This window comes from Primorskyibacter marinus, assembly GCF_003313245.1.
GTDB classification, from domain to species: domain Bacteria; phylum Pseudomonadota; class Alphaproteobacteria; order Rhodobacterales; family Rhodobacteraceae; genus Primorskyibacter; species Primorskyibacter marinus.
The window spans coordinates 115,343-171,332 of sequence record NZ_QJSD01000005.1; the positions used below are offsets into that span (position 1 = coordinate 115,343).

The window sequence follows — 55,990 nt, forward strand, 5'->3', positions numbered from 1 at the left end:
ATCAACGGGCCACTGGCGTTGCAATCGCTGTCTGGGCGCGCGTCGCTGAGCAACGCTCAGGTGGTGGTGCCAAGTGCCGGGCTGTCGATCACCGGCATCTCTGGCGCGGCAAATCTGGGCGGTGGGCGTGCCAACCTTGATTTCAACGGCAATCTGTCCTCGGGCGGGCGGTTGCGGCTGGGCGGGGCGGTCACGCTGACGCCGTCCTATCCCGCCGATCTGGCGCTGGCGCTGGAAGGGATAGAGCTTGTCAAACCGGGGCTTTATGAAGCCGATGCCGATGGCAATATCACCATGCGCGGGCCCCTGACGGGCGGTGCCCTGATCGCAGGTGTGCTGACGCTGAATTCGGTGGAACTGCGCGTGGCCGATACCGGCATGGGCCCATCGGGCAGCGTGTTCGGTCTGCACCATGTCAATGCGCCCCGCGACGTGCGCGCCACGCTCAATCGCGCGGGCAAGGAGGATGCCGGGGCTGGTGGAACCTCTTCCGGGACAGCCTCTGCGGGCGCGTCCTATCCGCTGGACCTGCTGATCCGCGCACCGGCAAGGATTTTCGTGCGCGGGCGCGGGTTGGACGCCGAACTGGGCGGAGAACTGCGCCTGACCGGAACCACCACGAATGTCGTGCCGCAGGGCGAATTTGATCTCGTGCGGGGCCGGTTCAATATCTTGGGAAAACGGTTGGACATAACCGAAGCATCAGCGCAGCTTCTGGGCGATTTTGATCCGTATCTGCGGGTGGTGGCAGAGACCGACTCGGGCGATGTGACGGTGCGGTTCATCATCGAGGGGCTGGCCTCTGACCCCGAAGTCACCATCACCTCGACGCCGGAACTGCCCGAAGAGGACATCCTTGCCCAGCTTCTGTTCGGGCGTGACATGTCCGAGATTTCGGCGTTTCAAGCCTTGCAGATTGCATCGGCGATCAACACGCTTGTCGGGCGCGGGGGGGATGGCATCATGGACCGGCTGCGAATGGGCTTTGGCGTTGATGATCTGGACGTGACCACCGACGAAGAGGGCAATGCCGGGCTGCGATTGGGCAAGTATATCTCGGAAAACATCTACACGGATGTGACGGTCGATGCGTCGGGCGGCAGCGAGGTGAACCTGAACCTCACCATAACCCCGTCCATTACCGCGCGGGGCAGCGTGTCGTCGGATGGCGATACCGGGTTGGGTATCTATTTCGAGAGGGATTACTGACGTTTAGCGTCAGTCCGGTCGCGGGGCCGCGCTGCTTGCCGGCAACTTGGGTGCAATTTATCGGAAGAGAGACGGCAGAGCAAAGCGGCCCGCCTGGCCCTGGACCCTTATCCGTTGTCATCGTCGCGCGCCAAGGCGCTTCTTCGCGCAACAATGTCTGGCTGATGATCTGCATCGCCCGTTCAAGCAGTAAACGGGGCTTGGCATGTGAGCGACGCAATTTTGGCGCTTGGTCCCGAAAAGCAAAACGGGCCGATGATGCGGCCCGTTTTGAAGTCTTTGCTCAGATTGACAGAGCTTGGATTTAGCTGGCTTTCTTACGACGACGCGCCGCAGCAAGACCACCCAGACCGGCAACCAGAAGAAGGCCGCTGGCCGGCAGCGGAACTGGCGAAATCGATTCGGATACATAAGTTGCGGTCAACCGAATGGTGGCACCATTCTCGTCGCCGGGATTTGTGCTCCACCAGTTGCCGCGGTTGAACGTCGCATCGCTGAGTTCCAGATCCAACTGTCCGCCATTGCCAAACGCCAGGCTGATCGGGCCACCCCAGCTAACCGAGCCACTCTGGTAAAAACCAGTGAAAGAGCGGTTGCCAATGGACGAGCCACCAAGGGTGCCGCTGACTGCTGGCGATGTGAAGTCGAAATCCGCAATGATGGATTGCGCGACAGTGTCATCGCTACCAACGGAGTTTTCGTCAGTCCAGATGTCGAACAGGTCGAACGTGATGCTGTCACCAACGTCAAGGTCGAAGCTGCCAGTGTGCGACATCGGATCGGCGTTCACAACAAGGCCGGGATCCGAAAACGCGTCACCCGAAAGCGCAAAGCTACCGGAGAAAGTCGCGGCGTATGCACCAGTCGTCATCAATGCCGAAACGGCCGCAGCCGCTAGAAATTTTCCCATAAACTCAATCTCCTATTACAACAATAAGCGCCACATACCGTTTTCCCCAAATGCGGCGCACCCCAACCCTAGGCCTTTTTAGGCCAAATGATCGTATACGTTAATTATTCGATAAGATCAATTCAGTCAAGTTATACTCAATTCTGCGTGATGAGGTTTCTAAAGATGGTTAACGCATATGAGCACCGGCAATCGTATCTTGGGCCGGCCTGATTTTGACAGGTCCGGATGGGGATTGCCGCTTTTGATGTGGGTTGCGGCACCCCCCAAACGTTGAAATCAATACCGACGGCGTGGACCTCTCATCCCGGTGGTTTGTCGATATAGTCGCGACGATTCCGGCCGTTTTCTTACCTGCAAACGCCTTTCGACCTAATACGGGTTTTTCGGTGACCGGTCGTCGGACAGGGAACTGTGTCTGCGCGTGGTCAGTGCCTCGATCGCGTCGGCAAGGTGAATGCGGTCGATATGGTGATCGCCGCGGGCCACGCGGATCCGGTGCGCCTCGATCATCACATCGGCATGGCGACAGCCTTCCGGCGGCTCAAACCGGTAAGAGGCCAGCTCGATCAGCAGGCCCATCGGATCCTTGAAATAGATCGAATCCATAAAGCCGCGATCCTTCGGGCCGGAATGGCGAATGCCGCGCTCGTCCAGCCGCTCTACCGCCTGCCAAAACGTCGCCTGACTGACCGAAAAGGCCAGGTGATGCACGCAACCGGGATCCGTCGGGGTGCGGCTGCGCTGGGGTTTGCGGCTTTCATTGGTAAAGACCGTGATAAGCCGACCGTCACCGGGGTCAAAGTAGATATGCCCTTCATCCGGGTCATCCAGATTGGGCTGGTCGAAGACAAACGGCATCCCCAGCAGCCCTTCCCAGAAATCAATCGAGGTTTGCCGGTCGGCCCCCACAAGGGTGATGTGATGCACGCCCTGACTTTGTAATTTCCGCATCTGCACATTCCTTTTTTGCTTTGACAAAGAGTGTAGGTCCGGCTGGCGCGGATCAAGAGCGAAGAGCACCTAGTACATGAACCGGCACTGTGCGGCCCCGCACAGAGGCCGCAGGGATCGTGCCGTTTGCCAAATGCGCGCAATCCTTGCAGCATGGCGTGCGGGGCATCGCATCAGCGCAGAGGCAATGGGAACCACATGAGGCCTGGCAGGCAGCTTTCCGAACTTGAAATCCAGTCCGAACGGGCCTTTGGCAATGTCGCCAGCGGCGCTGGCCTGTCGCGCACTGGCTGGACATTGACACGTCTGTCAAAACGCGACGATCCGACAATCTCTCGGATCAGCTATTTGGCAGAGCATAAAGATTGCGGGCCTTTTACCTATAAATTCCAATTGCGCCCGTCGGAGCCGCACGGATTTGCGGCAGAATACGCAATGCAGTCCACGGCGTTCGATTTGTTTCCGCATTCGGATGATCTGACCGTGCCCAAACCGGTTTATCTTGATGCCGACAATCAGGCGAGCCTGATGACATTTATTGAAGGTCGCCCGCTTTCCGAATTCATGCGTGAGGCGAGTTTCGATCGCGCCGCACAATTGGTATTTCTAGAACATGCCGGTCGCTGGCTGGATGCCTACCACCGTGCCGGGGGTGCCGAAACGCGCGGGTTTCAGCCGCAACACACCGTCGGCTATTACGAAAAACTGCGCGACCAGATTGCCTCTGGCGAGATGAAGGTCGCGGCCAAGCCACTGTTCCTGAAGGGGATCGACAAGCTGGCGCAGCTGGCACCCGCCTTTCAAGGGCGCGAAACCGTGTCGGCCGTTCAACACGGCGATTTCCACATGCGCAACCTGATCTTTGACGGGCACCGGATGGCCTGTATCGACTTTTCAAAGGATCAGCGCGCGCCGGTCGGGTTCGACATTGGCAAGATCCTTCTGGATTATACGTCGATCCTGCGCAGCGAAGTGGATTTGCGGCCCGGTCAGGTCATTCCCGATGACGCGATGGAGGCGTTCTTTCGCGGCTATATGCTGGTGGGCCAAGACGATCCCAGCGTCGAATTTTTGCTTTACGCCCGGATATTGGCGACGCTTGTTCACGTTCCGCAAAAGCAAAGCGACCGGACGGACGCCAAGCAACGCACCTTGGTCAGATTGCGCCCCATCGCCCAAAAGGCCTTCGACTTCGGCGCGAAGAACAGACCCAAGCGCGCCAGGCCTGGCATTCGCCTTTATCTGACAAGCAAAAGCCTTCAGCGCGCCCGTAACGGCGAACATGAGGTATTCAACGCGATCCAGGAGGTCGGTCGCCGGACCGGGACAGAAGTCACCCTGTCGCGAAATGCCCCCAAGCACCGGCAATCGGCTGACACGGCCGAGATGAGCCTTGTTCATATGTCCGAACCGATTGGCCGCAACGGGCTGGTCTTTCGGCGGCTTTATGCGGGCTCGTTCTGGCAGTTCGAACGCTGCGCGGCGCGCTGGCAATGGCAAAGCGCCAAGGCACGGTTCGATCCCGGCGAGATTGATGCCGCCGCAGCGGCGACGTTTTTTGACGACTGGCAGGAAAGGCTATTCGGGCGATGTGCAAGGCAGGCGTCGCGCGACGGTTTCATCTACATGCCCTTGCAGGGAAGGGTGATGCAGCATCGCTCCTTTCAAAGCACCTCTCCGATCAGGATGATTGAAGAGACGCTGCAAAACAGCGATTTGCCCATTGTCGCAACCCTGCATCCGAATGAGAGCTACAGCGACGCAGAGCAAGAGGCGCTTGGGGCCCTTCAGGTGCAATATCCGCGTTTCAGGGTGCAAGATATGGCGATGGAGCAGGCTCTGGCGACCTGCGATCTTGTCGTGACGCAGAATTCCAGTGCGGCCTTTCATGCGATGTTCTTTGGCAAGCCGTCGGTCTTGTTTGCCGGGGTGGACTTCCATCATATCTGCGCCAACGTGCCGAAGATCGGCGTGGCCGAAGCGTTTGCGCAGGCGAAGGTGACGCAGCCGGAATTTGCAAAATATATCTACTGGTTCTGGAAGGTGAACGCGATTGACCTGGAGGACGACGCGTCCATCGAAAGGCTGATTTCCCGTCTGAACGCTTTGGGTTGGAAAGTTTGACACGCAGGGACGGCAGGCGCCCGAGACACGGCATGTTATTGAAAACACGCACGGCCGGATTCTACGGGGATCATTCGATGGATCTCAGACGCAAGATCTGCCGAGGCGGGCACCGCGATGCGCTGGCGGCATCGGCATGCAGCGTGTTGCCCGGACGTGGCCGCCCCACAGCTTCTGGTCCGAAACTCCGCACGTCTTCGGGAACTTGGCTTTTCGCGCACCGCGCGGCATGGTCCCCATGTCTGAACCGAAGGTGCAGGAGGCCGCATGACATCCCAAGATACACAGCCCGAGACCACGCATTCCGCCGAGGATGATCCGCGCAATCGTGACATCCTGATTTATGTCGACGGTGCGTTGAAACATCGCGACGAGGCCAAGGTCTCGGTCTATGACAGCGGCTTCATGCTGGGTGACGGGATGTGGGAAGGGCTGCGGCTGTATAATGGCAAATGGGCGTTTCTGGACGATCACATGGACCGGCTTTACGAGTCCTGCAAAGCCGTTGCGCTGGACATCGGGCTAAGCCGAACAGAACTGGTCGCAGCACTGGAAAAGACACGCGTTGCCAACAAGATGATCCATGATGTGCATTGCCGTCTTATGGTCACGCGCGGCGTCAAGGTGCGCCCGTTCCAGCACCCGTCGCTGTCGCGCAGCGGGCCAACGATCGTCATCATCATGGAGCATTCGAAACCGGTCGATACGTTGCAGTCCAAAGGTATCCGGCTGGCCACTGTCCCGCAGGTGCGCGGATTGCCGATGAGCCAGGACGCGAAGTACAATTCCCATTCAAAGCTGAACTGCGTGATTGCTTGCCTTCAGGCTGAACAGGCGGGCGCGGATGAAGGGTTGATGCTGGACCCGCATGGGTTTGTGAACACCACCAATGCCTGCAACTTCTTCATCGTCCGCAAGGGCGAGGTTTGGACCTCGACCGGCGACTATTGCATGAACGGCGTGACGCGCCGCAAGGTCATAGAACTGTGTCGCCAGGACGGCATTCCGGTGTTCGAGCGCAATTACTCGCTGGTTGATGCCTATGGCGCGGACGAGGCGTTTCTGACCGGCACATTCGGCGCGCAGACGCCTGTGGCGGAAATTGACGGGCGCAGCATCGGAACGGATGGCGGACGCGGACCGGTCTTTGCCCGTATTCGTGCGTTATACAAGACGTTGGTCGCGGAGACGACGCAATAGGGCCTGCGCCTTGTCAATTGGCGCATCGAGCGTGGGATTACCGACCTGCCCGATTTTCCAGATGCCGGGCGCGGAAACGATGGCAAATCTCAACGTAAGGCGGATGTTGACGGGATTCTTTGCAGATTGACGCGCCGCAAAGCTTGCGGCGCCAGAGACAAATGTATTTCATGTTGCATCAGAGGGCGTTCGATCTGTCCGGTCGCATCTGCGAAAACGGATCGGCGATCTGCTGATATGGTGAAAGGGCCGGGTGCCATGGGCGCGTTCGCGCAAATCACCGGCGGCGGATTGGACGTCTGACAAAACTTGCCGCCGGGGAGGGCGGATTGAAAATTCCACCCCTTCGTGCGGAGAGACCAAGAGACTAAAACTGGGAGACTGAAAATGACACTCAAACGACTTATGGTTTCGGCAGGGATTGCGGCCATGTTGGCCGGGTCCGCCGCGGCCCAGCAAACGCTGGTCTATTGCTCCGAAGGATCGCCCGAGGGCTTTGACCCGGCGCTCTTCACTTCGGGCACGACATTCGATGCCTCGTCGCACCCGGTCTACAACCGTCTGGCAGAGTTCAAGACCGGCACGACCGAAGTTGTTCCGGGTCTGGCCGAAAGCTGGGAAGCGTCCGAGGACGGCCTTGAATACACCTTCCATCTGCGGCCGGGTGTCAAGTTCCATTCCAATGACAACTTTACGCCGTCGCGCGATTTCAACGCGGATGACGTGATCTTTTCGTTCGAGCGTCAGCGTCTGGAAGATCACCCCTTTCACAGCGCCTCGGGCGGTTCCTGGGAATATTTCCAGTCCATGTCGATGCCTGACCTGATCTCCTCGGTCGAAAAGGTCGATGACATGACGGTCAAATTCGTTCTGTCCCGCCCCGAAGCGCCGTTCATCGCGAATCTGGCAATGGATTTCGCCTCGATCCTGTCAGCGGAATATGCCGATGCGATGATGGAGGCCGGCACGCCCGAAATGCTGAATCAGGCACCTGTCGGCACCGGCCCGTTCAGCTTTGTCGCCTATCAGAAAGATGCGGTGATCCGTTACGCCAAGAACCCCGATTACTGGGCCGACGGTCTGCCCAAGGTCGACAATCTGGTCTTCGCCATCACCCCCGATGCTTCGGTCCGCTACCAGAAGCTTCAGGCGGGCGAGTGCCACATCATGCCCTATCCGAACCCGGCTGACATTCAGGCGATGCAGGATGACGAAGCCGTCACCGTCGCACAGCAGGAAGGCCTGAACGTTGGCTATCTGGCCTATAACACCACCGTTGCGCCTTTTGACAATCCGAAGGTCCGCAAGGCGCTGAACATGGCGATCGACAAGCAGGCGATCATCGACGTGGTGTTCCAGGGATCCGGCCAGATTGCCAAGAACCCGATTCCGCCGACCATGTGGTCCTATAATGACGCGGTCGAGGATGACGCCTTCGATCCCGAGGCCGCCAAGGAGATGCTGGAAGCAGAAGGCGTGTCCGATCTGTCGATGAAGATCTGGGCGATGCCGGTGCAGCGTCCCTACAACCCGAACGCCCGCCGCATGGCTGAATTGATGCAGGCCGATTTTGGCAAGATCGGTGTGGATGTGGAAATCGTGTCCTACGAATGGGGCGAATATCTGGAGCGTTCGCGCGCACTGGACCGCGACGGCGCGGTTCTGCTGGGCTGGACCGGCGACAATGGCGATCCCGACAACTTCCTTGCGGTCCTGCTGGGCTGTGACGGGGTCGAGGCCTCCAACCGGGCGCAATGGTGCAATCAGCCCTTCGAGGACCTGATTCAGGAAGCCAAAACCGTGACCGACCCGGCAGAGCGTACGCGCCTGTACGAAGAGGCGCAGGTTGTCTTCAAGGAACAGGCCCCATGGGCCACGATTGCACACTCGGTTGTCTTCATGCCGATGCGTCCCGAAGTCGAAGGCTACAAGGTGCATCCTCTGGGCGGCCACATCTTTACGGATGTGAGCCTCGCCGAGTAAGGCCCTGTTTCCAATGAAAGGGAAGGGGCCGTGCGCGGCCCTTTCCGCCACCTGAAAAGGCAGCTTTATGGATCGTTTCGCAGAGTATCGCGGTGTCGCACGCCAGTTGGGCGTCGATGCGGTGGGCCTTGTCCCCGGCCCGAACTTCACCCGTGCTTTAGGGCAGGCTTTCGGAACCAACGAGCGTCCCAAACTGGTGATTGTCCCGGCAGAGGGTGATCCGGCCGCAGTGATGCCCAACCTTGAACTTGGATCGTGGGAACAGGTCAATTTTCCGGGCGAAACCTTCGACTGGATGGACCAGACCGGCTATGATGATGCCTTTGCCGCCCTTGCCCGACATTTGCCGCTGACCAGCCTCGCCGTGGAGGGGCAGGTGATGCGCGTCTTTGTTCATCACGCGCTGGCCGCTGCCTATCCCGGCCTGCGCATCGTGGATGCAGAGCGCGAAATTTCCGGTCTTCGGACCGTCAAGACGGATGCCGATATTGCCGCGCTTGAAAAGGCGATCCGGATTTCCGAGGCCGCCCTTGCCGACACGGTTGCACAGGTCCGCGCAGGCATGACCGAAAAGCAGGTCGAGAGCTTTCTTGTTCGCGCGCTGTTTACCCACGGCGCTGACGGGCTGGCTTTCCCGCCCATTGTCGCGGCGGCGGATAACTCCGCCCGCCCCCATGCCCATGCGCGCAGCGACTACCAGATCCAGCCCGGCGACGCGCTGTTGATCGATTTCGGCGGCATTGCCGAAGGGTTTTGCGCCGACATCACCCGCACCTTCTTTGTCGGTCACGCGACGGACGAGGCGCAGGACGTCTATGCCACCGTCCTTGCGGCCAATGAAAAGGGTCATGCCGTTACCAAGGCGGGTGTGACGGCGCACGCAATCGACGACGCCGTGACGGGCGTTCTCGAAGCGTCTGCCTATGCGGACCGTATCCGCACCAAGACAGGTCACGGGCTGGGGCGAGAGGTGCATGAGGCACCCTATATCATGCGTGGCAACCCCGAGATTCTGGAGGCGGGCACCGTCTTTACCAACGAGCCGGGCCTTTACCGCCTGGACGGTTTTGGCGTCCGGATCGAGGATGACATTCTGGTCACGGCAACCGGCTGCCGGTCGCTGACAACTTTCCCCAAAGACCTGACGGTGATTGGCTGATGTTACGCTTTTTCATATCCCGGCTATCGACCTTCTTTGTTACCTTCGTCGGCGTCACGCTGATTTCCTTCGCCTTCATCCGCGTCATTCCCGGCGATCCGATCATCGTGATGGCGGGCGAGCGCGGCATGTCGCAGGAACGCTATGAAGAGCTGACCCGTCAATATGGCTTTGACCAGCCGGTGCTGACGCAATTCTGGGATTATCTGACCGGCGTGCTGCAAGGCGACCTGGGCCAGAGTTTCGTCACCAAGAAACCGGTCTGGGACGAGTTTTTCGCGCTCTTTCCCGCCACTTTGGAATTGTCGCTCTGCGCCATCATCCTGGCCATCGCGCTTGGCATTCCGGCAGGCGTGATCGCGGCGGTGAACCGGGGCAAATTCTTTGACCGGGCGCTGATGTCCTCGGCGCTGGTGGGCTATTCCATGCCGATCTTCTGGTGGGCGCTGCTGCTGATCATCGTGTTTTCGGGCAACCTTGGCTGGACGCCGGTATCTGGCCGGATGGGGCTGCTGTATTATTTCCCGACGCCCACGGGATTCATGCTGATCGACAGTCTGCTGTCGGGGCAAAGCGGCGCGTTTGTCTCGGCGGTGCAGCATCTGATCCTGCCCACGATTGTTCTGGCGACCATCCCGCTTGCGGTGATCGCGCGGCAGACCCGCTCTGCCATGCTTGAGGTTCTGTCCGAGGATTACATCCGCACCGCCCGCGCCAAAGGGCTGAAGCCCTGGCGCATCAACGGGCTGCACGCGCTGCGCAATGCGATGATCCCGGTCATCACGGTGATCGGCCTGTCGGTCGGCACGCTGCTTGCCGGTGCCATCCTGACCGAGACGATCTTTTCCTGGCCGGGCATCGGCAAATGGATGGTCGACAGCATTTTCCGCCGTGACTACCCGGTGGTGCAGGGCGGGCTGCTGCTGGTCGCCGTGGTGGTGATGATCGTGAACCTGATCGTGGACATGCTCTACGGGCTTATCAATCCAAGAATACGGACGCGCAAATGACCGATATGACCGAAGTCGCCATAACCGCCCCGAAACGCCCCGGCCGCCTGGCCGAGTTCTGGCAGTATTTCAGCGAAAACCGTGGCGCCGTGATCGGGATGTGGACCTTTGCCATTCTGGTGCTGCTGGCGGTTCTGGCCGATTTCATCGCCCCGCACAGCGCGACCGAACAGTTCCGCGAGGCCACGCTGCAACCGCCTGTCTGGCAAGAGGGCGGAAGCTGGACCTTCCCGCTGGGCACCGATCCGCTGGGGCGGGATATGTTGTCACGGCTGCTATATGGCGCGCGGTTTTCGTTCTTTGTCGGCATGGTCGTCGTGGTGATTGCCGCCACGGGCGGCATCCTGCTGGGCCTTGTGGCGGGCTTTGCCCCGAAATGGCTGGACACGGTCATCATGCGCCTGATGGACATTATCCTGTCCTTCCCGTCGCTTCTGCTGGCGCTTGTGCTGGTGGCGATCCTTGGGCCGTCACTGCTTAACGCGATGATTGCCATCTCCATCGTGTTGCAGCCGCATTACGTCCGCCTGACCCGTGCGGCGGTGATCAACGAACGCACGCGCGACTATGTCGTTTCGGCCCGTGTGGCGGGCGCGAAACTGCCGCGCCTGATGTTTGTCACCGTGCTGCCCAACTGTCTTGCGCCGATCATCGTGCAGGCGGCACTGTCCTTTTCCAACGCGATCCTCGATGTGGCTGCGTTGGGCTTTCTTGGCATGGGCGCGCAGCCTCCGACGCCGGAATGGGGCACGATGCTGGCCGAGGCGCGAGAGTTCATTCTGCGCGCGTGGTGGGTCGTTACCCTTCCGGGTCTGGCGATCCTGATCACCGTGCTGTCGATCAACCTGATGGGCGACGGGCTGCGTGACGCGCTCGACCCGAAACTGAAGCGGAGCTGAGATCATGGCACTGCTGAACATCCGCAATCTGTCTGTCGAATTCGCCACCGGTGGCGGGTCATTCCGCGCCGTGGACGGCGTTGATGTCACTGTCGATGGCGGCGAGGTGCTGGCCATTGTCGGAGAATCCGGATCGGGAAAATCCGTGTCGATGCTGGCGGCGATGGGTCTTCTGCCCTGGACGGCAACCGTGACCGCGGACGAGCTGAGCTTTGATGGCCGCGACCTGCGCGATTTGTCCGCCTCGGCGCGGCGCAAGGTGATCGGGCGCGAGATCTCGATGATCTTTCAGGAGCCGATGTCGTCGCTCAACCCGTGCTTCACCGTTGGCTTCCAGATTCGCGAAGCGTTGAAACAGCATCTGAAACTGGACAGTTCGGCCCGCAAGAAACGCGCGCTGGAACTGATGGAGATGGTGGGCATCCCGGCCCCGGAAAAGCGTCTGACCGCCTTTCCGCATCAGTTGTCGGGCGGGATGAACCAGCGGGTGATGATCGCGATGGCGATTGCCTGCGATCCCAAATTGCTGATCGCGGACGAACCGACAACGGCGCTCGACGTGACCATTCAGGCGCAGATCCTGGACCTGTTGACCGGGCTGCAACGCGATACCGGGATGGGGCTGATCCTGATTACGCATGACATGGGTGTGGTGGCCGAGACCGCGCACCGGGTTGCCGTGCAATATGCCGGCTGGAAGGTCGAGGATCAGCCGGTTGAAACCCTGTTCGACACGCCGCATCATCCCTATACTGCCGCGCTTCTGGCAGCCCTTCCCGAACGGGCCACGGAACGCCGCCTGCCAACCATTCCCGGCGTCGTGCCGGGCCAGTTCGACCGGCCCCAAGGCTGCCTGTTCTCGCCGCGCTGCGCCCATGCAGACGATCTTTGCCGCTCGACCGTGCCGCCGGTGCAATCGGCCGCGCTGGGGCGCGCCCGGTGTCACTATCCGCTGTCGGTCCCTGCCAAGGAGAAGGTGCAATGAGCGGTCCCGTCGTCACCGCCCGCAACCTGTCGCGTCATTATGAAAGCGGCGGTGGCATGTTCAAGGAACGGCAGGTCGTGCGCGCCCTGTCAGAGGCCAGTTTTTCAATCCAGCCCGGCAAGACGCTTGCGATTGTAGGCGAAAGCGGCTGCGGCAAGTCCACACTCGCGCGGCTGATCACCCTGATCGAGGAACCGACCGCCGGTGATTTCACCATCAACGGGGTCGAGGCCGTGCCCGAGAACTGGGACAGCCTGCGGACTCAGGTGCAGATCGTGTTTCAGGACCCGTATGGCTCGCTCAATCTGCGCCACCGGGTCGGCGCGATCATCGAGGAACCGCTGAAGATCAAGCGGCCGGACATTTCTGCGGCCGACCGTGCCGACAAGGCGCGCGAGATGATGGCGATGGTCGGTCTGCGGCCCGAGCATTACGACCGCTTCCCGCATATGTTCTCTGGCGGGCAGAGGCAGCGTATTGCCATCGCACGGGCCCTGATACTGGAGCCGAAGCTGCTGGTGCTGGACGAGCCTGTGTCGGCGCTTGACCTGTCGATCCAGAGCCAGGTGCTGAACCTGCTTCTGGACCTGCAACAAAGCATGGATCTGGCCTATCTGTTCATCTCGCACGACCTGTCTGTCGTGCGCCATGTCGCGGATGACGTCGTGGTGATGTATCTGGGCCGACCGGTCGAACGTGGATCGAAAGAGGCGGTCTTTTCGGCCCCGCGCCATCCCTATACGGTCGCGTTGCTGTCGGCGACGCCCTCGGCTGATCCGGCCCGCGTGCGCAAGCGGATCAAGCTGGAAGGAGAGCTGCCCTCGCCGCTGGCAATACCTGATGGCTGCCCCTTTGCACCGCGTTGCTGGAAGGCACAGGATCGGTGCCGCGCGGAGCGCCCGTTGCTAGACGATGCCGATCACGCGGCGGCCTGTTTCTATCCTGAAAACCCGGATGACACCGCTTGACGTCCGCCGATTGAATCAGGTCGTGCGGACCATCAGCCGCGTCAATCCGTGAAAATGGTACAGATTGGCGTATCGCGGCGTTTCCGTTAGCTGCAAATGCGGGTGTTTGGCCAGCAGGGTCGACAGCCCGATGCGCAGTTCCAACCGGGCCAGCGGCGCACCGACGCAGAAATGCAGCCCGGCACCAAAGCTGGCATTGGGTTTGGGGGCGCGCGTCGGATCAAACCTGTCTGGATCTGTCCAGTTCGCCGGGTCGCGATTGGCAGCCCCCAGCATCAGGGCAACCTGATCTCCGCGCTGGAACGTGTGATCGTGAATTGTGACAGGTTCTTTCGCGTAGCGGGTAAACATATGCAGCGGCGGATCGTAGCGCAGGATTTCTTCGACAGCGCGTTCCATGTCTGCTTGGGCTTCGGACAGCGTTCCGGTCTCAAGAAGCGCCTTCACACCATTGCCCAACGTGTGCACGGTGGCCTCGTGCCCCGCGTTAAGCAGCAGGATACAGGTGGTGATCAACTCGTCTGTCGACAGCTTTTCGCCTTCTTCTTCGGCTGCGATCAGATGGGTGATGAGGTCGTCGGCAGGTTTCGCCCGACGTTCCTCGACATAGCCGCGCAGAAAGTCCGAAAACTCCTGTGCGGCGCTGGCCGCGGCATCCTCGATGGCCCGGTTCCGACGTGCCTGGTACATCGCGACCATGGCGTTGGACCAGTTCAGCAGTTGTGGTGCCATACTGTCCGGCACCCCAAGAAGCCGCGCGATGACGATCACCGGCAGCGGTGTGGCATAGGCCGTCAGCAAATCAAACGGCTCGTCCGGCAGCGCCTGGGCAAGCTCCACCGCCAGTGCCTCGATCTCTGGCGCGAGTTCCTTGATCCGCCTTGACGTAAAGCCACGCAGAACCAGCCCTCGCAGCCGGGTGTGACGGGGCGGGTCAAGCTCCAGCATGGAATGCGCTTCGACCGCGTAGAAGGCCCGCAGGTGTTCGGGAATGGCCCCCGCGAGTTCGGCCGGGCATTCGCGGCCAAAGCGGCGATCGCGCAGAATTGCGTGAACCGTGGCGTGATCCATCGCGGCGGGCATGCCGTAGGAGTCCCACCAGACCAACGGCCCGTTTTCGCGGGCGCGGTCATAAGCGGGGTAGGGATCTTGCACAAAGGCGGCGTCGGTCGGTGATTGATCAAAGCTGTACATGACGGCACTTCATGCCCTATCGCGCACCGGTTGCAAGCGGGATATGCGGCTTGCCGCCGGATCATGCAAATTTCTGTAGAAAAGGTGCTTGCCACCGGTGATCTGCTTGGCTAAACCCCGCTGCACGGGTGATTAGCTCAGTTGGTAGAGCGCTTCGTTTACACCGAAGATGTCGGGAGTTCGAGCCTCTCATCACCCACCATATTTTCACAGGGACTCAGAAAACGGCGCGGCGGGAAACGCGGCGCGCAGATTATCTGTTTGCGCGGTGATTTGAAAAATCCTGCCCGCGCCTGTCCGAAACCGTTCTTCCTTGAAACTGGGCCAAGCGTTACCAAGGGCCAAGCCGTTCGCGCGGCTCTGGGCTTATTCAACGAAGGGCAGCGGGGCGATAAAGGGTGCGGCCGGACGAGGACCGCATCCAGTCAGTATTCTTCGCTGCTATTATTGCTTTGCCAGGGTTTCACAAGGTTGCCGAAGCGGGTGAACTGGGCCTCGAAGCTCAGGGCGACCGTCCCGATCGGGCCGTGACGCTGCTTGCCGATGACGACCTCTGCCTTGCCATGCAGATGGGACATCTCGTCCTGCCAGCGCGCCATTGCGTCCAGATCGTGATCGCCGGGCTTCTCGCGTTCCTTGTAATATTCCTCGCGGAACACGAACATCACCGCATCGGCATCCTGTTCGATCGAGCCTGATTCCCGCAGGTCCGACAGTTGCGGGCGCTTGTCCTCGCGGTTTTCCACCTGACGCGACAGCTGTGACAGGGCGATGACCGGGATATTGAGTTCCTTGGCGATGGCCTTCATCCCCATGGTGATCTCGGAAATTTCGTTGACCCGGTTTTCCGACCGGCCGGTGCCGCGCACAAGCTGCAAGTAGTCGATGATCAATACGTCCAGCCCATGCGTCCGCTTCAGCCGTCGGGCGCGCGCCGCAAGCTGTGAGATCGGCAGCGCGGGCGTGTCGTCGATGAACAGCGGACAGGCTTCCAAAGCTTTCGCGGCCTCGACAAAACGGCGGAATTCGACCTCGTCCATGTCACCCTGACGGATCTTGTGAGAGCTGATTTCAGAGGCTTCGGCAAGGATACGGCCCGCAAGCTGTTCGGCGCTCATCTCAAGGCTGTAAAACCCCACGACGCCACCCTCGACCGCCCCTTCGGTGCCGTCGGGCAGGATGCCGCGCTTATAGGCCTTGGCGACGTTGAAGGCGATGTTGGTGGCCAACGATGTTTTCCCCATCGACGGACGTCCGGCAAGGATCAGAAGGTCGGATTTGTGCAGGCCACCCAGCTTGTTATCCAGATCGGTCAGCCCGGTGGAAATGCCCGCCAGTCCGCCGTCGCGCTGATAGGCGGCGTTGGCGACGTTCACCGCCTCTGTCACGGCTTTCAGGAAGGACTGAAAGCCGCTTTCGCTCTGGCCCTGTTCGGCCAGTTTATAAAGCGCCTGTTCAGCCTCGACGATCTGTTCCTTGGGTTCCGACCCGATCTCGACCTTCGTGGCCTTGGCGCTGATGTCGCGGCCCAGCAGGATCAGATCGCGGCGCACCGCCAGATCATAGATCATCTGCGCGTAATCACGGATCGCGAACGAGGCCACGGCAGAGCCGGCCAGCGTCGCAAGATAGCGTGGCCCGCCCAGTTCCTTCAGGCCCTCATCATCCTCGAGAAACGCCTTGAGCGTCACCGGAGAGGCAAGATTGTTCTTCGCGATTCGCGCCGCTGCGACCTCGAAAATGCGGGCATGGACGGGTTCGTAGAAATGCTGCGGCCCGATGATGCTGGCGACCCGGTCATAGACGTCGTTATTGGTCAGGATCGCGCCCAGAAGCTGCTGTTCCGCCTCAATGGAATGGGGCATCGTTTCGGGCTGCTGGATCTCTGCGCCGGTCGGATTGAATGCGGTGATCTCGTTCATGCTGCGCCCCTCTGCCCGTCAGACCGCCCACATAGACCATCGCCTGCGGCGCAGGCAAATTGTATAACCTGTGGACAGGCTGTGGGTAATTATTTTCACATCATCTTGGCAGAGGTGCCGCCTATCCGTCAACATGTTGTGGCAAGATCCTGCCAGTTCGGCAGAGTTGCAATGCTGGCGATTATTGCGCAGGCGGACGTAGCGTCAAGCCTTGGCAGCCATCCGGGCCTCTTGCCACTTGCGCGGTGCTTTCAGAAATTCCTCGACTTCCGACAGCGTGGCGGCATCGAAGGCGTCTTGCGCGCGGGCCTCTGCCAGCACGTCCCACCAAGTGCACAGATGGTGCAGCGCAACCCCGTGGTCGCCAAGCGTTTTCACCGTTTCGGGGAAGATGTCGTAGTAGAAAATCACCGCCGTATGACCGCAGGTCGCCCCGGTTTCGCGAATCGCATCGACAAAGGACAGCTTTGATCCGCCATCGGTGGTCAGATCCTCGACCAGCAGCACGCGCTGACCTTCGGTCATCGTGCCTTCGATCCGCGCATTGCGGCCGTAGCCTTTGGGTTTCTTGCGCACATAGGTCATCGGCAGGGCCATGCGTTCGGCCACCAGTGCGGCGAAGGGAATGCCCGCGGTTTCGCCGCCGGCGATATTGTCGAACGCTTCAAACCCTGCGTTGCGCATCACGGTGACGGTCAGGAAATCCATCAACGTGGCGCGGATGCGGGGGTAGGAGATCAGCTTGCGGCAGTCGACATAGCTGGGCGACGGCAGGCCCGATGACAGCGTATAGGGCGTTTCCGCATTGAAGTTGACTGCACCGATCTCCAGCAGCATCCGGGCGGTCAGCCGGGCAATTTCCTGGCGTTCAGGGTAGGCAGAGGGGATCATGTCGATGTCCTTTGGCTAAGGCGGGATCAGGTGACGGCCCAATGGACCGGGAAGCCGGGGTCAAAGACGGTGACAGGGCCATCGGCAGTGTCGATCTTTGACGGATAGGTGACGGGGTTTGCCTGCCGGGTCAGGGTCAACGTGGCCTTGTTGGCGGGCAGCCTGTAGAAGGCGGGGCCGTTCAATGAGGTGAAGCTTTCCAACCGGTCCAGCGCGCCATCCTCGTCAAACACATGCGCCAAAAGCGACATTGTGTTGGTGGCGGTGAAACACCCGGCGCAGCCGCAGGCCTGTTCCTTCAGCGCATCGGTATGGGGCGCGCTGTCAGTGCCCAGAAAGAAGGTGGCGTCGCCGCTGGTGGCCGCTTCGCGCAGGGCGAGGCGATGTTCTTCGCGCTTGGCGACGGGCAGGCAATAGTAATGCGGTTTGATTCCACCCACCAGAATGTGGTTGCGGTTGATGATCAGGTGATGCGTGGTGATTGTGGCACCCAGATCGGCCCCTCCCGCGCGGGCATAGTCCACGCCCTGTTTCGTGGTGATATGTTCCATCACGACGCGCAGGCCGGGGGTGGCGCGGCGGATCGGGTCCAACACGGTGTCGATGAACACGGCCTCGCGGTCGAAAATGTCGATCTCGGGGGCTGTCACCTCACCGTGGACACAAAGCGGACAGCCGATTTCGGCCATGCGTTCCAGAACCGGACGCACCTTGTCGAAATCGCGCACGCCGGAATTGGAATTGGTCGTGGCACCCGCCGGGTATAGTTTGACGGCGGTGATCTGGCCCGATGCATGGGCTGCGGCCAGATCGTCGGGGTCCGTGTCTTCGGTCAGATACAGCGTCATCAGCGGTTTGAAATCCGCGCCCTCGGGCATGGCGGCCATGATGCGGTCGCGATAGGCGGCGGCCTGTGCGCCGGTGACGACCGGTGGCACAAGATTCGGCATGATGATCGCACGGCCAAAATGGCGCGCGGTTTCCGGGGCAACGGCGGTCAACATGGCACCGTCGCGCAGATGCAGATGCCAATCGTCAGGACGGCGTATGGTCAGTGTCTGTGTCATGCGGCGTCCGATAGCACGGGCGGACAGATGCGCACCAGAGGGTGGGGACGCAAATCAAAGCCTCCGGGACCGATTTTCGGAAGTTTCACGCGCGCTATCTGATGCTTCGGCGTTGACGACGCGGGCAATGGTCAAGTGCGGGCCTTCAGCGCGGCGGCCTGCCGCGCAAGCGTGCCGTGATGGGCAAGGAAACGCGCCTTGTCGAACGGGATCGGCTGCGAGGGCGGCGTCATCAGCAACCGACCGAACAAGGCGCGGTAGGGTTCTTCCGCCAGTAGCGCGTCGAACTGCGCGACGCGCCACTGCACGGCCTTGTCGTGCAGCGTGGCAAGCTGACGGTCGGCAGCCAGTTCGGCCCGGATCTCAGCGGTCTGCACGGCCAGTGCCTGGATCGAGAGATCCTCATCGGTGTTGAAATTCCGCTCCACCCAGTAGTCGAGCCCCAGCATGTGATCGGAATGCACGGCCCTGCCGCGTGCCGCCTTCAGCACATAGCTTTCCATCGCCCCAAGCGCATAGTGGTTAAGCTGCGCCAGCCCGTAATTGGGGCGTCCATAATTGCTGAAGATCCGCTGCGTAGTGAAACCGTCGTCAATACGGCGTCCGTGGCCGTCAAACCATCGCGCATCGCCCAAGCGGCTGTCGCGGGGGTTGCGGGGGCGGTGAATGCCGAGGTTCCGGTAGGTGCGATCATTGCGATAAAGCGTCTTGAACATCGCTGCACGCCACGGCCAATACATTATCTCGGGCGCGGCGCGGGTGAATTGCTGCGGCACCGGTGTGTCGTGGTATCGCTCAATCCCCGCATTGCCGAACAGACGCCATGTCAGGGTGATCGCGGTCGCGTCCGGCAGTGCCTCGATCAGCGCGGGCAGGGTGTGGTTGCCGACATGGACATTCACGAACTCGTCTATATCCAGCGCCAGAAGCCAGTCGGCGGCTTTCACAGGCGCTGATTTATCGGCCAGTTTCAGCCCTGCAAACTGGATGCCACCCCGCCCGTGCGGGCCATCGTTGCGGATATGCGTCAGGGCACCCATGTCCTGCAAGCGGTCCAGCATCGCATCGGTGCCGTCCTGACAATCATTCGAGAGCACGACAAAATCCGTGATACCGCAAGCGCGGTGATGGGCCAGCCAATCGAGCAGAAAGGCGGCCTCGTTCCGTACCGACAGAACCGCGCAGATCTTCATGTGTCTGCCCGCAAGTGTTGCAGCCATGAGAGGATTGAACGATTGCCCGCCATTACCAACCCTTGCGGAACGTGACGACCTTGGCCTCGGACGCTTTGGGGAAATAGGTCAGCCCGGCCTTGTGCATGGTGTCGAACACCGATTGCACTCCCGCCTGTCCAATCCATTGCGGGTGTAACTCAATCACGGCTGCGCGCAGCCCGGACCAATCGGCGGATGCCAGCAACCCGGCCTCTGCGCCTTCGATGTCGCAGACAAGGACGGTGGGTCTGATCGTTGCCAGTGTCTTGGGCAGGCTGCGCACCTCGACCTTTGCAACAGAGACAATACTGTCCGGCCCGCTTTCGCGATCCAGCGAGGAGGCGAGGAAATTCTTGCGCACAAAGAAATCCGCAGGCTCGCCGTCTTCGGGGGCCAGCAGCGCGTGGTGCACCGTGACGTTGGTGACATTGTTGGCCTCATGGACCGAGCGGATATAGGGGATCAGACCGGGATTGGCCTCGAACGCATGGACATGTTCGACCGGCTTCTTGGTGGCAATCAGCGTTGACATATACCCGATGCCGGCACCCAGTTCCAACACCACGTCGCCTTGCTGGACGACCTTCATCACCGCGTCGCATTCCTTGCGTTCATACAGCCCTTCGCGCAGGGCACCGCGCACCCGGCCTGTGGTGATGTCGGGATGTTTGGGGATTTTCATGCCGCGTGATTTCAGAAACGGGCGCGACTGCATCGGGGCGTCCATGTCAGCTCTCCATATCGAGTGCCAGCGCATAGGCGACACGTTCGGTTTCCGTCAATCGCAGGGCCAGCACCTTGCGGTAAAGCTCTGCAAATTCGGGGTTTGCGTGCAACTCGTCTGCCTTGGCGCGGTGCCAGTCCAGCCCGTTTTCGTGCAATGTTCGCAATTTGTCATCCTCCATCAACCGGTCATATTCCAGCGTCATCCGGGGGATGTTGCGCTTGATGGTGATGTCTGTGAAGTCTGACCAATCCATCCGGATCCAGTAGTTCAGCCCGATTGACCGGTTGACATGCAAGGCGCGGCCGCGCTGCCGCTTGATCAGGAAACTCTCGGCCGATCGCAGCGCGTAATGGTTCAGTTGCAGCAGATCGTAGCCGATGGATTTGCGCGAGTTGCGCCAGCCGTTCCGGGCAACTTCGTCGGTCATGTCGGCACCCGACCCGTTGACCCAGCGGACCTGTTCGCGGAATGCCTCGTCCAGCTTGTTCGGTCTATGGCAAGAGATTTTGGCATAGGCCCCGATGTTGCGGAACATTGTCTTGAAGCCCCAGACCGTGTGCGGTTTGGGGCAATATCTCGGCGCGCAACTGTCAAACTGGTCGATCACGAAACGATCTTCCAGCCGTTGAATGCCATTGTGACCGAACAGCCGCCACGTCATCGCCACATTGGTGGCATCCGGCACGCGCGCCAGAAAGTCCTGCAAGGTGCCATTGTCGCAGCGCACGTTGATAAACTCGTCAACGTCGATATGGATGATCCAGTCGGCCTTGCGGATCAGCGGTTCCTTCAGCGCCTGATTGAGCGCGTATTGCTGCGGGGATTTGCCCTTCCAGCCATCGTTGTTGCGATGCTGGACCACGCCCATGTCTTGCAGACGATCAAGGATTTCCGCCGTCCCGTCCTCGCATCCATTTGTATAGATCAGAAAATTATCGACGCCGATGGACCGGTGATAGGCGATCCATTCGCCAATATAGGGTGCCTCGTTCTTCATGCAGCCGACGATGACATTGCCGGTTGTCCCTTGGGGCAGGACACGCGGGCGTGCAGGCGTATAAGCGGTGCCCAGTTCTTCCTCGTTCACTTGGCCCAACCGGTTATGCGGCGCAAGGTTCGAGCCTTGCAGTTTGGCAAAGTTCTGTCGGGCGAGCGGCGGCATGATGTCTTGGGCTGCCTCGGTCAACCCGGACAGCGTGTCATCCTCAACAGGTGCCTCACCGTTCAGGGCGGCCAGATCGGCGGCGCGATCCTGCATTTCCTGCTTCGCGGCCTGACGAATCCGGGGACGAAAGGCCAGAAGATATTGCGTCGCGCGAAAGCCGAGCTGTGGATCAGCCTCCTGCCAGGTCGGGGCAGGGGTGTCCGGCGTCATCGTCTGTGGGGTCAAGGCGGGATGACGCTGTAGAAGACCTGCATTGTCAGCAGCGAACCGGTCGGACACGACGGCCAGACTGCCCGGCGCAATGGGCGGGCCGTCGACCTTTATCTCTCCCAGCAGCCGTCGCCAGGTCTGGCGCGGAAGAATCGCATTCTCGTGGTCAAGATACTTCAGCAAGACGTGGTTAAACTGGCGGCCACGGGTCAGCCATGCCGCAGCGGGTTCGGCTTGCAGGGGTTGGGCCTCATATTTGCCAAAGTTCTTTTTGATCTCAAAGGCCTGCGCGACCTCGTCCAGCAACTTGTCAGACCCGAACACGGTTCTATCCAAAGCACGCAAGCACGTCGCGCCCTTGCCGAACACCGCATCCCATTCCTGCGCCAACCGGGCATAGTCCAGCCAGAACGGCGCAGCCTGCGCGTCCGTGAACAGGTTTTTCTGCGGGTTCGACGCGGGCGCATCGTCCAAGGCGGCCTGCCACCAATCGGCGGCACCCGTCAGGCCGATCTCAAGGTTGAGAGACCGTCTGCGCCCGTCCCAGACCTGTTGGGCATAGCGCCGCGTCAGCATGCGGGCTTGCTCGTCTACATGGGCGACAATGCGGATGTCACCGGACAGCGGCGCAAGCATCGCGCGCAGACGTTCCAGTTCCGAGCGTGACGCCAAGGCGGTCCCGAGCTGATGTGCTGACAGGATCAACATCTCCGGGGCGTGCTGGTCCACCTCGCGGCGCAGCCCTTCGGCCACATCTTCGCGCAATTGCGCCTGTTTCTCGGCGGTCCCATAGCCGCGGTTGAACCGAAGGCTGTCGATATTTTCAGGATCGCTCACCGCCATGAACAATCGCGTATGGTTGCGCGCACCGGGCGTCCGGGCATAGCGAATGCCCTTTTCGGTCAGTTGGTCGCGCTTTGCATCGAGTATCTTTTGCAGACGCGCGGACGCTGCCGCATCCAGCCCGATATGCAGCTGAATGCGCATTATACTGCGCCCGGCGACGGAAGGGCTGCGTTGACATTGACCTTGCCCCACCATGGCAGATCCACGCCCAGAAACGCCCCGATTTGCGCGGGCGCCGCAGCATCCTCGACATTGTATTCCAGAAAATCGCTCGCGCCCTGAAACAACCGCCGCATATGCGCGTAATGTCCCTCGATCCAGGTGACACGTTGCAACGTGGTTTCTCCGAAGCCCGGCGGCAGGCCGGGGATGGCGCCGCCCGGCAAGCGCGACATGCCCAGATCGGCCCATCGCAGCATCGAGCCGGACAGGCGGCGCGCATCGCGCCGCGAACACACAAAGCGTGCGCCGGGGTGACGCTGGCGGATCGCGTCGATGATCCCCCAATCGGTCTGCGGCCACAGCGACAGAGTCGGGTTGATGACACTGATCTCTGTCAGCGCATCGAAATCGTCCAGAAACTCCAGCGGGTCGCCGGACCGGAACAGCCCTTCGTAAAGCTGGCGCGCGACAAATGTCCCGGCCAGATGCGGATTATCCGTCTGGCTGCGGCGGATGCGATGGTCGGCGACGATCAGTCCGGCGGCGCGCAATGCAGTGGCCAGCGTGGTCGTGCCGGATTTCGGTAGCCCAAGGTTGATGACGCGCAAGCGGCTCATGCCGTGATCCCCAACTCGCGCATCAACGCCAGTTCCTCTGGCGGAATCGTCGGGGCCAGCCGCAACTGGTCATGCATCTCCCGATAGGCCTGTTGCGCCATCAGCGCATTGCGCTTCTCTATATGCAGGCGCACCGCCATGTCATGCAACGCGCCGATTTCCGGGTCGGCTTTCATCTCGGCCAAAGCCGCGTCCAGATCCGGCAGGTGGCGCAGGATCGAGAGGTCTTCCCATGCGCCGTCATTGCGCTCTCGCCAATAGGTATCGTCGAAATTGCGGTTGTCACGGTTCACATCGCCCCGATCATTCTTGACCAGATAGCTGTCCAGCGAGCGTAGGGCATAATGGTTGAGCGTTGCATGCACGCGTGCACCCGCCGCCGGGAATTTGCGAATGCGGCGCGGATTGGCCGCGACAAGAAACCTGTGCGGCACGGCGCGTCCCGATCCATCCGTCCAATGCGGTTGTTTTTCCTCCGCCAGGTCATTGCGAAAGAATGGCCGATGTGCGCCGTAATATTGCAGCGGAAAATCCTTCCGGACCAACGTCTTGACCTCGATGGCAGATTCCCCGCACCACAGATCCGGATTGTGGCAGCGGCTGAACTGGGCGATCACCGGGCGGTCGACATATCGTTCAACCCCGCCATTTGCGAAAAACTGAAAAGTCGTGGAAATTGCCTGCGGATCGCCACAGGCCTCGATCAGCGCGGGGATCGTATGGTCGCCCGCGTGGATGTTCAGGAACTCGTCCACATCCGCGATCCAGATCCAATCCGCCTGGCGCGCCAGATCCTGCCGCGTGGCGTCTTTCAGCGCCTCCATCTGATAGTTCCGCCCCTTGGCGGGATTGGGCAAGTGCCGCACGATGCCGCGCGCCGCCAAAGCATCCAGCAGCGCATCTGACCCGTCGCTGCAATCATTGGAATAGAACAGGAAATCCGTGACGCCCAGCAGACGGTTGAAGACGATCCATTCCAACAGGAACGGCCCCTCATTCTTGACGCATGTGACGGCAGTTATGCGCATGTCGGCATTCCCACCCGCAATATGTCCATGATCTGCCCGTCGCCTTGCCCGAAGGTTTCACCTTCCGTAGCATGATTTGATTCAGCGAAACATTGCAGCTTGGAGGGGGGCGGTCAAGAAACCTGCCTGTTTCAGCCATGCCGGGAATAGGTTGGCCCGCCCGTCTGCGACCTTGGCGCTATTGACCCCGGCGGCGCGCCATTGCACCCAAGGGGCAGGAGGACCGTGAATGTCTCAGCCAGATACAATCGATGCCGTGCAGGAGATGCTGGCCAGGCAAGACTATGTCTGTGGGCGGGCGCTTGCGACGGTGGTGTTCCTGTCGCTGCGTCTTGGCAGGCCATTGTTTCTGGAAGGCGAGGCAGGCGTCGGCAAGACAGAGATTGCCAAGGCGATTGCCGCCTCACTTGGCCGCCGCCTGATCCGGCTGCAATGCTACGAGGGGCTGGACGCCTCCTCTGCCGTCTATGAATGGAACTTTCCCGCGCAGATGATCGCCATCCGCAGCGCCGAGGCGCAAGGCAACGCCGACAAGGATGTCCTGACCCGCGAACTCTTCGGTCCCGATTTCCTGATCGAACGGCCCTTGCTGCAAGCCATGCGCCCCGATGAAAACGGTGCGCCGGTGCTGCTGATCGACGAACTGGACCGCACCGATGAACCGTTCGAGGCTTTTCTGCTGGAAGCCCTGTCCGATTTTCAGGTGACCATCCCAGAGATCGGCACCGTCAAGGCACCAGAATCACCGATCGTCATCCTGACCTCCAACCGCACGCGCGAAGTCCATGACGCGCTCAAACGCCGCTGCCTCTACCACTGGGTCGACTACCCGACTTTCGATCGCGAGATCGAAATCCTGCATGCCCGCGCCCCCGAGGCTGCCGAGACCCTCAGCCGCGAAATCGTGGCTTTCGTCCAGCGCCTGCGCACAGAGGATCTGTTCAAGAAACCCGGCGTGGCGGAAACCATCGACTGGGCGAAATGCCTGTTGGCGCTGGATGTGATCGACCTTTCCCCAGAGGTCATCAGCGACACGCTGGGCGCGATCCTGAAATACCAGGACGACATCCAGAAACTGCAAGGCTCCGAAGCCAAGCGCCTGCTGGACGAGGCCAAAGCCACGCTGGACCCTGCATGACCCGGTCCAGCCTTCTTCTTGGCAAAAATACTCTCGGGGGGTGCGGGGGGCAGACAGCCCCCCGCTGCACAACGTCACCGCAGGCGGATCGCAGGTTCCGGGCAGATGCCTGAATATCTTCCGCTGGACATTCCCGACAACCCGCGGCTTGGCAACAATATCACCCATTTTGCCCGCGCGTTGCGCCGCGCCGGGCTGCCGGTCGGACCCGGCCGGGTGATAGATGCGGTCCGCGCGGTAGAAGCGGCGGGATTTACCAACAAACGCGACTTTTACTGGACGTTGCACGCCTGTTTTGTGAACCGGCCTGAGCATCGCATCGTCTTTGCCCAGATCTTCCGGCTGTATTGGCGCGATCCGCGTTACCTCGAACATATGATGTCGATGATGCTGCCTGCCGTGCGCGGCGTGCAGGAGGAAAAGCTTGCCCAATCCGCCGAGAAACGCGCGGCAGAGGCGCTGCTGGACGGCAAGCAACCCGACGCGCCGGAAAAGCCTGACGGCGAGAAAGAGGAAACCCAGATCGAGATCGACGCCTCGCAGACCATGTCGGCCGAGGAAAAGCTGCGCACGCTCGATTTCGAACAGATGTCCACTGCCGAGGTTGCAGAGGCCAAGCGCATGCTGGCGCGACTGAAACTGCCGGTGAAACCGATCCCGTCGCGCCGCGGAATCGCATCATTACAGGGCAAACACACCGACTGGCGGCGCACCATCCGCGCAGCGATGCGCAACGGGGGCGAGATCCGCAGCCTGTCGCACACCAAGCCTCGTCCGCGCTGGCCCAACCTTGTGGTGCTGTGCGATATTTCCGGCTCGATGTCGCAATATTCCCGCATGGTGCTGCATTTCCTGCATGCAGTGGCGAATGAGAAAGGCGCGGGCTGGGCAAAGGTCCACGCCTTCACGTTTGGCACGCGGCTGACCAACATCACACGCCATCTGGGCACCCGTGACGTCGATCAGGCGCTGAAAGCCGCAGGTGCTGAGGCGCAGGACTGGGAAGGCGGCACGCGGATCGGTGCCAGCCTGCATGCTTTCAACCGCGACTGGTCGCGCAGGGTGATGGGGCAGGGTGCCGTTGTGCTGCTGATTACCGATGGATTGGATCGTGACGACGCAGGTGCATTGGAACGCGAGATGGAGCGGCTGCACCTGTCATCCCGTCGCCTGATATGGCTCAACCCGTTGTTGCGCTGGGATGGTTTCACGCCCAAGGCAACCGGCATTCGGGCCATGTTGCCGCATGTCGACAGCTTCCGCGCGGGCCATTCCATTCAGTCGCTGGAAGACTTGGCCAACGCGATTTCGCGCACTGACGATGTTGGCGAGAAAGCCCGCCTGATGGCGCTTCTCGAAGGCTGACCCGGCGGATTTCTGCTGGTGCGGCCGGACCGTCATGCAACCCTATCGTCTGTTTCTGCATTGTCCCATGACGCCTTCACCGGGCAACAGTTGAAAGGACACGCATATGAGACATGGGATTTTCAGATCGACGACGGCACTGGCGGTCGTGGCCAGCCTTGCAACCCCCGCTCCGATTCTCGCGCAAACGCCAGACCTTGCGTCAATGTCTTCCTCTGACATCACGCAAGAAATTATCCGTTGCCGACTGGAGGAAGCCGCGCGGGCCGGTCAGGGGGCGACCGAAGATCCGTTTTGTGTGGCCTACGAAGACGGCTCTGTTGCGCAAGAGATCGGCGAACAGTTTGCCGCGTTTGAGGCCGCTGCGCGCGAAGTGACCGCACAACAACTGGGCGCTGACGTGGATGCGCAGCTGTTTGCAGATGGCGACGCGGCTTCTGCATCGGCCGAAGACGCTGCCGAAGCCGATCAGGCGCAGTCCGATCAGGCACAGACCGAGGCACCTGACGAGGCAGAGGCGCAAGCGCAGGCCGAGACCGAGGCAGAACCGCAAGCCGACGCTGAGGCACCCCCGTCTCCCGAGGCAGAAGCAACGGCAGATGCCGAGCCGGTGCCAGAGGCCGTGACGCCGGTGGAGGACGAGGCTGAGGCATCCGCTGAGGGTGCCGAGCCACCACAAGACGAACCAGTGCAAGACGTGGCGACAGACGCAGAAAATGCCGCGCAGGATCCGACGTCCGACGCGGCGATTGCCGAAGCAGAGGCCGCAGGTCAGGCGCAGGAGGCCCAGACGCAGCCTGCCGGAGACGAGGCAAGTCAGGCGGACGATCTGGCCAAGGCTCTGGCCGATCAGGAGGCTGCCGGTCAGGCGGCCACCAATGAAACGACCGAAACCCCGGCTGACGCGGATGGCGGTGCCGAGGGCACCTCGGATGAACCATCCTCCGGTGATGCGGCAGCAGTGACGGATGATGCCGCGACGGATGCAGGCACCTCCGATGCAGCATCTGCCGATCAGACGGCCACAGAAGAGCAGCCCACAGAAGAGCAGCCCACAGAAGAACAGGCCGCTGAAGAACAGAACGCTGAAGAACAGGCCGCTGAAGATCAGGCCGCGCAAGCCGAAGATCCTGAACCGTTGGACAGCCAGCAACAGGCCGACGCCTTGGCCGAAGATCTGGCGCAGGGAACCGAGTCGATGGCCGCCGCTGCCGGGCAGGATGACGGCGAAGCCGAAGTCACCGAAGAGACCGTGACCGAGGAAACCGCCCGCAGTTCTTCCGAAGAGTTTGAAACCAACGTTGCGGGTGACGAAGAGGCGCGCGACGAGGATGATGACGACGATTCGGGCCTGAGCAACTTCGAGCGTGCAGCGCTTCTTGGGCTGGGTGCTGTGGCGATCGGCAGTTTGCTGGGTGACGGTGAAAAAGTCGTCAGCAACTCTGGCGACCGATTGGTGGTCGAGGATCAAGGCCAGTATCGCATCATCAAGAACGACGACGCGCTGCTGCGCCGTCCGGGGTCGGATGTGAAGACCTATCGCTATTCCGACGGCTCAACCCGCAATGTCGTCACGCGCGAAAATGGCGCGACGGTGGAAACCGTCCGTGCCGCCGATGGGCGTGTGTTGCGCCGGACCCGGACGCTTCAGGACGGAACCGAAGTGGTGTTGTTCGACGATACCCAACAAAGCGAGCAGGTCCAAATCAGCGAGTTGCCGCAAGCCACGGAACGTCGCTCGTTCAATGCCGGAGAGGTGCAGGCCGATGATCTGGCTCGCGCGCTTGCCCAGGCCCAGAACGAGGGCGTGAACCGGACATTTTCGCTGGCGCAGATCCGCAATATCGACGCGGTGCGCGACCTCGTGCCCGAGATCACGGTAAACACCATCAACTTCGAGACCAACTCGGCGGTGATCCGCCCCGATGAGGCCGAAGAGTTGGCAGCACTTGGCAATGCCATGCGCGACATCATCGAACAGAACCCGCGTGAGGTGTTCCTGATCGAAGGGCATACGGATGCGACCGGTGCGGCGACTTACAACCTCGCCCTGTCAGACAGGCGCGCGGAAACCGTGGCGCTGGCGCTGACGGAATATTTCGACGTCCCGCCCGAGAATATGGTGGTGCAGGGGTACGGTGAATCCGATCTGGTCATCCGCACAGCGGCGGCCGAACGGGCCAACAGGCGGGCAGCCGTGCGCCGGATCACACCGCTTCTGGCCAGCAACTGAGGCGCTTCGCCTCGAAGGCACAGTCTTGACAATGCCGCCCCGTGCCACGCGCATGGGGCGGTATTTGCGTTTTATCCCCGCGACCAAGGAAGGGGAGGCGACACCCCGCTTCAGCGTGTTAGAACGGGGCAATTATGGAGGGCGGAGCATGGATCGTTTCGACAACATTCCCGAACAGGCGCTTGCCTGGCACCGCGCGGGCGACCGGGCGGCGCTGGCCACGGTGATCGAGACATGGGGCAGCGCGCCGCGCCGCACCGGGGCGCAACTGGCGATCAGCGGCAAGGGAGAGATCGCAGGCTCTGTCTCGGGCGGTTGTGTCGAGGGGGCCGTGGTCGTCGAGGCGCTTGAGGCGCTGGAGGATGGCACCCCGCGAGAACTGGAATTCGGCGTCAGCGATGATGATGCCTTTGCGGTGGGGCTGGCCTGTGGTGGCACGATCCGCGTGCTGGTGGAACCGGTCGGCGGTGCGCTGAGCGAGGCCTTGCTGGCAGAACTGGCGCAAGCCCGCGCCGACCGACGCGCCATTTGCTATGTGGCTGACCTTGAATCCGGCAGCCGGTCGTTGACGGCAACCGGCCATGACGGGCGCATGCGGATGGATCGCTCTGGCTTTGACGATACCGCGCCGCGCGTTTTCATTGGCGTTCACAACCCGCCGCTGCGGCTGATCGTCGTGGGGGCGGTGCATATTGCGCAAGCCTTGGTGCCGATGGCGCGTCTGGCGGGCTATGATCCCGTGGTGATCGACCCGCGAGAGACCTTTGCCTCACAGTCCCGCTTTCCCGAAACCACGCTGATGCATGACTGGCCCGACGAGGCGGTGCAGGCATTGGGGCTGGACGCCCGCACGGCGCTGGTGCTGTTGACGCATGATCCAAAGCTGGACGACCCTGCGATCGAACAGGGATTGCACGGCAATTGCTTCTATATAGGTGCGTTGGGTTCGACCCGGACCCATGCCAAGCGCGTGGCGCGGCTGGAGGGTGCCGGGTTCACCGCAGAACAGATCGCGCGCATCCACGGACCGATTGGGTTGGATCTCGGCGCGGCAGGCCCGGCCGAGATTGCTGTAGCGACGCTTGCGCAGATGACCCAGGTGTTGAGGAAAGGCGCATGAAATTCGGCCCTGTTTCTCTGGATCAGGCGGCGGGCACGGTGCTGGCGCACTCGATCGCCTTGCCGGACGGTCGGCTGCGCAAGGGAAAGCTGCTGGATGCCGACGATCTTGCCGCGCTGAAGGACGCCGGGCTGCAAGAGGTCACGGTTGCACGGCTGGAACCCGGCGATCTGCCCGAAGACGCGGCTGCCGCGCAGATTGCCGCCGCCCTTGCGCCAGACCCGGCAGGGGCCGGGCTGCGTCTTGGAAAGGCGGCCACGGGGCGTGTCAATCTGCACGCGCTCGGCGCGGGCGTGCTGGAGGTGGACGCCGCACGCATAAATGCGCTGAACGCGATCCACCCGATGATTACGGTTGCCACCCTTCCCGAATGGAAACGGGTCGCGGACGGGACAATGGCCGCGACGGTCAAGATCATCTCTTATGCGGTGCCGCAATCGGCCGTGGACGAGGCCTGTGTCGTGGGCCGCGCTGCGCTGCGCGTACACGTCCCTGTCGAAAAGACGGCGGCGCTGATACAAACCGGTCTTGGAAAACTCAGCGGCGCGAAGGGCGAAAAGGCGCTGCGCACCCGGCTTGACCGGCTTGGTGTCGAGCTTGCCGACAGCCGCGACTGTGCGCATGACATTGACGCATTGACGACGCAACTGGACGCGACCGATGCTGGGGTCATCTTCATACTGACCGGCTCTGCCACCTCGGACATGTATGACATCGCGCCCGAAGCCGTGCGGCAGGCAGGCGGCACAGTCACCCATTTCGGTATGCCCGTTGATCCGGGAAATCTGTTGTTTTACGGCTCGCTTGATCAGCGCCCCGTCATCGGGTTGCCCGGCTGCGCCCGTTCGCCCGCACTGAACGGGGCGGATTGGGTGATGGAGCGTATCCTGTGTGGCGTCCCTGTCACCCCCGCCGATATCGCGGGCATGGGCGTTGGCGGCTTGCTGATGGAAATCCCCACACGCCCACGCCCGCGCGAGGGCTGAACCAAACGCCGATCCTGCGCCTGATGCTGTGACAGGTTCCTCCTGCGGAATAAAAGTCCGTACAACAAAAAAGCGGCCCCGGAGGGCCGCTTGTCTGAACATCTCGGAAAGCCCGGATCTATTTGGAAAGCGGGCCGATCATCATAATCATCTGACGACCTTCCATCTTGGGCATGTTTTCGACCTTGCCGACTTCCTTGGCGTCCTCGGCAATCCGCTCCAGCAGTCCGCGACCAAGATTCTGGTGCGCCATTTCACGGCCCCGGAAACGCAAAGTCACCTTCACCTTGTCGCCACCTTCGAGAAACCGGAAAACGTTGCGCATCTTGACGTCATAGTCATGCTTATCCGTGTTGGGGCGGAACTTCACCTCCTTCACGTCGATCGTCTTCTGCTTCTTGCGTGCCTCGGATTCGCGTTTCTGCTGTTCATATTTGAACTTGCCGAAATCCATGATCTTGCAAACAGGCGGATTGGCATTCGGCGAAATCTCGACGAGATCAAGGCCGACATCTGCTGCCATTTCCATTGCGCGGGCGGGGGTTACCACGCCGACATTTTCGCCTTCGGCACCGATCAGGCGGATTTCCGGAGCGCGAATCCGTTCGTTCACCTTGGGTCCGGTTTCGCGTGTCGGTGGCGCATTATGAGGTCTGCGGGCTATGGTCGTTGTCCTTTCGGTAGGTTGCGGGCTCGAATGCGCAAGGTAAACTTGGCGCCTTGCGTATTCAAGCGGCAAATCAGGGGTTTTGGGGGGAAAGTTGGGGCTTTCCCCCTTGCGAACTATATAACTGTGGTGGACACCTGCACCAGAAATCGTGCCCCGACAGTCAGGGGTAAGAAGAACCAGGAGAGATTTTGCTATGAGAAACTTGATTTGGGTCGTGGTGGCCGCTGTCGTTGTCGTCGCCGGATACCTTTGGTTCAACGGCACACAGCAGCCGGAACAGGCCGAAGTTGCCGAACAGGCAGAAACCGTCGCGGCACCCGAACCGCTGGAGGAAGATGTTGACGATGCGGCCGAAGAAACCGGCGACGCGATTGCAGCAGCCGTTGACGAAGGCGCTGATGCGGTCACCGAAGGCGCAGAAACCGCCGCTGAAGAAGTGGCCGATGCTGTCGATGGGGCCGCCGCCGCAGTAGGCAGCGCCGTCGAGAATGCGGGCGAACTGGCAAGTGACGCCGTCGAAGCCGCTGGCGGAACCGCAGAAGAGGCCGCCGAAGCCGCTGATGATGTTGCCGCTGCCGCCGGAGAAGCCGCTTCAGGTGCCGCCGATGCTGTTGGGGAGGCCGTGGATGATGCCGCAGCCATGGCCGAGGGCGCAGGCGAAGCTGCCGCCGGTGTCGCTGAAGACGCAGCAGAGGTTGTCGAATCTGCCGTTGGCGACGCGATGGACGCCGCCAGCGATGCGACGACAGCTGCCGGAGAGGCCGCTGACGATGCCGCGGCGTCAGTCGCCGACACGGCTGCTGATGCGACGGCAGCGGGTTCCGACGCGGTAGAGGCAACCTCTGAAGCCGCAAGCGACGCTGCAGGGGCAGCATCGGAAACGGCGGGTGAAGCTGCGGAAACCACGGCCGACACCGCAACCGCTGCCGCAGACAATGCTGGCGACGCGGTTGAGGAAACCACGCAAGGCGCGTCCGATGCGACATCCTCTGCCGAGGTCGCAAACCCCGAGGCAGCCGAAGAGCTGTTGACCGTGGATGGCTTCGACTACGACAAAGTGCTCCAGATGCTCGACGACTCTGATCTGGGGGCGCTTGAGAAAGGTGCGCTGAAGACTGGTCTGGGGCAGGTGAAGGACAATCCTGCCATGCTCAAGGATATGTTGGCAAAGCTGCGTGAAGCGCTGAACCTCTAAGTCGATCTGAACAAATTCCATGACGGGCCGTGCGAATGGAAACGCGCGGCCCGTTTGCTTGCGGGCTGTCTGGCACCGTTCACCGCTGCGAAAGACATGGAAACGCCCGCAAGACGGGTTGTCCTGCGGGCGTTGCTTGGATTTGATGTCCCTGGCCTGATGCTTGGGTTTGGAAAAACGCGCCAACCACGCGTCACGCCACACAAAAGAGCTTGCCGTTCTAGCCGACAAACGCCTTTTCGACCACATATTCGGCAGGATCGGAATTGGCACCTTCGCGCAGGCCAAAGCTTTCAAGGATGTCTTTGAGATCCTTGTTCAACCCGATTGACCCGCAGACCATCGCGCGGTCGTCCTTGGCCGACATGCCTTCGATCCCGAGGTCGCGGAACAGCGTGCCATCCTTCAACAGGTCGGTCACGCGGCCCATTCTGGGGCTGTGTTCGCGGGTGGTGGTTGGATAGTAGACCAGCTTGTCGGCAAAGCCTTCGCCCATCAGTTCAGCCAGCAATTCGTCGTTGCGCACGTCTTCGACCAGTTTGCGGCCATAATCCAGCTCTGCCACGTCGCGGCAAGTGTGGGTCAGAATGATCTGGTCGTAATCTTCATAGGTCTGGGGTTCACGGATCAGCGACGCAAACGGCGCAAACCCCGTACCGGTCGCAAAGAACCAAAGCCGTTTGCCGGGCAGCAGCGCATCATGCACCAGCGTGCCGACGGGCTTGGGGCGCAGGATGATCTGGTCGCCGGGTTTGATATGCTGAAGGCGCGAGGTCAGCGGGCCGTCCTGCACCTTGATCGAGTAGAACTCCAACTCTTCATCCCATGCGGGCGATGCGATGGAATAGGCGCGCAGCAGCGGCTTCTGCTTGCCGGTCTTGGGGTCCGGGTCGCCCATCAGCCCGATCATCACGAACTCGCCCGAACGGAACCGCAGCGACGCAGGGCGCGTCACGCGGAACGAAAACAGACGGTCGGTCCAGTGTTTCACGTCTGTGACGATCTGGGCGTCGGGAAGGGTCGGGGTGGCCTTGACGGCACTGGTTTGGTTCACGGGCTTCAACTCGGTCATGTTTTTCCTGTCCGGTCGATCAACCGGTATCTCCTATTAAGCGTTGATGCATGTCAGAGCAACGGCGGCGAATGGTCTCAAACGTCCGTGTTGCCGAAACGCGGTGTGACGGGCTGCTATCCGCGCAGCCGCGACTGATAGTCGTTCTGCGTCCAGCCGGCCCGGAACTGCCATTGGCTGGCGGGCTGGCGGGTGGCCAGATCATCGCTGATCTCGATCTCGTCAAAACCCGCGCGGCGGGCCATCGTATACTGATCGGCGATCACATGACCACGGGCGCGCAGACGCCCCTTGTAGCCGCGAAGTCGCAGCAGACGCGCCAATGTAAACCCGCGCCCGTCGGCAAAGCTGGGAAAGTCGATGCGGATCATGCGCAGCGTCGCCAGCTTGTCGAGCGCGCTGTCGATGTCGGCATCGCTGGGCAGGTCCAGCGCCACGACGTCATTGGCGGCATCGGCCATCTCTGTATAGCCGCAGGTCCAGTCATCAGGGGCAAAACCTGTATCGGTGACGATCACGCTCATGCTCATGCTGTCTCTCCTTTTTGCACCATCCGGCCATCGACCAGGTGGATGCCACATTCTGTCTTGTCCTGTCCGCGCCACCGTCCGGCACGCGGGTCTTCGCCCGGTGCCACCTTGCTGGTGCAGGGGGCGCAGCCGATGGACGGGTAGCCTTGCGCCACCAGCGGGTGCCGGGGCAGGCGGTTTTCTTCCATATAGGCGCGCACATCGTCAGGGGCCCAATGGGCCAGTGGATTGACCTTGATCCGGCCCGTGTCTTCCTCGGCCTCGAAGAATTCCATCGCGGCGCGGGTGCCGGACTGGAACCGCTTGCGCCCAGTGATCCAGCCGTCGAATCCGGACAAAGCGCGGTTCAGCGGCACGGTCTTGCGCAGATCGCAGCAGGCATCCGTGTCACTGAACCGCAATGCGCCGTAAGGGTCGCGCTGCGCCAGATCATCGTCACTGGCGCGGATGATACGCACATTGGTCAGACCCAGCCGCTCGCTCAGCTCTTGCTGGTAGACCAGCGTCTCGGCAAACAGCAACTGTGTGTCAATGAACAGCACCGGGGTGCTGCGGTCCGTCACCGCAAGCAGATGCAGCAGCACCACCGATTCCGCACCGAAACTGGACACCAGCGCAAGGTCGCCTGCCAACGGGTCATCCAGCGCCGCGCGCAGAACAGTTGTCGCCCCGTGATGGCGGTAGCGCGTGTTCAGTTCAGCGACGCGGGCGCGCAGATCCGTCAGCGATTCCCGCTCGGGGGCGTGCGCGCCCGCATGAACGGGTGTATCACGCGGCATTTGCCCGGCTTTCCTGCTTTTCGGGGTACAGGGCGGCCTTGAACGGGTCGGCACCAAGGCGGCGATAGGCGTCGAGGAAGCTTTCGGACCGGTCATCGCGCAGGTCGAGATAGGCATGGATCAGACGTTCGATGGCCGGAATAACTTCGTCGGCGGCAAAGCCACGCCCTGTCCGGTCGCCCAGGGCGGCAGTCTCGGTGTGGTCGCCCCCCAGCGTAATCTGGTAATTCTCCACCCCCGCACGGTCGAGGCCCAGAATGCCGATATGCCCGACATGGTGATGCCCGCAGGCGTTGATGCAGCCCGAGATCTTGATCTTCAGCGCGCCGATGTCATGCTCCAGCTTCAACTCGTCAAAGCGTGTCGCGATCTCTTGCGCGATCGGGATGGAACGCGCCGTGGCCAGCGTGCAGTAATCCATGCCGGGGCAGGCGATGATGTCCGAGATCAACCCGATATTGGCCGTGGCCAGCCGCTGCGCTTTCAATTCGGCATGAATCGCGGGCAGGTCGGATTTGTGGACATGCGGCAGGATCACGTTCTGCTCATGGCTGATGCGCAATTCGTCATGGCCGTAGCGTTCCGCCAGATCTGCCAGAAGCCGCATTTGTTCGGCGCTTGCGTCGCCCGGCGTTTCGCCCTGCTTCTTCAGGCTGACCTGCACGATGGCGTAACCTTCGGCCCGGTGCGCGGCGAGGTTCGTGTCGGCCCAGCTACGGAACACCGGATCATTCGCATAGGCGGTGTCGTAAGCATCGGTCGGGGCCACGCGAAATTCCGGCGGCGCAAATTGTGCCTCGATCCCGGCGAGGATGGTCTGGTCAATGCCGTTGAATGCGGGTTTGAGCGTCTCGAAACGCTCTTCGACCCGCGCGCGGATGTCGTCGATGCCATGTTCATGCACAGTGATCTTGATGCGCGACTTGAACTTGTTGTCGCGGCGGCCCAGCAGGTTCCAGACGCTGACAATCGCCTCCAGATAGGGCAGCAGATCGGCGCGGGGCAGGAACTCACGCACCACCTTGCCGATCATCGGGGTGCGGCCCAGACCGCCGCCCACGATCACCTCAAAGCCCGGCTCGCCATCCTGTTCGACCATGCGCAGCCCGATGTCATGCGCCTTGGTCACGGCGCGGTCGTTCGGCGATCCGGTGATGGCAATCTTGAACTTGCGCGGCAGGAACTGGAATTCCGGATGGTCGGTGGACCATTGCCGGATCAGCTCTGCCACGGGGCGGGGGTCGGCGATCTCATCGGCCGAGGCACCGGCGAAATGGTCGGCGGTGACGTTGCGGATTGTGTTGCCGGAGGTCTGGATCGCATGCAACTGCACCTTGGCCAGCGCATCCAGAATATCGGGCACGTCCGACAGCTTTGGCCAGTTGAACTGCATGTTCTGGCGCGTGGTGAAGTGGCCGTAGCCGCGATCCCATTTCTGGGCCACATAGGCCAGCTGCCGCATCTGCGCACTGCTGAGCGTGCCATAGGGAATCGCCACGCGCAGCATGTAGGCGTGCAATTGCAGATACAGACCGTTCATCAGGCGCAGCGGGCGGAATTCATCCTCGGTCAGGCTGCCATCAATGCGGCGCTCGACCTGCTGGCGGAACTGGCTGTTGCGGGACGCCACAAAGGCGGCGTCGAAATCGGAATAGCGATACATGGTGTCATCCTTTCGGGTGAGCGCGGGCAAATCCTCGGGCGGAAGATCCGGAAAAGCCCTTTTCAAGGCTCCTCGGTCTTAGCGCTGAGCCTGCTTGCCGTGGAAATAGTTGGAGGGGCCGGTGCGCCTGAAATCCTCACGGAAATGGGTGGGCTCCGGTCCGGTCTTGCCGGGTTTGACATCCGCAAGATACGCGCCCACCGCCTCGGCCTGGCGGCTGTCGGCCTCCAGCAGGCGCAGCTGCGCATGTGCTTCATCGGTCAGGATCTCGGCTGACGAAAGATCGCGGGTCCAGCTGTCATTGGCGGTCAGGTAAATGACGTCGCCCTCGATCAGCGCGTTGGCTGTGACGACCTTTGGGGTGTAGATCCGGGGCATGTCAGGCAAGCTCCTGTTGGGGAATGTCGTTTTGGGCTTCGGCCGCGGCACGAGGTGCCAAGCCATAAAAGGTAAGGGCCGGACCGGTCATCCCGCCACCTGCAAGATCGGCGGGCAGGGTGGCGAGGGTCGAGGACAGAACGCGCTGATCGTGGCGGCTGGCGTTCTCGACCACCGTGACGGGCGTTGCCGGATCCGCGCCATGCATGATCAGACGGCCCTGAATGAAACGGGCCGATTTCTTGCCCATATAGATGGCGGCAACTTCGCCCGGCTTAGCCAGTGCCCGCCAGTCGTGATCGGCAAAGCCCTTTGTATCATGGCCGGTCAGAAAGCGGACGGAACTGTTGCGGCCACGTTTTGTCAGACTTTGCCCGATGGATGCCACCGCAGCAGAAGCCGCAGTGATGCCGGGAATGATGTGCCAGTTGATACCTGCCGCATCGCAAGCGTCGATCTCTTCGTCGAGACGCCCGAACACCGTCGCATCGCCGGATTTCAGGCGCACGACGCGCGCACCTGCCCGGCTGTGCGACACGATCAGCGCATTGATGTCTTCCTGCGTCATCGACGGGCCGAAGCCTTCCTTGCCCGCATCGATCAGCCGCGCGGAGGGGCTGACAAGCGCAAGGATGGCCGGGCTGATCAGGCGGTCGTGGATCACAACCTCTGCCTCGTCCAGCGCGCGGCGGGCCTTGAGCGTCAGCAGATCGGGATCGCCGGGGCCGGCCCCCACAAAGGCCACATGACCGAGGCGCGTATCGAGGATGGCTGTCAGGTCTGTTACAGATCCTTCAGCTTGCGAGGTCTCGGAGCGGTCTTTAGATTCAATGCGCGCCGACTGAGCACTTTCTGCCGCGAGCGTGTCCGCCACCTTTCGCAGGCCAGTGGCGAGGCGCGACAAAGCGCGCTGCATCAGCGGAAGGCTTGCGCGGTTTGGAATGGTCGAAAGATGCATCATGGCGCAGTCCTCGTTCGGGTATGTTTCCTGCCGCCTATATAGGAAAATTTTCCCGATTTTGCCTAGACACTTGGCCTAATAAGGAAGAGAAGTTCTAAATTGAGGGGCGAGAAGGGCGTTTTTCCCGACTTATGGCCGAAAGGTAAAATCATGGCGCGCATGGACGAAACAGACCGGAATATCCTCAGGGCATTGCAGAGGGATGCCAGCCAGTCGCTGGACGATATTGCGAAAGAAGTGGGGTCTTCCAAGACGCCGGTTTGGAACCGAATCCGCAAAATGCGCGAAGCTGGCGTAATCGGCAAACAGACCGTCGTGCTGGATGCCGAAGCACTGGGATTCGAGGCGTGTTTCTTTGTTCTGATCCGAACCAGCGAACACGAGGCGGCCTGGCAGCAAGCCTTCCTCAAGGCCCTGAAAGAACGGCCGGAAGTGCAGGAGGCGCATCGTCTGGCAGGGGATATCGACTATATCCTGAAAGTCCGGGTCAAGAACGCCCGCGCCTATGACAGCTTTTATCAGGCGCTGATCTCGGAAGTGCGCGTTCACAACGTCACGGCCTTGCTGTCGATGGAGGAAATCAAATCCACCACCGCCTTGCCACTGTGACGGCTTGACCAAATTGGGCGCTTCCGCGCGCTCTTTTTCAGATTGCGGCAGCGTGACGGGCTGTTCCAAAGGTGTCGGTTGATGCGGGGGCGGGAATTACATGCCGCTGCCCGACAGTCTTACCGATGCGACGCCGCAACGCGGAATCCGCAATTGCCGGTAGAGCTGTCCGGGTCGTTTCGGGTGCGCGAATGAACGTGGTAGCGGTCGCAATAGCTGTCGTGGCAGAGGTAAGAGCCGCCGCGCTGCACCCGGCCAGTGCCTGTTTCGGGACCAAGCGGATCGCGGGCGGGACCAGCGGGGCGGGTGTTGCCAAACCAATCCTGAACCCATTCCCAGACATTCCCTGAACAGTTATAAAGCCCGTAGCCATTGGGCGTGAAGGCATCCGCAGGGGCGGTGCCCAGATAGCCGTCTTCGGCGGTATTTATGTGTGGAAACGCGCCCTGCCAGATATTCATAGCATGTTGGCCCTTGGGCATCATGGCATTGCCCCAGGGAAATTTCATCCGCTCCAGCCCGCCGCGTGCGGCGCGTTCCCATTCCGCCTCTTGTGGCAGGCGCAGCCCGGCCCACTTGCAATAGGCGGCGGCGTCGTACCATGCGATGTGGATAGCGGGATGGTTTGGCTGATCCTGCCAGGACGATCCCGGGCCTGTCGGTGCCGCCCAGGAAGCTCCTTCCACCTGCCGCCACCACGGCAGGCCGGGCGGCGTGTTTGGCCAGCGCGCCGGGTCGTCCAGCAACAAATGAAACACAAAACTCCAGCCCCAGACCTCGGCGACGGTGCGATAGCCCGTCGCTTCGACAAAGCGTGCATAGTCGGCATTTGTCACCGTGGTGGCCGAGATCAGGAAAGGCGAGACACGGATCTTGCGGCGTGGCGCGTCAAGATCTGCGGGATAGGTGCTTTTGCGGGCACCCATTTCGAAGAAACCGCCGGGGATCTCAATCAGTCGCGCCCGCAATTCGTCCTGCACCGTGGCCTGTGCGACAGGAACCGCGTTGGCATGGGTCATCCAGTCACGTCGCGCGAGGTTTGCGGCGCTTGGGGTGCAACAGGCGTCGCCTTGCTCGGCTTGGCAAGTGTTCCTGGTTGGCGCGTTGACGCGATTGTCAGTCAAGGAAGCCTCTTGGGGTTCGGAAAGTCGTCATCGGTGAATTGGCCGGAACGCTTTGCGAAGATGCCGTCGGATTTGTCCGTATCGGGGATAAATTTGACCAAGGGATGAATCGCGATGGGTGGAGGGGTGTGGGAATGGAGGAAAAGAAAGCCCGGTCAGTCGCTTTGCGTCACAATACGATAGTCTTGCAGTTCGTCAGGCACAAAGACGTAAATCTCGTTCGGGGGGGTCAACAAGGCTGGCTGCATGACGCTGAGTTCGATACCCATTTCTTGCAAGAAAGCCATGACCTCTCCCTGACCGCGCTGGATCGATTCGACGGCGAGAAAGGCAGGCAGAATGGTGTTCTCGCCGAAATAATGTTGATGCACGCCGACCGAGGCCTCTGGTGCCACGGTTCGGGTGACACCGCCCATCAGGATATAGGGGCAGGCGGACAGGCAGACGGTGCGCCCTGCCATGGTGGTGTCCAGTCCGGCCTCGCGGATCGCTCTGCCGATCTGGAGCGCGTCGTCCACGGAGCCGCCCGGTGAATGCAGCGCGATACGCTCGATGTCGGGGTTCGTCTTGAGTGCGTCGGAAAATCGCGCGGCATCGCCTGGCAGGATCGTGCCAGTCACGACAAGGCCGGGGGTGCCGTCCATCTCTGTCGGTTCGAAGAACAGACGCGAGGGCATGTCAGAGGGAATGCCATAAGGCAGCGTCCCCGGTTGGGTCAGGCGGGGCGACGGGTTGAATTTGCGGGTCTGGTCGCCGGGGGCCACGGGCGTGTCAAATTCCGGCTGCTGCGACGGGTTGAACAGGTTTGGCAAAGCCGCGCCCATATCGCCTGCGATCAACAGCACGGCGATGCCGACCTGAAGCGCCAGAATAAGCTTCAATGCGCCTTTCGCGGAGGGGGCAGAAAAACGGGCCGCCGTCACGACCGCGACCTTTCGGGGTCAAGGGGCACGGCATGTGGGCCTTTGCGGTCTTCATCGGTGGGTGTCGGCGTGGCAGAGGGGGGCGGGCCTGCGACAGTTTCGACATCGCGCAGGGCGATGACGGCGGCCCGCAGTTCCGACAGGGTCATGCGGTCCTCGACGGGCACGTTCCTGCGCCCTGTCCGGATGGCACCCTGTGCCACGGCGATGATCAGGACCAGCACGGCCGGCAGCAGATCAATCGCGATGGCACCCGCCCATGAGGGGACAAAATCACCAGCATATCGGATCACCGCGTCGGCGGCGGAGATCGGCGTATAGGCGGTTTCCTCGGGCGCGGGCAGATCCATGACCTCGCGCGCCGCCTGTTGCAGCGTCTGGGCGCGCTGGCCCAACACATCCATGACAGAGGTGATGGTGGCCTGCTGATTGTTGCGCGCATCGGCGCTGCGCCCGTCCAGTTCCGGCAAGACGACGGCCGCGGCCAGATCGGCGGCGGCGCGTTCCACCAAGGGGGCCACCGAGAGCTGCCGCAGAGTGGTGATGATACCCGCCAGCCGCACGGCCTCTTCCGAGAAGATGACCGATCGCGCCTCGACGGGGCCGGTCTCTACCGTCAACTCGCGCATCCGTTTCAGGATCGCGTTGCCCTCGGAAAAGGCCGAAGCGACAAGGCCGGACTGGCTGGCGATCTGGGTTTCCAATCCGGCCAGTTCCGCCGATTTCTGGCGCAGAATGCGAAACACCGCACCGCGCCCGGCAAGCCCCGACAGGTTGCCCTCTGCCTCTTGCTGGGACAGGTCATCCAACGTGGTGCGCACGCGGGCGACGTCGCGTTCCAGCCCCTGCGCGGCCACGGCCACGGAATGGGACTGTTCCAAAGCCCCCTGATAATCCTGAACGGTCCGCGCCAGATGCTGTTCGACAGCGGCGGACCCGGCCAAGGCGGCGGCATTCAGCCAGCTCGACATGGCAACGATCGCGCCGGACCCAAGCAACATGCACAGCACCAGCCCGATCCGGCTGGCCGCCGTCTGCATCGCGGGCAAAAGCCGCATGAGGTAGGACCAGAAGACGAAAATTCCGACAGACACGGCAATCGAATAGGCCGCCGCGGCAAAGAAGCTGAGCGCGCCGGTATTATCCAGCAGCGATGAGACCCCGAGATAGGTGTAGATGCCCGACGCCGTTGCCAGCACCCCCAGCGACGTGCCGGTGATCGTGTCGAGCCAGCTAAGATGCCCTTCGATCTCGCGCGCGTCCCGCATTCGCTGGGTTTGTGCCGTGGTGTCGTCTGTCATGTCTCGCGTTTCCTTTGATCGTGGCGCAGTCGGCACCAGCCCGTGCGTTGATGCAATATGGGCCAAGTTTCGCGCAGTACCATAGGTGGCACCTTGCTTGTGCGCCACAGATGCCTATCTTGTATATAAGAGCACAGGGAGTTTCAGATCATGCCAGCGCTTATCCGACTGTATATCACGCAAGTCGCCATCGGCTTCGGTATTTCCGCAGCGTTTGTGGCCGGGCTGTTGTGGTTTGATGTGGCGCATCTGGGCTATCTGGTAACGCATAGCGATATGGGTCTGCTTGCGGTCGTGATGCTGTGGGTGTTCAACGGCATCGTTTTTGCGGGCGTTCAGTTCGGCATCGCAATCATGCGGATGCAAGACGACGACGAAGGCCCACGCGGTGGTCGCGGCTTGCGTGAATATGCAACGGTGCCTGTCCGGGTCGAGCCGCGCAAGCGTCTGCTTTAAAAGAATTTTCAGGATGTTTCGCAGGGGGTGACGTGGCGGGACCGCACCTTCCGTATGGTTATCTCATTCCGGAGGACCTGTTTATACAGGTGGGCGCCAGGTAACCGAACCAGGGTCCGGACAGAGCCAGCTCCCTCGGAATTGCTTAAGGCCACTGGAATGCAACCGTATTACGAGAAGGGCAGTACCCGCCAATCGCAGAGGTAATACGCCCGCACTGTTCCGACAAGGGGTGTCACGAAATATCGTATGGCTGCCTCGATCAGCGAGAAATATATCGCTCTGTAGGCGGGAATTGTTAAAGAGGCTTGAAGTTCGTTCATCCTTTGTTCACAGTTTGGATATGAGAGATGATCTGCAACCCGGCCAGCTTCTGGCGCGTGGCGTGGCGCGGCACCTGTTTGCGCTTGGCTTTGTCTCGGTCGAGGAATTCGTGCCCGATCGCGGCTTGCGCGTCGATGTTGCCGCATTGGGGCCCAAAGGCGAGATTTGGGTGATCGAGTGCAAATCCAGCCGGGCGGATTTCATGTGCGATGCGAAGTGGCAGGGCTATCTGCCATGGTGCGACAGGTTCTTCTGGGCGGTCGATCAGGATTTCCCGACAGACCTGCTGCCCGAGGAAACCGGGCTTATCATCGCCGATGCTTATGATGCAGAGATCCTGCGCATGGCCCCCGAAGACAGGCTGGCAGGCGCGCGCCGGACCGTGTTGACCCGCAAGATCGCGCAGCACGCGGCAAGACGTTTGCAAGGGCTGCGTGATCCGGATGCCGCGAATTGGGGATAGGCGGGCCGGTCAGGCCGTCCGCGTCTGTCGCTCAGCGTTTGCCGATGCGCTTTGCGGCTTGTGCCGCGGCACGGATTTCCTCGGCGATTTCTTCGGCTTCCTCGGGGTCGAAATCCATCGGGATTTCCTCGTCGCCCGCGTAGATGAACAGACGCACCATGCCCTGATCCGTCGGTCCGATCTGAAGGTTCGCCTCGATGTCTTTTTCGGTGTTGATACCCATCGGTTTTCTCCCAGTGATGGCGCGGGGCTAGCGTTTTGTCCGTTGATTTGCAAGCCGGACTCGTTGCGCATCGTGGATCTGGGATAAGCACAATATCGCAATCTGCCCCAGCGCCATTTCGGATGGCGCGTTAAGCGCAAGGCAACCGCCGCGACGCCTGCACATTTTGCGGTGTCAACGGGCGGTACGAGGCGCGATCAAAAGCCCGGCATACCTTTGCTGCCGACGTTGTTGTATCGTGGGTCTGGATTGATCTGCGAGCGTGCGAATTCCTGACCTAAAGGGCTTGCAATCATATCCGCTTGGCGCTATTCCGCCCGCCAGTGCCGCCTTAGCTCAGTTGGTTAGAGCGCTGGATTGTGGATCCAGAGGTCCCCCGTTCAAGCCGGGGAGGCGGTACCATCAAACTCCGCTACGATATGTACGCCTGTGCCACGGCGAGGGGCAGATGATTGTTTATGGCCGGATTCTACGCCCGCGCCGGTCCATTTGAAGGCTCCCGTTCCGCGCGAGGCACAAAAATGAACTTGTGCTGACGGACCAACCGCGTCCCAGCTGTTCAAATGGCCAAGCGTTAAAACGCGGGCTGCGTCTGGCAATCGCGATCAGCTATTTTACCGCGGCGGCAAGCGCCTGTCGCAGCACGTCGCGGTCCCCGATATGGTTTGCAAGGATCAGGATCAGACGCGCGTTGAGCGCATCGCTTTGGGCCTTGGTCAGCCCGTCATGCGCGGCCAGAAGGTCGGCATAGACATCATCCGGGCTGTCGATATTCGGTTTCAGGATCAAGGCGCTCATATCCGGCCCTCCATTCCCGCAGCGCGGCGCAGGGCCGAGGCTATCTGGTCCGCATCATAGCTGGGGTAGCGCGCTGCGACATGCTGATCCGGGCGGATCAGGTAGACCGCAGTTTCGCTTTCGCCCAGATAGCGGGTTTTGATGTGTCCCATTGGGTCATCCCCGGTTGAGATTGCGACGCGTGTAAGCGACAAACCGTCAATATCCAAAACCTCGGGGGCGTCTGCATTTATTGTCAGCAGGACAAACGCGCCGCCCAGCCGGGACAGAAGAAACCCATCGCCAAGGGGCGCATCGGGGCAGGGCGATCCGGGGCGCGTGCGCTCTGGCCCGGTCAACGCATCGGCCGAGTTCAACGGCGAACCATCATAGGTGCAAGGCACGGACAGGCGGCCGGAATTCACCATGGGGCGGGCAAATCCGTAGCTCTCGCTGAGATCCAGCACCGCGTCGCGGAAGGCCCGGCTGATCTCCGATTTGGGCGTAATGAAATCGGTCGAACGGGTCGAGTTCAGGATGTTCTCGTCCGCGCCATGCAGGCGTTCCATATCATAGCTGTCCATCAGGCTGTCGGGTGCCTTGCCGTCGATCACCAGCGCCAGTTTCCACGCGAGGTTGTCGGCGTCCTGCACGCCTGAATTTGCCCCGCGTGCGCCGAACGGGCTGACCTGATGGGCGGAATCCCCGGCGAACAGCACGCGGCCATGCCGGAAACGTTCCATTCTGCGGCATTGGAAGGTGTAGATGCTGACCCATTCCAGCTCGAACTGCGTGTCCTCGCCCAGCATTGCTTTCAAACGGGGGATGACGTTCTCGGGCTTCTTTTCCTCGGCCTTGTCGATGTCCCAACCCAGTTGCAGGTCAATTCGCCAGACACCATCGGGTTGTTTGTGCAGCAGCGCCGACTGCCCCTTGTTGAAATCGGGGTCAAACCAGAACCAACGTTCCGTCGGGAAAGCCGCCTGCATGACGACATCGGCAATCAGGAAATTATCCTCGAACACGCGGCCGACAAAATCCAGCCCCAGCATCGTCCGGCTGGGCGAGCCTGCGCCATCGCAGGCGACCAGCCAATCGGCCTCGACGTTATAGGGGCCGTCGGGGGTGTCCACCGCAAGCGCGACATGATCGGCATGGGGGGCGATGGCGGTAACGCGGTTCTTGCCGCGCAGCGCGATCTGCTTGCCTTCGGCCTGTAACGCGCGGACACGTTCTATCAGGTGGCGTTCGAAGTAATATTGCTGAAGGTTGATGAATGCCGGGCGCTTGTGACCATCCTCGGGCAGCAGGTTGAAGTCATAGATGCGCCGATCGCCGAAAAACACCTTGCCCTTGTTCCAGATCACGCCCTTGTCGACCATGGGCTGGCCGCAGCCAAGCCGATCTAGGATTTCCAAGGGGCGTTTGGCGAAGCAGATGGCGCGCGAGCCGGAACTGACCCTGTCATTGTCGTCCAGCACCACAACCGGCACGTCCTGTTGCGCCAGATCAATCGCGGTGGCAAGCCCGACCGGCCCCGCGCCGATGATGATGACCGGATGGCGCACAGGTGTTGCCGCATCCTGGTCGGCGCTGCGCGCGTAAGGGTAAAGCGCCGTGTCGCAGATCTTGGTCATCGCGGTGCTCCCGTTTCTTCGGAAGGTGGGAGGCCGAAGAATGAAGCCTCCCGTGCTTTGGACAGGCCCAAATCGGGCCGTGCCGACAAAGTCAGCCTTGCAAAGCCTCCCACATCTCGATGTCTCGCTGTGCCGTCCAGATGCGCGGGGTGTCGATGCCGCGTGCCTCGTCATAGGCGCGGGCAACGTTGAAGGGCAGACAGTGTTCATAGATCGCATAATCGGCGAATTTCGGGTCGCATTCGGCGCGCACGGCATCCCATGCCTCTTTCAGGCTGCCGCCCCGCGCGGCGACGCGCGCGGCTGGTATATAGGTGCTTTCGACAAAATCGCGGGTGTTTTCCAAAGCGGAATTGACCATGTCGCGGCCCAGCAGGGCATCACCACGTCCGGGTGCGATGGCGTCCAGATCGAAGGACGCAATATTGTCGAGCGTATCGCCCCAGTCGCCGAAATGCCCGTCGCCGCAATAGCAGGCACTGTGATATTCCACGATGTCGCCGGTGAACATGACGTTCTGATCCGGCACATGAATGACAATGTCGCCCGCCGTATGCGCGCGGCCCAGATGCATCAGATCTACCCGGCGGTTGCCTAGGTAGACCGTCATGGCATCGTTGAAGGTGGTGGTGGGCCAGGTCAGGCCGGGTATGCTTTCATGTCCTTCGAAAAGGCGCGGGAAACGCTGGAATTCACTGTCCCAGTCTTCCTGTCCGCGTTCGACGACCATGGCGCGGGCCTGCTCGCCCATGATGACCTGATCGGCACCGTAGGCGGACGCACCCAGCACGCGCACCGCGTGATAATGGGTCATCACGACATGGCTGATCGGCTTGTCAGTGACCTCGCGCACCTTTTCGATCACCATGTTTGCCAGGCGCGGCGTTGCCTGGGCCTCGACGATCATCACGCTGTCATCGCCGATAATGACGCCGCTATTGGGATCGCCCTCTGCGGTGAAGGCCCACAACCCGTCGCCTACCTCGGTGAAGCTGATCTTCTTTTCGCCCATGTCGCCCTGGGACGCGAATGCCTTGGCCATCAGTGATCCTCTCTTGCACGTCGGAACGAAGGAATTCGCGGGACGTGCCAAATGTTGTAGTCCCGCCCGAAGCGTCAGGCGGATCAGGTGCTTAGCAAACGGTTCGTGTTGCGTTGGCCGCTGCGGCATTGCGCGCCGACCCCGGCAATGCCATGCTATTGGCGAGGATCGGCCAGCGCAAGGCAGTCGGGATCACGCGCCAGCAGTCTGCCCGCGCGGCATGGGCTTGGTGAGTGACCAAAGCTCGGTCAATATTGCGAGTTTAGTCACGCGATCTTTGCCTCGACCGTTTGATGCTTGGGTGAAGGCTCTCTTGACGTGCAGTCGCCGAAACAAGGCAACACTCCCCGCCTTTCTCACCCAAAGCTCCGACAGCCCAGGCGGTGCGGACGAGATGTCCTGCCCACCCGACCATCCTGAAACGCAAGCGTTCACTTTGGCAAAGCGGCCCTTGCTGCAATGATCCGCTGAGCATCATCCTTTTGATGCGAAGATGTGGCAGTCGGCGCGAGTGGCTGCGCCGACTGTCGATTGGTGTCAGTCTACAATCGCCAGCGCTTCGCCGTCCCACTGGATCAGGAAAACGTCGGTGCGTGCCGCTCTTTCACTGTCTTCGCCGCCAACAACGAGAAGCCCGTCCTCGACCGCGAAAGATCCACCATAGGCCAGCCCTTCAGGCAATTCACCGACCTGAGACCACGCGTCGTCTTGCAGCGCGAAAACCTCGGCGGCCCAGTGTTTATCAAGCCCGTAATGGGCATACCAGTTCCCGGCTTCGGCTGCGGCCTGCGCGCCAAGGAAGTTGGCACCGCCGGCAACCAGAACGCCATTTTCGGTCAAGGCGCTGTAGGCTCCGGCAAGGCCTTCCTGCACATCGCTGCCTTCGGGTGCCGGAACCGGGGCCACTTCCGACCATTCTGCCACATCCGCACCAAAGGTGACGGATTTGACCGCGTCGGTGCGCAGCCCCGGCTTGATCTCACCGTTGACGATCAGGAATGATCCGGGCGCGGTTTCAACCACGGCGGAGCCGGTATTCGGCAGTTCGGGATTGGCACCAAGGTCGCCCCACGCATTTGCGGCGGGGTCATAGGTCAAGACCATGTCGTTCCAGCGGTAATCCTTCGGCTCCATCCCCATGTAGGAATCGACCACCTCATTCCAGGCGTCGGGATCGGCTTCCTTGTCGATGGCCAGAACCTCGGAAAGATACTTGTCGAAAAGCTCTTTGTTGTAACCGCCGAGAATGGCGATGCGGCCATCGGACAGCGTGACCGCACTGGCACCCAGCAGGCCGACCGGCGTGGAGGTGTCGAGCGTTTCCCAGCCGTCGGTTTGGGGATCATAACGGCTGACCGTTTCGAAGATGATCGGGGATGTCGCATCGGGCGTTGCGTTGCCGGATCCGCTGAAGACATAAAGTGCACCGTTCGAGACCGCTGTCGCGGGCTGCGACGGGGCAGGGCCGTCGAATTCGGCAAGTGCTTGCCAGCCGGCGGCGATGTCATTCAGATCCAGCGCAAAAACCTGCGTGCCGGCACTGCCCAGGCCGACGATCAGTTGGTCGCCGATGCGTTCGGCGATGCCGTTCTTCACGCCGACGGGCAGATCTGGCCAATTCTCAGCCATCGCAGTTCCGGCGGTCGCGGCGAGGGCAAGCGCGGCTGCTCCTCCAAGAATTTGGGTGCGTAATGTCATCGTATAGTTTCCTCCTGTGGTGATGTTGCCGGTGCCTGCGGCCGAACTTTTGGTTCGGGCAGGGTGCGCCTTCAAACCAGCCAGGGTTTGATTTCGGGGCGCTCAAGGACGGTGCGCATATGCGCTTCGGCCTTATCTTCGGACATGCGCAGGGTCATGGGCGCGCGCGTCTGGCCACAATCGATGCCAAGGACGCGGAAGGCGGCCTTCATGCCCGGCAGAACGCCGGTCTCCAGAAGCGCCTCGACAAAGATCTGGGATGCGTCCTGCAATTGCTGTGCGCGGGGCAGGTCGCCATCGCGCAGGGCGGTGTCCAGCGCAACATAAAGCTTGCCGAGGATGTTGTAGGTCGTTCCGATGCCGCCATCTGCGCCCAGCACGCCTCCGGTCATGTAAATCTCGTCGAAGCCGAAGAAATAGCTGCTGTCGGGGCGGCGGCGGCGCAGCATCGAGAACTTGAACAGGTCGGTCGAGGTGAATTTGATTCCGGCGACGTTTGGCAGATCGAGGATGCGCACAAGCGAGTTCAGCGCGATCGGGCGGCCGGTGCGTACCGGCACCTCGTAGACGATCAGCGGCAGGTCGGTGGCGGCGGCCAGATCCGTGTAATACCCTTCGATCTCGGCGTCGCTGAACGGGTAGGAATGCGGCGGCAGGGCCGACAGCGCATGATACCCCAGATCCGAGGCGCGCTGTGCCAAACGGACAGAATCGCGCAGGTTGGGCAGGCCGACATGGGCGATCAGTCTTGCGCCGCTATCCTTGGCGCAATCGGCGACGACACCCTGCTGCTCGGCAAGCTCGTCCACCCCCAGAAGGCCCGATTCGCCGCTGCTGCCGCCGACATATAGCCCGGCCAGCCCCTGCTTGAGGACATAGTCGGTCAGGCCTCGCTGTCGGGTTTCGTCGAAGGCCCCGTCATCAGCGAGGCCAGTCATCAGCGCGGCATACATGCCAGTCAGTCGTTCGGTCATCGTCGGGCTCTACCTTTTGCCATGCCGCGCCATTGTGACAAGCCGGGATCCGGCTGGACTAACAAAAGCACGGCGATAAATCATTTCTGGCAATATACGAATGAATTTTAGTTTGACAAGATAATAATATGGTAATACCAAATGCAGTAAGAGGAGAGACCATTGGACACTGATGCTGCTGATATCCATGCGCCCCGACGCACGCCGGACCTGATCGCCGATACGCTGATCGGTGAGATCCGGGGCGGGGTGTTCGCGCCCGACGCGCCTCTGCCGACAGAGCGCGACCTGTGCGAGCGGTTCTCTGCTTCGCGGCCCACGGTGCGCGAGGCGCTGGCCCAGATGCAGATGCGCGGCTATCTTACCGCCGGGGCGGGCAAGCGGCCTCGCGCGACACTTCCCTCGATTGCGACGGTGCTGCGAGGGACCGGCGATCTGATCCGTGAAGTGCTGGGCGACGCCGAAAGCGGCGCGCATCTTGAGCAAATGCGCCAGTTCATCGAAACCGGTGCCGCACGCGAGGCTGCAAAGCGTGCCGACAATATCCAGCTGGCCAAGTTGCAGGCCGCGCTTGAGAAGAACTTCGACGCTGTCGGTACGGCCGATTTTGCGCCGACCGACATCGCGTTCCATCGCGCCCTTGTTTCGGTTGTCGGCAATCCGGTCATTCTGACGCTGCACGACATGTTCGTCAGCACGATGATCGCGCAACGACCCCCGACGCCGAATGCACTGCGCTACGATCAGATCGCCTATGACGAACATCGCGAGATCTATCAGGCGGTTCTGGATGGCGATGTCGTCACCGCGACCGATGTGATGGATCGGCATCTGACGCGGTCCTATCGGGCGCGGCTCAAGGCACCGCAGCTGTCGCCGGAAACCGGCGGACGCACCACGCACTGACAACCGGCGGACCTGTCCGCCATTCATCGAACATCAAGGAGGATATGATGAAACTCAAGACAACTCTTTTCGCCTGTGCGGCGACCCTGGCGCTGGCCGCTCCGGCGATGGCCGAACGTGAGCTGACCTTCGGTCTGCAAGACAACGAAGCCTCGAACGTCTACAAGGGCGCGCAGGAATTCGCATCCAAGCTGGAGGAAATCTCGGGCGGTGAGCTGACCGTGAACCTGTTCCCGTCCTCGACGCTTGGCGATTTCAAGGCGATGGTCGCGCAGCTTCAGGCGGGCGAGCTGGACATGGTCATCACCGGCTATCCCGACATGAGCTATATCATTCCCGAACTGAACCTGATCGGCGCGCCTTACGTTGCCGACGATTTCGCCCATCTCAAAGACATCATCGCCGGTGACTGGGGTCAGGAAATGTCGGCGAAGTTCGAGGAAAAGGGCGTTCATCTTCTGGATGTCTGGTATTACGGCACCCGCCAGACCACATCGAACCGGGCGATCGAATCCATCGACGACATGGCGGGTTTGCGTCTGCGCACGCCCAACGTGCCCTTCCTGATCGCCTATGCGGAAAATGTCGGCGCGACGCCCGCTCCGGTCGCCTTCGCCGAGGTTTATCTTGCGCTTCAGACCAATCAGGTCGACGCCGAGGAAAACCCGTTGCCGACCATCGAGGCGATGAAGTTCTACGAGGTTCAAAGCCATGTCGCGATGACCAACCATTTCGTCGCCTCGGCGGCGGTGCAGATTTCCGACGATCTGTGGGACAGCCTGAGCGACGACGAAAAGGGCTGGATCACCGAGGCGGTCGCGGCCGGTGGCGAGTTGAACAACAGCCTGACCCAACAGGCCGAGGAAGACCTGATCGCCACCTTTGAAGAGCGCGGCCTGACCATCACCCGCCCCGATCTGGCACCGTTCCGCGACGCGATGCAGCCCTATTACGACACGCTCGAAGAGCAGTTCGGTGAAGGTGCCATCGCCCGCGTGCGCGGCGAATAAGCAATCTTTCTGCGGGCGTTGCTGCGCCCGCAGAAATCATCTGTCCGGAGGGGGCTAGGCCGTTGAAATATCCGCGTAACTACAGCATCGAGGGCATCGTCGCATCGGTGCTTTTCATCGTTCTGATCGGTGTCGTCCTGATCCAGGTCTTTGGTCGCACGCCGCTGTTTCGCGGCCCGGTCTGGACCGAAGAGGCCGCGCGTTGGCTTTGGGTCTGGATGGCCTTCATCGGCATTGCCGAGGTCGAACGTCAGGACGGTCAGCTCAAGATGGCCTTTCTGGCAGAGCTGCTGCCAGCCGGTGCGCGCCGCATCCTCTATACCGTGATCGACCTCGTCTATCTGGGTATTGTCGGGCATCTGACCTGGATCGGTTACAGGACCGTTCTGCGGACCTGGGACAACGTCACCGTCACCCTGCCGACAACCGACGCGGTGCTTTACGCTTCCGGCCTTGTCGCCGCCATCCTGATATTCCACCGGATCGTGCGCCGCCTGCTGGGCCGCCGCGATGTTTCTGTCACGCGGGAGCCAACACTATGATCCTTGCCACCGTCGGTATTCTTTGGCTGATCTTCGTGCTGATCGGTGTGCCCATCGGGATCGCCATGATCTTCGTGTCGATGGGCTATTTTTATTACACCGGCATGGGCATCAGCTTTGCCATGCAGCGGATGACGGACGGGCTCAACAGCTTTCCGCTGCTTGCCGTGCCGCTGTTCATTCTGGCGGCGGGTGTGCTGAACTCGGCGGGCATCACCAATCACCTGTTTGGTTTCGCGCGCAGTCTTGTCGGCCATGTCACCGGCGGGCTGGGGCATGTCAACGTTTTGGCGTCGCTGTTCTTTTCCGGCATGTCTGGCTCGGCCTTGGCCGATGCCGGCGGTCTGGGCAAGATGGAGATCGAGGCGATGCGCGACGCGGGCTATGACGACGATTTCGCCGGTGCCGTGACCGCCGCCTCGTCGATGATCGGCCCGCTGGTGCCGCCCTCCATCACCATGGTGCTGTATGGCGTGATCGCCAACGTCTCGATCGGCAAGCTGTTTCTGGGGGGCATCGTTCCGGGTGTCTTGTGTGCCGTGGCGCTGATGGTCATGGTCTGGTTCATCGCCCGCAAACGCGACTACCCGCGCGATCCGCGCAGCTCTGCGGGTGAAATCGGCACGCTGTTTGTGAAATCCCTGCCTGCGCTGATGACCCCGGTGGTCATCGTCGGCGGCATCTTCTCGGGTCTGTTCTCGCCCACCGAAGCCGCGGCGATCACCGTGCTTTACGCGATCATGATCGACCTGATCTTTTACCGCGAACTGACCTTCCGCAAGCTGTGGGACTCGATCTATGACACCACGGTCACATCGGCCTCCATCGCGACAATCGTGGCGGGTGTCGGATTGCTGAGCTTTATCATGGCACGCGAGCAGGCACCGCAGCAGATCGCCACCTTCTTCCTGTCAATCGCCGACAGCCCGGTCACTTTCCTGATCGCGGTCAATCTGATGATCTTCTTTCTGGGTTGTTTTATCGAGGCGTTGGTGATCCTGCTGGTGGTCGTGCCCATTCTGGTGCCGGTTGCCATGGGCTTTGGCATCGACCCTGTGCATTTCGGCATCATCACCGTGCTGAACCTGATGATCTCGATCCTGACGCCGCCGATGGGCATGGCCCTGTTCGTGGTGGCCCAGGTCGGCGGCATTCCCTATCAGCGTCTGGCAAAGGCGATCCTGCCTTGGCTGATCCCGCCCTTCGTGGTTCTGATCCTGGTCTGCGCCTTCCCGATCCTGTCAACCGGCCTTCCGAGCCTGATGGACTGATGAACATGACTGTACTTGAAACCTTGCGCGGCGGTCTTGTCGTGTCCTGTCAGCCGGTCGATGACGGGCCGCTGGATCACCCCGAGATTGTCGCCGCGATGGCCACCGCCGCCGTGGCGGGGGGCGCGGCTGGTTTGCGGATCGAGGGCGCGGAAAACCTTGCCGCTGTCAGGCCGCGCGTGTCGGTGCCGATCATCGGTATCCTCAAGCGCGATCTTGACGACAGCCCGGTCCGGATCACGCCTTATTTGGCCGATGTAAAGGCGCTGGCAGAGGCCGGGGCCGACATCATCGCCTATGACGCCACAGACCGGCCCCGCCCGGAAACGACGGCAGCGACCGTTGCAGCAATCCACGCGGCAGGAAAGCTGGCGATGGCCGATTGCTCCAGCCTTGAAGATGGCAAGCGGGCGCTGAAGGAAGGGGCCGCGATCCTCGGCACCACGCTGTCGGGCTATACCGAGCAGACCGCCGGTCGAAGCGAGGGCGTGGACTATGACCTGATCCGCGCCTTTCACGATCTGGGCGCTTTCGTCATGGCCGAGGGCCGGGTCAACACGCCCGAGCTTGCAGGCAGCGCGATGGCTGCCGGGGCGGATGCGGTCACGGTCGGCACGGCCCTGACGCGGCTGGAACATGTCACCGGTTGGTTCCATGATGCGGTTGCACAGGTCGTCGCACGGACTGTCGAGACGCGGTAATGCAGAACATGACACGCAGCACCCTGACCGGATTTGCCGCCGATCTGGGCGGGACAAAGATCGCCGCCGCGCGGATCGAGCAAGGCGTCGTGGCCGAACGGCTGATCGCGCCGACCGATGCCGCCGCCGATCCCGATGCCCAGATCGCGGCGATCCGAACCCTGCTGGACAAGCTCGGCCACGAACATGGCGCGCCTCTGGGTGTCGCTGTTGCCGGACGGGTCGACAGGGCAGGGGCGTGGCACGCGGTCAATCGCGGCACGCTGCCTGCCATCCTTGGCTTTGCGCTGGAACAGACTTTGGTGCGCGATCTGGGGGCTGCGACATGTCTGAACGATGCCGCCGCCGCCGCCTTGGCCGAAGGCCTGTTCGGCGCGGGAAGCCGCAGTGACAGCTTTGCGTATCTTACCGTGTCCACCGGTGTCGGCGGCGGGCTGGTCATCGCGAACCAATTGATTGCCAGCGAGAGCGGGCTGGCCGGGCATGTCGGCTTTGTCTCCAGCCGTCACGCCAGCGGACCCTGCGGCAGCGGTCGCATGGCAACGGTCGAAAGCATTGCGGGCGGTCGCGGTATCGCCGCCGCCGCTGCGGCTGCCGGTCACGCCGATACGGACGCGCGCGCGGTGTTTGCCGCCGCGGCCAACGGGCAGGGCTGGGCCGACCGGATCATCGCAACCTCCGCCAGCGCGGTGGCGACCCTGATCGGCGATCTGACTGCCATTCTGGGACTCGACACGGTGGCGATGGGCGGAAGTATCGGGCTGGCACCTGGATATATCGACCGCACCCGCGAAGCACAGGCCGAAGAGCCTAAGCTGTTTCGCCCGCGTCTTGTGCCCGCAACGCTTGGCCATGACGCACCGCTGATCGGCGCGCTGGCGGCACATCTGAGAAAGGAAACCCCATGAAGGTCTTGATCCTTCCCGACGAACAGGCGGCCATGCAGCGTGCCGCTGATATTGTGGCACGCACCGTGACCGCGACACCCGATGCCGTTCTGGGGCTGGCAACCGGCGGCACGATGCTGCCGCTTTACGAGGCGCTGGCACAGCGTCACCGCGAGGACGGGCTTTCGTTTGCAAAAACGACCAGCTTCAACCTTGACGAATATATCGGGCTGGCACCGGATCATCCCTGCTCTTATCACACTTATATGCAGGACGCGTTCTTCAGCCATGTCGATATCGACCCGGCGCGCGCCCATCTGCCGAAAGGCGATGCCCCCGATCCGCAAGCGGCGTCGCTGGAATACGAGGCGCTGATCGCGGCCGCGGGCGGCATTGATCTGCAACTTCTGGGGATTGGCCAAAACGGGCATATCGGCTTTAACGAACCGACCGCCAGCCTTGGCTCGCGCACGCGGGTCAAGACCCTGACGACAAGCACCCGTCGCGCCAACCAGCGCTATTTCGCATCCTTTGAAGAGACCCCGCGCTACGCCATAACCATGGGGGTCGCCACCATCCTCGCCTCCA

The 55,990-nt window shown here is 61.4% G+C and carries 51 protein-coding genes, 2 tRNA genes, 1 other RNA gene and 1 pseudogene (2 of these 55 cut by a window edge); 27 read left to right on the plus strand and 28 right to left on the minus strand.

Annotated features, from left to right (window positions below; translation table 11 throughout):
* Positions 1 to 1,209, plus strand: partial view of a translocation/assembly module TamB domain-containing protein gene (locus DMZ65_RS09590; RefSeq protein ID WP_116598689.1) — the final stretch only. 3,084 nt of this gene lie to the left of the window's left edge; only the last 1,209 of its 4,293 coding nucleotides appear in the window; its start codon lies beyond the left edge, outside the window; its stop codon occupies positions 1,207 to 1,209.
* Between the two features lie 304 nt (positions 1,210 to 1,513).
* Here the strand turns inward: DMZ65_RS09590 and DMZ65_RS09595 are convergent, their stop codons facing one another.
* Positions 1,514 to 2,119, minus strand: coding sequence for a VPLPA-CTERM sorting domain-containing protein (locus tag DMZ65_RS09595; protein WP_116598690.1), 606 nt, complete (start codon positions 2,117 to 2,119; stop codon positions 1,514 to 1,516).
* Positions 2,120 to 2,491: 372 nt separating this feature from the next.
* Positions 2,492 to 3,073 (minus strand): VOC family protein, encoded by a 582-nt coding sequence (locus DMZ65_RS09600; protein WP_116598691.1) that lies wholly within the window; start codon positions 3,071 to 3,073, stop codon positions 2,492 to 2,494.
* A gap of 198 nt (positions 3,074 to 3,271) precedes the next feature.
* Here DMZ65_RS09600 and DMZ65_RS09605 point away from each other — a divergent pair, with 198 nt between their 5' ends.
* The 8 genes from DMZ65_RS09605 to DMZ65_RS09640 all read left to right on the plus strand — a co-directional run bounded on the left by DMZ65_RS09605 (position 3,272) and on the right by DMZ65_RS09640 (position 13,401).
* The gene (locus tag DMZ65_RS09605; RefSeq protein WP_157960589.1) at positions 3,272 to 5,197 is read left to right on the plus strand and encodes an aminoglycoside phosphotransferase family protein; all 1,926 of its coding nucleotides are present in this window, start codon (positions 3,272 to 3,274) and stop codon (positions 5,195 to 5,197) included.
* Positions 5,198 to 5,464: 267 nt separating this feature from the next.
* Complete coding sequence (locus DMZ65_RS09610) at positions 5,465 to 6,397, plus strand: aminotransferase class IV (protein WP_116598693.1); 933 nt, start codon at positions 5,465 to 5,467, stop codon at positions 6,395 to 6,397.
* Between the two features lie 387 nt (positions 6,398 to 6,784).
* Entirely contained in the window at positions 6,785 to 8,380 is a 1,596-nt protein-coding gene (locus DMZ65_RS09615; RefSeq protein ID WP_116598694.1) for an ABC transporter substrate-binding protein, read from the plus strand.
* Positions 8,381 to 8,447: 67 nt separating this feature from the next.
* Entirely contained in the window at positions 8,448 to 9,539 is a 1,092-nt protein-coding gene (locus DMZ65_RS09620) for a M24 family metallopeptidase (RefSeq protein ID WP_116598695.1), read from the plus strand.
* Entirely contained in the window at positions 9,539 to 10,549 is a 1,011-nt protein-coding gene (locus DMZ65_RS09625; protein WP_116598696.1) for an ABC transporter permease subunit, read from the plus strand. The genes DMZ65_RS09620 and DMZ65_RS09625 overlap by 1 nt, the downstream gene beginning before the upstream one ends.
* On the plus strand, positions 10,546 to 11,448 hold the full coding sequence (locus DMZ65_RS09630) for an ABC transporter permease subunit (RefSeq protein ID WP_116598697.1): 903 nt from the start codon (positions 10,546 to 10,548) through the stop codon (positions 11,446 to 11,448). Before DMZ65_RS09625 ends, DMZ65_RS09630 begins: the two co-directional genes overlap by 4 nt.
* 4 nt (positions 11,449 to 11,452) lie before the next feature.
* Positions 11,453 to 12,433: an ABC transporter ATP-binding protein gene (locus tag DMZ65_RS09635; RefSeq protein WP_116598698.1), complete on the plus strand. Its 981-nt coding sequence runs from the start codon at positions 11,453 to 11,455 to the stop codon at positions 12,431 to 12,433.
* Positions 12,430 to 13,401: an ABC transporter ATP-binding protein gene (locus tag DMZ65_RS09640; RefSeq protein ID WP_116598699.1), complete on the plus strand. Its 972-nt coding sequence runs from the start codon at positions 12,430 to 12,432 to the stop codon at positions 13,399 to 13,401. Before DMZ65_RS09635 ends, DMZ65_RS09640 begins: the two co-directional genes overlap by 4 nt.
* Before the next feature lie 15 nt (positions 13,402 to 13,416).
* Here DMZ65_RS09640 and DMZ65_RS09645 read toward each other — a convergent pair whose 3' ends face one another.
* Positions 13,417 to 14,595, minus strand: coding sequence for a cytochrome P450 (locus DMZ65_RS09645; RefSeq protein ID WP_116598700.1), 1,179 nt, complete (start codon positions 14,593 to 14,595; stop codon positions 13,417 to 13,419).
* 126 nt (positions 14,596 to 14,721) lie between these two features.
* Between DMZ65_RS09645 and DMZ65_RS09650 the strand changes: the two genes are divergently transcribed.
* Positions 14,722 to 14,797, plus strand: a tRNA-Val gene (locus DMZ65_RS09650).
* A 223-nt stretch (positions 14,798 to 15,020) separates the two neighbouring features.
* Here DMZ65_RS09650 and DMZ65_RS09655 read toward each other — a convergent pair.
* From DMZ65_RS09655 to DMZ65_RS09690, 8 genes are all read right to left on the minus strand, one after another.
* Positions 15,021 to 16,517: a replicative DNA helicase gene (locus tag DMZ65_RS09655; RefSeq protein ID WP_116598701.1), complete on the minus strand. Its 1,497-nt coding sequence runs from the start codon at positions 16,515 to 16,517 to the stop codon at positions 15,021 to 15,023.
* A gap of 204 nt (positions 16,518 to 16,721) precedes the next feature.
* Positions 16,722 to 17,408, minus strand: coding sequence for an orotate phosphoribosyltransferase (locus tag DMZ65_RS09660; RefSeq protein WP_116598702.1), 687 nt, complete (start codon positions 17,406 to 17,408; stop codon positions 16,722 to 16,724).
* 26 nt (positions 17,409 to 17,434) lie between these two features.
* On the minus strand, positions 17,435 to 18,475 hold the full coding sequence (gene pyrC / locus DMZ65_RS09665) for a dihydroorotase (RefSeq protein ID WP_116598703.1): 1,041 nt from the start codon (positions 18,473 to 18,475) through the stop codon (positions 17,435 to 17,437).
* Positions 18,476 to 18,606: 131 nt separating this feature from the next.
* Positions 18,607 to 19,668, minus strand: coding sequence for a glycosyltransferase family 2 protein (locus tag DMZ65_RS09670; RefSeq protein ID WP_116598704.1), 1,062 nt, complete (start codon positions 19,666 to 19,668; stop codon positions 18,607 to 18,609).
* Between the two features lie 52 nt (positions 19,669 to 19,720).
* Positions 19,721 to 20,416: an FkbM family methyltransferase gene (locus DMZ65_RS09675; protein WP_116598705.1), complete on the minus strand. Its 696-nt coding sequence runs from the start codon at positions 20,414 to 20,416 to the stop codon at positions 19,721 to 19,723.
* A 1-nt stretch (position 20,417) separates the two neighbouring features.
* Positions 20,418 to 22,778: a glycosyltransferase family 2 protein gene (locus DMZ65_RS09680; protein WP_116598706.1), complete on the minus strand. Its 2,361-nt coding sequence runs from the start codon at positions 22,776 to 22,778 to the stop codon at positions 20,418 to 20,420.
* The gene (locus DMZ65_RS09685; RefSeq protein WP_116598707.1) at positions 22,778 to 23,416 is read right to left on the minus strand and encodes a sulfotransferase; all 639 of its coding nucleotides are present in this window, start codon (positions 23,414 to 23,416) and stop codon (positions 22,778 to 22,780) included. Before DMZ65_RS09685 ends, DMZ65_RS09680 begins: the two co-directional genes overlap by 1 nt.
* On the minus strand, positions 23,413 to 24,444 hold the full coding sequence (locus tag DMZ65_RS09690; RefSeq protein WP_116598708.1) for a glycosyltransferase family 2 protein: 1,032 nt from the start codon (positions 24,442 to 24,444) through the stop codon (positions 23,413 to 23,415). The genes DMZ65_RS09685 and DMZ65_RS09690 overlap by 4 nt, the downstream gene beginning before the upstream one ends.
* A gap of 229 nt (positions 24,445 to 24,673) precedes the next feature.
* Between DMZ65_RS09690 and DMZ65_RS09695 the strand changes: the two genes are divergently transcribed.
* The 5 genes from DMZ65_RS09695 (at position 24,674) to DMZ65_RS09715 (ending at position 31,286) form a co-directional block, all read left to right on the plus strand.
* Positions 24,674 to 25,582, plus strand: coding sequence for an AAA family ATPase (locus DMZ65_RS09695; RefSeq protein WP_116598709.1), 909 nt, complete (start codon positions 24,674 to 24,676; stop codon positions 25,580 to 25,582).
* 105 nt (positions 25,583 to 25,687) lie between these two features.
* Positions 25,688 to 26,947 (plus strand): vWA domain-containing protein, encoded by a 1,260-nt coding sequence (locus DMZ65_RS09700; RefSeq protein WP_116598710.1) that lies wholly within the window; start codon positions 25,688 to 25,690, stop codon positions 26,945 to 26,947.
* Positions 26,948 to 27,053: 106 nt separating this feature from the next.
* Positions 27,054 to 29,180 (plus strand): OmpA family protein, encoded by a 2,127-nt coding sequence (locus DMZ65_RS09705; RefSeq protein ID WP_116598711.1) that lies wholly within the window; start codon positions 27,054 to 27,056, stop codon positions 29,178 to 29,180.
* A gap of 148 nt (positions 29,181 to 29,328) precedes the next feature.
* Positions 29,329 to 30,300, plus strand: coding sequence for an XdhC family protein (locus DMZ65_RS09710; RefSeq protein WP_116598750.1), 972 nt, complete (start codon positions 29,329 to 29,331; stop codon positions 30,298 to 30,300).
* Complete coding sequence (locus tag DMZ65_RS09715) at positions 30,297 to 31,286, plus strand: molybdopterin-binding protein (protein WP_116598712.1); 990 nt, start codon at positions 30,297 to 30,299, stop codon at positions 31,284 to 31,286. Before DMZ65_RS09710 ends, DMZ65_RS09715 begins: the two co-directional genes overlap by 4 nt.
* A gap of 118 nt (positions 31,287 to 31,404) precedes the next feature.
* On the opposite strand, the gene infC is transcribed toward DMZ65_RS09715, so the two are convergent.
* Entirely contained in the window at positions 31,405 to 31,899 is a 495-nt protein-coding gene (gene infC, locus DMZ65_RS09720) for a translation initiation factor IF-3 (RefSeq protein ID WP_232824949.1), read from the minus strand.
* A gap of 250 nt (positions 31,900 to 32,149) precedes the next feature.
* Here infC and DMZ65_RS09725 point away from each other — a divergent pair, with 250 nt between their 5' ends.
* The gene (locus DMZ65_RS09725) at positions 32,150 to 33,151 is read left to right on the plus strand and encodes a hypothetical protein (protein WP_116598714.1); all 1,002 of its coding nucleotides are present in this window, start codon (positions 32,150 to 32,152) and stop codon (positions 33,149 to 33,151) included.
* Between the two features lie 220 nt (positions 33,152 to 33,371).
* On the opposite strand, the gene DMZ65_RS09730 is transcribed toward DMZ65_RS09725, so the two are convergent.
* The 6 genes and pseudogenes from DMZ65_RS09730 to cobA all read right to left on the minus strand — a co-directional run.
* Positions 33,372 to 34,223: a ferredoxin--NADP reductase gene (locus tag DMZ65_RS09730; RefSeq protein ID WP_116598715.1), complete on the minus strand. Its 852-nt coding sequence runs from the start codon at positions 34,221 to 34,223 to the stop codon at positions 33,372 to 33,374.
* Positions 34,224 to 34,339: 116 nt separating this feature from the next.
* A complete protein-coding gene (locus DMZ65_RS09735; RefSeq protein WP_116598716.1) occupies positions 34,340 to 34,747 on the minus strand; it encodes a DUF934 domain-containing protein in 408 nt (135 codons plus the stop codon).
* Positions 34,748 to 34,749: 2 nt separating this feature from the next.
* Positions 34,750 to 35,532 (minus strand): phosphoadenylyl-sulfate reductase, encoded by a 783-nt coding sequence (locus tag DMZ65_RS09740; RefSeq protein ID WP_116598717.1) that lies wholly within the window; start codon positions 35,530 to 35,532, stop codon positions 34,750 to 34,752.
* Complete coding sequence (locus DMZ65_RS09745) at positions 35,522 to 37,195, minus strand: nitrite/sulfite reductase (RefSeq protein WP_116598718.1); 1,674 nt, start codon at positions 37,193 to 37,195, stop codon at positions 35,522 to 35,524. Before DMZ65_RS09745 ends, DMZ65_RS09740 begins: the two co-directional genes overlap by 11 nt.
* Positions 37,196 to 37,273: 78 nt before the next feature.
* Entirely contained in the window at positions 37,274 to 37,573 is a 300-nt protein-coding gene (locus DMZ65_RS09750; RefSeq protein ID WP_116598719.1) for a DUF2849 domain-containing protein, read from the minus strand.
* Between the two features lies 1 nt (position 37,574).
* Positions 37,575 to 38,336: pseudogene (gene cobA / locus DMZ65_RS09755) on the minus strand (uroporphyrinogen-III C-methyltransferase); the annotation flags it as partial.
* Positions 38,337 to 38,684: 348 nt separating this feature from the next.
* On the opposite strand from cobA, the gene DMZ65_RS09760 reads away from it, so the two are divergent.
* A complete protein-coding gene (locus DMZ65_RS09760; RefSeq protein WP_438942717.1) occupies positions 38,685 to 39,143 on the plus strand; it encodes an Lrp/AsnC family transcriptional regulator in 459 nt (152 codons plus the stop codon).
* A 119-nt stretch (positions 39,144 to 39,262) separates the two neighbouring features.
* Here the strand turns inward: DMZ65_RS09760 and DMZ65_RS09765 are convergent, their stop codons facing one another.
* From DMZ65_RS09765 to DMZ65_RS09775, 3 genes are all read right to left on the minus strand, one after another.
* Positions 39,263 to 40,267 carry a formylglycine-generating enzyme family protein gene (locus DMZ65_RS09765; RefSeq protein ID WP_232824950.1) on the minus strand — a complete coding sequence of 335 codons (1,005 nt, stop codon included), beginning with the start codon at positions 40,265 to 40,267 and terminating at the stop codon, positions 39,263 to 39,265.
* Between the two features lie 155 nt (positions 40,268 to 40,422).
* Complete coding sequence (locus tag DMZ65_RS09770; protein ID WP_116598722.1) at positions 40,423 to 41,190, minus strand: COG3904 family protein; 768 nt, start codon at positions 41,188 to 41,190, stop codon at positions 40,423 to 40,425.
* A complete protein-coding gene (locus DMZ65_RS09775; RefSeq protein ID WP_116598723.1) occupies positions 41,187 to 42,491 on the minus strand; it encodes a hypothetical protein in 1,305 nt (434 codons plus the stop codon). Before DMZ65_RS09775 ends, DMZ65_RS09770 begins: the two co-directional genes overlap by 4 nt.
* 150 nt (positions 42,492 to 42,641) lie before the next feature.
* Between DMZ65_RS09775 and DMZ65_RS09780 the strand changes: the two genes are divergently transcribed.
* Positions 42,642 to 42,947 (plus strand): hypothetical protein, encoded by a 306-nt coding sequence (locus tag DMZ65_RS09780; RefSeq protein ID WP_116598724.1) that lies wholly within the window; start codon positions 42,642 to 42,644, stop codon positions 42,945 to 42,947.
* Between the two features lie 34 nt (positions 42,948 to 42,981).
* Here DMZ65_RS09780 and ssrS read toward each other — a convergent pair.
* A non-coding RNA gene (ssrS, locus tag DMZ65_RS20185) (6S RNA) lies at positions 42,982 to 43,138 on the minus strand.
* 152 nt (positions 43,139 to 43,290) lie between these two features.
* On the opposite strand from ssrS, the gene DMZ65_RS09785 reads away from it, so the two are divergent.
* A complete protein-coding gene (locus DMZ65_RS09785; protein WP_116598725.1) occupies positions 43,291 to 43,734 on the plus strand; it encodes an MmcB family DNA repair protein in 444 nt (147 codons plus the stop codon).
* A gap of 31 nt (positions 43,735 to 43,765) precedes the next feature.
* On the opposite strand, the gene DMZ65_RS09790 is transcribed toward DMZ65_RS09785, so the two are convergent.
* Positions 43,766 to 43,957: a DUF6324 family protein gene (locus tag DMZ65_RS09790; protein WP_116598726.1), complete on the minus strand. Its 192-nt coding sequence runs from the start codon at positions 43,955 to 43,957 to the stop codon at positions 43,766 to 43,768.
* Positions 43,958 to 44,282: 325 nt separating this feature from the next.
* Between DMZ65_RS09790 and DMZ65_RS09795 the strand changes: the two genes are divergently transcribed.
* A tRNA-His gene (locus DMZ65_RS09795) sits at positions 44,283 to 44,359 on the plus strand.
* A gap of 207 nt (positions 44,360 to 44,566) precedes the next feature.
* On the opposite strand, the gene DMZ65_RS09800 is transcribed toward DMZ65_RS09795, so the two are convergent.
* From DMZ65_RS09800 to DMZ65_RS09820, 5 genes are all read right to left on the minus strand, one after another.
* Positions 44,567 to 44,755, minus strand: a complete 189-nt coding sequence (locus DMZ65_RS09800) for a DUF2783 domain-containing protein (protein ID WP_116598727.1) — start codon at positions 44,753 to 44,755, stop codon at positions 44,567 to 44,569.
* Positions 44,752 to 46,371, minus strand: coding sequence for an FAD-dependent oxidoreductase (locus DMZ65_RS09805; protein ID WP_116598728.1), 1,620 nt, complete (start codon positions 46,369 to 46,371; stop codon positions 44,752 to 44,754). The genes DMZ65_RS09800 and DMZ65_RS09805 overlap by 4 nt, the downstream gene beginning before the upstream one ends.
* Before the next feature lie 91 nt (positions 46,372 to 46,462).
* Positions 46,463 to 47,413, minus strand: coding sequence for an MBL fold metallo-hydrolase (locus DMZ65_RS09810; protein WP_116598729.1), 951 nt, complete (start codon positions 47,411 to 47,413; stop codon positions 46,463 to 46,465).
* A gap of 537 nt (positions 47,414 to 47,950) precedes the next feature.
* Positions 47,951 to 49,111 carry an N-acetylneuraminate epimerase gene (locus DMZ65_RS09815; protein ID WP_116598752.1) on the minus strand — a complete coding sequence of 387 codons (1,161 nt, stop codon included), beginning with the start codon at positions 49,109 to 49,111 and terminating at the stop codon, positions 47,951 to 47,953.
* A gap of 71 nt (positions 49,112 to 49,182) precedes the next feature.
* A complete protein-coding gene (locus DMZ65_RS09820; protein WP_116598730.1) occupies positions 49,183 to 50,085 on the minus strand; it encodes a dihydrodipicolinate synthase family protein in 903 nt (300 codons plus the stop codon).
* Between the two features lie 162 nt (positions 50,086 to 50,247).
* Between DMZ65_RS09820 and DMZ65_RS09825 the strand changes: the two genes are divergently transcribed.
* The 7 genes from DMZ65_RS09825 to nagB all read left to right on the plus strand — a co-directional run.
* Positions 50,248 to 50,991, plus strand: coding sequence for an FCD domain-containing protein (locus DMZ65_RS09825; protein WP_232824951.1), 744 nt, complete (start codon positions 50,248 to 50,250; stop codon positions 50,989 to 50,991).
* Positions 50,992 to 51,038: 47 nt separating this feature from the next.
* On the plus strand, positions 51,039 to 52,001 hold the full coding sequence (locus DMZ65_RS09830) for a DctP family TRAP transporter solute-binding subunit (protein WP_116598754.1): 963 nt from the start codon (positions 51,039 to 51,041) through the stop codon (positions 51,999 to 52,001).
* Between the two features lie 62 nt (positions 52,002 to 52,063).
* Positions 52,064 to 52,543, plus strand: a complete 480-nt coding sequence (locus tag DMZ65_RS09835) for a TRAP transporter small permease (protein WP_116598731.1) — start codon at positions 52,064 to 52,066, stop codon at positions 52,541 to 52,543.
* On the plus strand, positions 52,540 to 53,814 hold the full coding sequence (locus DMZ65_RS09840; RefSeq protein ID WP_116598732.1) for a TRAP transporter large permease: 1,275 nt from the start codon (positions 52,540 to 52,542) through the stop codon (positions 53,812 to 53,814). Before DMZ65_RS09835 ends, DMZ65_RS09840 begins: the two co-directional genes overlap by 4 nt.
* Before the next feature lie 5 nt (positions 53,815 to 53,819).
* Positions 53,820 to 54,515 (plus strand): N-acetylmannosamine-6-phosphate 2-epimerase, encoded by a 696-nt coding sequence (locus DMZ65_RS09845; protein ID WP_116598755.1) that lies wholly within the window; start codon positions 53,820 to 53,822, stop codon positions 54,513 to 54,515.
* An 8-nt stretch (positions 54,516 to 54,523) separates the two neighbouring features.
* Complete coding sequence (locus tag DMZ65_RS09850) at positions 54,524 to 55,423, plus strand: ROK family protein (RefSeq protein WP_116598756.1); 900 nt, start codon at positions 54,524 to 54,526, stop codon at positions 55,421 to 55,423.
* Positions 55,420 to 55,990, plus strand: the 5' portion of a protein-coding gene (gene nagB / locus DMZ65_RS09855; protein WP_116598733.1) for a glucosamine-6-phosphate deaminase. Its footprint extends 212 nt past the window's final position; 571 of the gene's 783 nt are visible here — the first part of the coding sequence; the start codon lies at positions 55,420 to 55,422; the stop codon falls past the right edge of the window. The genes DMZ65_RS09850 and nagB overlap by 4 nt, the downstream gene beginning before the upstream one ends.

What these genes read in the sequence shown, in the direction of transcription:
- DMZ65_RS09595 (WP_116598690.1), bottom strand. Translation starts at nt 2,119, where the DNA reads ATGGGAAAATTTCTAGCGGCTGCGGCCGTTTCGGCATTGATGACGACT.
- DMZ65_RS09600 (WP_116598691.1), bottom strand. Translation starts at nt 3,073, where the DNA reads ATGCGGAAATTACAAAGTCAGGGCGTGCATCACATCACCCTTGTGGGG.
- DMZ65_RS09605 (WP_157960589.1), top strand. Translation starts at nt 3,272, where the DNA reads ATGAGGCCTGGCAGGCAGCTTTCCGAACTTGAAATCCAGTCCGAACGG.
- DMZ65_RS09610 (WP_116598693.1), top strand. Translation starts at nt 5,465, where the DNA reads ATGACATCCCAAGATACACAGCCCGAGACCACGCATTCCGCCGAGGAT.
- DMZ65_RS09615 (WP_116598694.1), top strand. Translation starts at nt 6,785, where the DNA reads ATGACACTCAAACGACTTATGGTTTCGGCAGGGATTGCGGCCATGTTG.
- DMZ65_RS09620 (WP_116598695.1), top strand. Translation starts at nt 8,448, where the DNA reads ATGGATCGTTTCGCAGAGTATCGCGGTGTCGCACGCCAGTTGGGCGTC.
- DMZ65_RS09625 (WP_116598696.1), top strand. Translation starts at nt 9,539, where the DNA reads ATGTTACGCTTTTTCATATCCCGGCTATCGACCTTCTTTGTTACCTTC.
- DMZ65_RS09630 (WP_116598697.1), top strand. Translation starts at nt 10,546, where the DNA reads ATGACCGATATGACCGAAGTCGCCATAACCGCCCCGAAACGCCCCGGC.
- DMZ65_RS09635 (WP_116598698.1), top strand. Translation starts at nt 11,453, where the DNA reads ATGGCACTGCTGAACATCCGCAATCTGTCTGTCGAATTCGCCACCGGT.
- DMZ65_RS09640 (WP_116598699.1), top strand. Translation starts at nt 12,430, where the DNA reads ATGAGCGGTCCCGTCGTCACCGCCCGCAACCTGTCGCGTCATTATGAA.
- DMZ65_RS09645 (WP_116598700.1), bottom strand. Translation starts at nt 14,595, where the DNA reads ATGTACAGCTTTGATCAATCACCGACCGACGCCGCCTTTGTGCAAGAT.
- DMZ65_RS09655 (WP_116598701.1), bottom strand. Translation starts at nt 16,517, where the DNA reads ATGAACGAGATCACCGCATTCAATCCGACCGGCGCAGAGATCCAGCAG.
- DMZ65_RS09660 (WP_116598702.1), bottom strand. Translation starts at nt 17,408, where the DNA reads ATGATCCCCTCTGCCTACCCTGAACGCCAGGAAATTGCCCGGCTGACC.
- pyrC (WP_116598703.1), bottom strand. Translation starts at nt 18,475, where the DNA reads ATGACACAGACACTGACCATACGCCGTCCTGACGATTGGCATCTGCAT.
- DMZ65_RS09670 (WP_116598704.1), bottom strand. Translation starts at nt 19,668, where the DNA reads ATGAAGATCTGCGCGGTTCTGTCGGTACGGAACGAGGCCGCCTTTCTG.
- DMZ65_RS09675 (WP_116598705.1), bottom strand. Translation starts at nt 20,416, where the DNA reads ATGGACGCCCCGATGCAGTCGCGCCCGTTTCTGAAATCACGCGGCATG.
- DMZ65_RS09680 (WP_116598706.1), bottom strand. Translation starts at nt 22,778, where the DNA reads ATGCGCATTCAGCTGCATATCGGGCTGGATGCGGCAGCGTCCGCGCGT.
- DMZ65_RS09685 (WP_116598707.1), bottom strand. Translation starts at nt 23,416, where the DNA reads ATGAGCCGCTTGCGCGTCATCAACCTTGGGCTACCGAAATCCGGCACG.
- DMZ65_RS09690 (WP_116598708.1), bottom strand. Translation starts at nt 24,444, where the DNA reads ATGCGCATAACTGCCGTCACATGCGTCAAGAATGAGGGGCCGTTCCTG.
- DMZ65_RS09695 (WP_116598709.1), top strand. Translation starts at nt 24,674, where the DNA reads ATGTCTCAGCCAGATACAATCGATGCCGTGCAGGAGATGCTGGCCAGG.
- DMZ65_RS09700 (WP_116598710.1), top strand. Translation starts at nt 25,688, where the DNA reads ATGCCTGAATATCTTCCGCTGGACATTCCCGACAACCCGCGGCTTGGC.
- DMZ65_RS09705 (WP_116598711.1), top strand. Translation starts at nt 27,054, where the DNA reads ATGAGACATGGGATTTTCAGATCGACGACGGCACTGGCGGTCGTGGCC.
- DMZ65_RS09710 (WP_116598750.1), top strand. Translation starts at nt 29,329, where the DNA reads ATGGATCGTTTCGACAACATTCCCGAACAGGCGCTTGCCTGGCACCGC.
- DMZ65_RS09715 (WP_116598712.1), top strand. Translation starts at nt 30,297, where the DNA reads ATGAAATTCGGCCCTGTTTCTCTGGATCAGGCGGCGGGCACGGTGCTG.
- DMZ65_RS09725 (WP_116598714.1), top strand. Translation starts at nt 32,150, where the DNA reads ATGAGAAACTTGATTTGGGTCGTGGTGGCCGCTGTCGTTGTCGTCGCC.
- DMZ65_RS09730 (WP_116598715.1), bottom strand. Translation starts at nt 34,223, where the DNA reads ATGACCGAGTTGAAGCCCGTGAACCAAACCAGTGCCGTCAAGGCCACC.
- DMZ65_RS09735 (WP_116598716.1), bottom strand. Translation starts at nt 34,747, where the DNA reads ATGAGCGTGATCGTCACCGATACAGGTTTTGCCCCTGATGACTGGACC.
- DMZ65_RS09740 (WP_116598717.1), bottom strand. Translation starts at nt 35,532, where the DNA reads ATGCCGCGTGATACACCCGTTCATGCGGGCGCGCACGCCCCCGAGCGG.
- DMZ65_RS09745 (WP_116598718.1), bottom strand. Translation starts at nt 37,195, where the DNA reads ATGTATCGCTATTCCGATTTCGACGCCGCCTTTGTGGCGTCCCGCAAC.
- DMZ65_RS09750 (WP_116598719.1), bottom strand. Translation starts at nt 37,573, where the DNA reads ATGCCCCGGATCTACACCCCAAAGGTCGTCACAGCCAACGCGCTGATC.
- DMZ65_RS09760 (WP_438942717.1), top strand. Translation starts at nt 38,685, where the DNA reads ATGGCGCGCATGGACGAAACAGACCGGAATATCCTCAGGGCATTGCAG.
- DMZ65_RS09775 (WP_116598723.1), bottom strand. Translation starts at nt 42,491, where the DNA reads ATGACAGACGACACCACGGCACAAACCCAGCGAATGCGGGACGCGCGC.
- DMZ65_RS09780 (WP_116598724.1), top strand. Translation starts at nt 42,642, where the DNA reads ATGCCAGCGCTTATCCGACTGTATATCACGCAAGTCGCCATCGGCTTC.
- DMZ65_RS09785 (WP_116598725.1), top strand. Translation starts at nt 43,291, where the DNA reads ATGAGAGATGATCTGCAACCCGGCCAGCTTCTGGCGCGTGGCGTGGCG.
- DMZ65_RS09790 (WP_116598726.1), bottom strand. Translation starts at nt 43,957, where the DNA reads ATGGGTATCAACACCGAAAAAGACATCGAGGCGAACCTTCAGATCGGA.
- DMZ65_RS09800 (WP_116598727.1), bottom strand. Translation starts at nt 44,755, where the DNA reads ATGAGCGCCTTGATCCTGAAACCGAATATCGACAGCCCGGATGATGTC.
- DMZ65_RS09805 (WP_116598728.1), bottom strand. Translation starts at nt 46,371, where the DNA reads ATGACCAAGATCTGCGACACGGCGCTTTACCCTTACGCGCGCAGCGCC.
- DMZ65_RS09810 (WP_116598729.1), bottom strand. Translation starts at nt 47,413, where the DNA reads ATGGCCAAGGCATTCGCGTCCCAGGGCGACATGGGCGAAAAGAAGATC.
- DMZ65_RS09815 (WP_116598752.1), bottom strand. Translation starts at nt 49,111, where the DNA reads ATGACATTACGCACCCAAATTCTTGGAGGAGCAGCCGCGCTTGCCCTC.
- DMZ65_RS09820 (WP_116598730.1), bottom strand. Translation starts at nt 50,085, where the DNA reads ATGACCGAACGACTGACTGGCATGTATGCCGCGCTGATGACTGGCCTC.
- DMZ65_RS09830 (WP_116598754.1), top strand. Translation starts at nt 51,039, where the DNA reads ATGAAACTCAAGACAACTCTTTTCGCCTGTGCGGCGACCCTGGCGCTG.
- DMZ65_RS09840 (WP_116598732.1), top strand. Translation starts at nt 52,540, where the DNA reads ATGATCCTTGCCACCGTCGGTATTCTTTGGCTGATCTTCGTGCTGATC.
- DMZ65_RS09845 (WP_116598755.1), top strand. Translation starts at nt 53,820, where the DNA reads ATGACTGTACTTGAAACCTTGCGCGGCGGTCTTGTCGTGTCCTGTCAG.
- DMZ65_RS09850 (WP_116598756.1), top strand. Translation starts at nt 54,524, where the DNA reads ATGACACGCAGCACCCTGACCGGATTTGCCGCCGATCTGGGCGGGACA.